The sequence below is a fragment of the Acinetobacter sp. CFCC 11171 genome (genome assembly GCF_003268405.1).
Classification (GTDB): domain Bacteria; phylum Pseudomonadota; class Gammaproteobacteria; order Pseudomonadales; family Moraxellaceae; genus Acinetobacter; species Acinetobacter amyesii.
On the sequence record NZ_LQXP01000012.1, the window covers coordinates 1 to 57,671 of the forward strand.

The 57,671-nt window shown below is 41.2% G+C and carries 52 protein-coding genes, 1 rRNA gene and 2 pseudogenes (1 of these 55 running past the window's edge); 43 read left to right on the forward strand and 12 right to left on the reverse strand.

Features of this window, described 5'->3' with window-relative positions:
• Positions 1-91 precede the first annotated feature (91 nt).
• From rrf to hisC, 8 genes are all read left to right on the forward strand, one after another.
• A 5S ribosomal RNA gene (gene rrf, locus AVJ20_RS07515) occupies positions 92-206 on the forward strand.
• A gap of 290 nt (positions 207-496) precedes the next feature.
• Complete coding sequence (locus AVJ20_RS07520) at positions 497-1,951, forward strand: RNA polymerase factor sigma-54 (RefSeq protein WP_078192378.1); 1,455 nt, start codon at positions 497-499, stop codon at positions 1,949-1,951.
• 169 nt (positions 1,952-2,120) lie between these two features.
• The gene (hpf, locus tag AVJ20_RS07525) at positions 2,121-2,453 is read left to right on the forward strand and encodes a ribosome hibernation-promoting factor, HPF/YfiA family (protein WP_078191195.1); all 333 of its coding nucleotides are present in this window, start codon (positions 2,121-2,123) and stop codon (positions 2,451-2,453) included.
• Between the two features lie 135 nt (positions 2,454-2,588).
• Positions 2,589-2,840, forward strand: a complete 252-nt coding sequence (ibaG, locus tag AVJ20_RS07530) for a BolA family iron metabolism protein IbaG (RefSeq protein ID WP_111884767.1) — start codon at positions 2,589-2,591, stop codon at positions 2,838-2,840.
• A gap of 6 nt (positions 2,841-2,846) precedes the next feature.
• Positions 2,847-4,103, forward strand: coding sequence for a UDP-N-acetylglucosamine 1-carboxyvinyltransferase (gene murA / locus AVJ20_RS07535; RefSeq protein WP_078191193.1), 1,257 nt, complete (start codon positions 2,847-2,849; stop codon positions 4,101-4,103).
• Positions 4,103-4,804 (forward strand): ATP phosphoribosyltransferase, encoded by a 702-nt coding sequence (hisG, locus tag AVJ20_RS07540; RefSeq protein ID WP_111884768.1) that lies wholly within the window; start codon positions 4,103-4,105, stop codon positions 4,802-4,804. The genes murA and hisG overlap by 1 nt, the downstream gene beginning before the upstream one ends.
• 201 nt (positions 4,805-5,005) lie before the next feature.
• Complete coding sequence (hisD, locus tag AVJ20_RS07545) at positions 5,006-6,307, forward strand: histidinol dehydrogenase (RefSeq protein WP_162689747.1); 1,302 nt, start codon at positions 5,006-5,008, stop codon at positions 6,305-6,307.
• Between the two features lie 181 nt (positions 6,308-6,488).
• Entirely contained in the window at positions 6,489-7,586 is a 1,098-nt protein-coding gene (gene hisC, locus AVJ20_RS07550; protein WP_111884770.1) for a histidinol-phosphate transaminase, read from the forward strand.
• Positions 7,587-7,690: 104 nt separating this feature from the next.
• Here the strand turns inward: hisC and AVJ20_RS07555 are convergent, their stop codons facing one another.
• Positions 7,691-9,031, reverse strand: coding sequence for an anthranilate synthase component I family protein (locus AVJ20_RS07555; protein ID WP_111884771.1), 1,341 nt, complete (start codon positions 9,029-9,031; stop codon positions 7,691-7,693).
• A gap of 255 nt (positions 9,032-9,286) precedes the next feature.
• On the opposite strand from AVJ20_RS07555, the gene AVJ20_RS07560 reads away from it, so the two are divergent.
• The 6 genes from AVJ20_RS07560 (at position 9,287) to AVJ20_RS07585 (ending at position 17,624) form a co-directional block, all read left to right on the forward strand.
• Positions 9,287-10,255 (forward strand): DUF6160 family protein, encoded by a 969-nt coding sequence (locus tag AVJ20_RS07560; RefSeq protein WP_111884772.1) that lies wholly within the window; start codon positions 9,287-9,289, stop codon positions 10,253-10,255.
• 197 nt (positions 10,256-10,452) lie between these two features.
• A complete protein-coding gene (locus tag AVJ20_RS07565) occupies positions 10,453-11,286 on the forward strand; it encodes a C39 family peptidase (RefSeq protein WP_111884773.1) in 834 nt (277 codons plus the stop codon).
• 60 nt (positions 11,287-11,346) lie between these two features.
• Complete coding sequence (locus AVJ20_RS07570; protein WP_111884774.1) at positions 11,347-12,546, forward strand: hypothetical protein; 1,200 nt, start codon at positions 11,347-11,349, stop codon at positions 12,544-12,546.
• A gap of 12 nt (positions 12,547-12,558) precedes the next feature.
• On the forward strand, positions 12,559-14,223 hold the full coding sequence (locus AVJ20_RS07575; RefSeq protein WP_111884775.1) for an OmpP1/FadL family transporter: 1,665 nt from the start codon (positions 12,559-12,561) through the stop codon (positions 14,221-14,223).
• A 14-nt stretch (positions 14,224-14,237) separates the two neighbouring features.
• Complete coding sequence (gene filE / locus AVJ20_RS07580) at positions 14,238-15,587, forward strand: putative pilus assembly protein FilE (RefSeq protein WP_111884776.1); 1,350 nt, start codon at positions 14,238-14,240, stop codon at positions 15,585-15,587.
• Between the two features lie 21 nt (positions 15,588-15,608).
• Positions 15,609-17,624 carry a hypothetical protein gene (locus AVJ20_RS07585; RefSeq protein WP_111884777.1) on the forward strand — a complete coding sequence of 672 codons (2,016 nt, stop codon included), beginning with the start codon at positions 15,609-15,611 and terminating at the stop codon, positions 17,622-17,624.
• A 68-nt stretch (positions 17,625-17,692) separates the two neighbouring features.
• Here the strand turns inward: AVJ20_RS07585 and AVJ20_RS07590 are convergent, their stop codons facing one another.
• A complete protein-coding gene (locus tag AVJ20_RS07590) occupies positions 17,693-18,241 on the reverse strand; it encodes an NUDIX hydrolase (RefSeq protein WP_111884828.1) in 549 nt (182 codons plus the stop codon).
• Between the two features lie 126 nt (positions 18,242-18,367).
• Between AVJ20_RS07590 and AVJ20_RS07595 the strand changes: the two genes are divergently transcribed.
• The 9 genes and pseudogenes from AVJ20_RS07595 (at position 18,368) to AVJ20_RS07635 (ending at position 26,723) form a co-directional block, all read left to right on the forward strand.
• On the forward strand, positions 18,368-18,976 hold the full coding sequence (locus tag AVJ20_RS07595) for an NUDIX hydrolase (RefSeq protein WP_078191182.1): 609 nt from the start codon (positions 18,368-18,370) through the stop codon (positions 18,974-18,976).
• A gap of 35 nt (positions 18,977-19,011) precedes the next feature.
• On the forward strand, positions 19,012-19,542 hold the full coding sequence (locus AVJ20_RS07600; RefSeq protein ID WP_078192364.1) for a gamma carbonic anhydrase family protein: 531 nt from the start codon (positions 19,012-19,014) through the stop codon (positions 19,540-19,542).
• A 163-nt stretch (positions 19,543-19,705) separates the two neighbouring features.
• Positions 19,706-20,370 (forward strand): annotated as a pseudogene (gene tsaB / locus AVJ20_RS07605) (tRNA (adenosine(37)-N6)-threonylcarbamoyltransferase complex dimerization subunit type 1 TsaB).
• A gap of 12 nt (positions 20,371-20,382) precedes the next feature.
• Positions 20,383-21,207 (forward strand): undecaprenyl-diphosphate phosphatase, encoded by an 825-nt coding sequence (locus tag AVJ20_RS07610; RefSeq protein ID WP_078191179.1) that lies wholly within the window; start codon positions 20,383-20,385, stop codon positions 21,205-21,207.
• A complete protein-coding gene (locus AVJ20_RS07615; RefSeq protein ID WP_078192362.1) occupies positions 21,201-22,019 on the forward strand; it encodes a class I SAM-dependent methyltransferase in 819 nt (272 codons plus the stop codon). The genes AVJ20_RS07610 and AVJ20_RS07615 overlap by 7 nt, the downstream gene beginning before the upstream one ends.
• Positions 22,020-22,144: 125 nt before the next feature.
• The gene (locus AVJ20_RS07620; protein ID WP_111884778.1) at positions 22,145-23,536 is read left to right on the forward strand and encodes a C13 family peptidase; all 1,392 of its coding nucleotides are present in this window, start codon (positions 22,145-22,147) and stop codon (positions 23,534-23,536) included.
• Between the two features lie 28 nt (positions 23,537-23,564).
• Positions 23,565-24,410 (forward strand): S-formylglutathione hydrolase, encoded by an 846-nt coding sequence (gene fghA / locus AVJ20_RS07625; RefSeq protein ID WP_111884779.1) that lies wholly within the window; start codon positions 23,565-23,567, stop codon positions 24,408-24,410.
• Positions 24,411-24,540: 130 nt separating this feature from the next.
• Positions 24,541-25,647 (forward strand): YjgN family protein, encoded by a 1,107-nt coding sequence (locus tag AVJ20_RS07630; RefSeq protein ID WP_111884780.1) that lies wholly within the window; start codon positions 24,541-24,543, stop codon positions 25,645-25,647.
• 14 nt (positions 25,648-25,661) lie between these two features.
• Entirely contained in the window at positions 25,662-26,723 is a 1,062-nt protein-coding gene (locus AVJ20_RS07635) for a M48 family metallopeptidase (protein WP_111884781.1), read from the forward strand.
• Positions 26,724-26,754: 31 nt separating this feature from the next.
• On the opposite strand, the gene AVJ20_RS07640 is transcribed toward AVJ20_RS07635, so the two are convergent.
• Positions 26,755-27,051, reverse strand: coding sequence for a DUF2218 domain-containing protein (locus AVJ20_RS07640; RefSeq protein WP_111884782.1), 297 nt, complete (start codon positions 27,049-27,051; stop codon positions 26,755-26,757).
• A gap of 601 nt (positions 27,052-27,652) precedes the next feature.
• Here AVJ20_RS07640 and rpe point away from each other — a divergent pair.
• From rpe to AVJ20_RS07685, 10 genes and pseudogenes are all read left to right on the forward strand, one after another.
• Complete coding sequence (gene rpe, locus AVJ20_RS07645; RefSeq protein WP_111884783.1) at positions 27,653-28,339, forward strand: ribulose-phosphate 3-epimerase; 687 nt, start codon at positions 27,653-27,655, stop codon at positions 28,337-28,339.
• Between the two features lie 603 nt (positions 28,340-28,942).
• Entirely contained in the window at positions 28,943-29,458 is a 516-nt protein-coding gene (locus tag AVJ20_RS07650; protein WP_111884784.1) for a hypothetical protein, read from the forward strand.
• 46 nt (positions 29,459-29,504) lie between these two features.
• The gene (locus AVJ20_RS07655) at positions 29,505-31,487 is read left to right on the forward strand and encodes a multicopper oxidase domain-containing protein (protein WP_111884785.1); all 1,983 of its coding nucleotides are present in this window, start codon (positions 29,505-29,507) and stop codon (positions 31,485-31,487) included.
• Positions 31,474-32,391 (forward strand): copper resistance protein B, encoded by a 918-nt coding sequence (locus tag AVJ20_RS07660; RefSeq protein WP_111884786.1) that lies wholly within the window; start codon positions 31,474-31,476, stop codon positions 32,389-32,391. Before AVJ20_RS07655 ends, AVJ20_RS07660 begins: the two co-directional genes overlap by 14 nt.
• A 300-nt stretch (positions 32,392-32,691) precedes the next feature.
• A complete protein-coding gene (gene sugE / locus AVJ20_RS07665) occupies positions 32,692-33,009 on the forward strand; it encodes a quaternary ammonium compound efflux SMR transporter SugE (protein WP_111884829.1) in 318 nt (105 codons plus the stop codon).
• Positions 33,010-33,064: 55 nt separating this feature from the next.
• Positions 33,065-33,382 carry a quaternary ammonium compound efflux SMR transporter SugE gene (gene sugE / locus AVJ20_RS07670; RefSeq protein WP_111884830.1) on the forward strand — a complete coding sequence of 106 codons (318 nt, stop codon included), beginning with the start codon at positions 33,065-33,067 and terminating at the stop codon, positions 33,380-33,382.
• Positions 33,383-33,419: 37 nt separating this feature from the next.
• Positions 33,420-33,902: a methylated-DNA--[protein]-cysteine S-methyltransferase gene (locus AVJ20_RS07675; protein ID WP_111884787.1), complete on the forward strand. Its 483-nt coding sequence runs from the start codon at positions 33,420-33,422 to the stop codon at positions 33,900-33,902.
• A 39-nt stretch (positions 33,903-33,941) separates the two neighbouring features.
• Positions 33,942-34,596 (forward strand): annotated as a pseudogene (locus AVJ20_RS07680) (nuclease-related domain-containing protein).
• Positions 34,597-34,658: 62 nt separating this feature from the next.
• Complete coding sequence (locus tag AVJ20_RS18330; RefSeq protein ID WP_162689748.1) at positions 34,659-34,823, forward strand: hypothetical protein; 165 nt, start codon at positions 34,659-34,661, stop codon at positions 34,821-34,823.
• Between the two features lie 3 nt (positions 34,824-34,826).
• Positions 34,827-35,027 (forward strand): SseB family protein, encoded by a 201-nt coding sequence (locus AVJ20_RS07685; RefSeq protein ID WP_322872479.1) that lies wholly within the window; start codon positions 34,827-34,829, stop codon positions 35,025-35,027.
• A 92-nt stretch (positions 35,028-35,119) separates the two neighbouring features.
• On the opposite strand, the gene AVJ20_RS07690 is transcribed toward AVJ20_RS07685, so the two are convergent.
• Positions 35,120-36,052, reverse strand: coding sequence for a tRNA dihydrouridine synthase (locus tag AVJ20_RS07690; protein ID WP_180094413.1), 933 nt, complete (start codon positions 36,050-36,052; stop codon positions 35,120-35,122).
• A gap of 449 nt (positions 36,053-36,501) precedes the next feature.
• On the opposite strand from AVJ20_RS07690, the gene AVJ20_RS07695 reads away from it, so the two are divergent.
• Positions 36,502-36,711, forward strand: coding sequence for a cold-shock protein (locus tag AVJ20_RS07695; RefSeq protein ID WP_067761877.1), 210 nt, complete (start codon positions 36,502-36,504; stop codon positions 36,709-36,711).
• A 150-nt stretch (positions 36,712-36,861) separates the two neighbouring features.
• Here the strand turns inward: AVJ20_RS07695 and AVJ20_RS07700 are convergent, their stop codons facing one another.
• Positions 36,862-37,671, reverse strand: coding sequence for a cytochrome C assembly family protein (locus AVJ20_RS07700; RefSeq protein ID WP_078191164.1), 810 nt, complete (start codon positions 37,669-37,671; stop codon positions 36,862-36,864).
• 138 nt (positions 37,672-37,809) lie between these two features.
• Between AVJ20_RS07700 and ffh the strand changes: the two genes are divergently transcribed.
• Positions 37,810-39,213 carry a signal recognition particle protein gene (ffh, locus tag AVJ20_RS07705; protein WP_078191163.1) on the forward strand — a complete coding sequence of 468 codons (1,404 nt, stop codon included), beginning with the start codon at positions 37,810-37,812 and terminating at the stop codon, positions 39,211-39,213.
• Between the two features lie 538 nt (positions 39,214-39,751).
• Here the strand turns inward: ffh and AVJ20_RS07715 are convergent.
• Together AVJ20_RS07715 and AVJ20_RS07720 are read right to left on the reverse strand one after the other, a co-directional pair.
• Positions 39,752-40,015 (reverse strand): Txe/YoeB family addiction module toxin, encoded by a 264-nt coding sequence (locus AVJ20_RS07715; RefSeq protein ID WP_111884790.1) that lies wholly within the window; start codon positions 40,013-40,015, stop codon positions 39,752-39,754.
• Positions 39,999-40,262 carry a type II toxin-antitoxin system Phd/YefM family antitoxin gene (locus tag AVJ20_RS07720; protein ID WP_111884832.1) on the reverse strand — a complete coding sequence of 88 codons (264 nt, stop codon included), beginning with the start codon at positions 40,260-40,262 and terminating at the stop codon, positions 39,999-40,001. Before AVJ20_RS07720 ends, AVJ20_RS07715 begins: the two co-directional genes overlap by 17 nt.
• Before the next feature lie 878 nt (positions 40,263-41,140).
• On the opposite strand from AVJ20_RS07720, the gene AVJ20_RS18990 reads away from it, so the two are divergent.
• Positions 41,141-41,236, forward strand: a complete 96-nt coding sequence (locus AVJ20_RS18990; protein ID WP_416240542.1) for an alpha/beta hydrolase — start codon at positions 41,141-41,143, stop codon at positions 41,234-41,236.
• A 390-nt stretch (positions 41,237-41,626) separates the two neighbouring features.
• Complete coding sequence (locus tag AVJ20_RS07730; protein WP_111884791.1) at positions 41,627-42,193, forward strand: RBBP9/YdeN family alpha/beta hydrolase; 567 nt, start codon at positions 41,627-41,629, stop codon at positions 42,191-42,193.
• Position 42,194: 1 nt separating this feature from the next.
• Here the strand turns inward: AVJ20_RS07730 and AVJ20_RS07735 are convergent, their stop codons facing one another.
• Positions 42,195-42,926 carry a type III pantothenate kinase gene (locus AVJ20_RS07735; RefSeq protein WP_111884792.1) on the reverse strand — a complete coding sequence of 244 codons (732 nt, stop codon included), beginning with the start codon at positions 42,924-42,926 and terminating at the stop codon, positions 42,195-42,197.
• 22 nt (positions 42,927-42,948) lie between these two features.
• Positions 42,949-43,704: a biotin--[acetyl-CoA-carboxylase] ligase gene (locus tag AVJ20_RS07740; protein ID WP_111884793.1), complete on the reverse strand. Its 756-nt coding sequence runs from the start codon at positions 43,702-43,704 to the stop codon at positions 42,949-42,951.
• A 29-nt stretch (positions 43,705-43,733) separates the two neighbouring features.
• On the opposite strand from AVJ20_RS07740, the gene AVJ20_RS07745 reads away from it, so the two are divergent.
• The 5 genes from AVJ20_RS07745 to ligA all read left to right on the forward strand — a co-directional run bounded on the left by AVJ20_RS07745 (position 43,734) and on the right by ligA (position 52,035).
• Entirely contained in the window at positions 43,734-44,546 is an 813-nt protein-coding gene (locus AVJ20_RS07745; protein WP_111884794.1) for a sulfite exporter TauE/SafE family protein, read from the forward strand.
• 147 nt (positions 44,547-44,693) lie between these two features.
• On the forward strand, positions 44,694-45,389 hold the full coding sequence (locus tag AVJ20_RS07750) for a GntR family transcriptional regulator (RefSeq protein ID WP_078191157.1): 696 nt from the start codon (positions 44,694-44,696) through the stop codon (positions 45,387-45,389).
• A gap of 10 nt (positions 45,390-45,399) precedes the next feature.
• Positions 45,400-48,849, forward strand: coding sequence for a chromosome segregation protein SMC (gene smc / locus AVJ20_RS07755; RefSeq protein WP_111884795.1), 3,450 nt, complete (start codon positions 45,400-45,402; stop codon positions 48,847-48,849).
• Position 48,850: 1 nt separating this feature from the next.
• Complete coding sequence (locus AVJ20_RS07760; protein ID WP_111884796.1) at positions 48,851-49,903, forward strand: cell division protein ZipA C-terminal FtsZ-binding domain-containing protein; 1,053 nt, start codon at positions 48,851-48,853, stop codon at positions 49,901-49,903.
• A gap of 98 nt (positions 49,904-50,001) precedes the next feature.
• Positions 50,002-52,035: an NAD-dependent DNA ligase LigA gene (ligA, locus tag AVJ20_RS07765; RefSeq protein ID WP_111884797.1), complete on the forward strand. Its 2,034-nt coding sequence runs from the start codon at positions 50,002-50,004 to the stop codon at positions 52,033-52,035.
• A 242-nt stretch (positions 52,036-52,277) separates the two neighbouring features.
• Here ligA and AVJ20_RS07770 read toward each other — a convergent pair whose 3' ends face one another.
• The 3 genes from AVJ20_RS07770 to AVJ20_RS07780 form a co-directional block, all read right to left on the reverse strand.
• Complete coding sequence (locus AVJ20_RS07770; protein ID WP_111884798.1) at positions 52,278-53,741, reverse strand: amino acid permease; 1,464 nt, start codon at positions 53,739-53,741, stop codon at positions 52,278-52,280.
• A complete protein-coding gene (locus tag AVJ20_RS07775) occupies positions 53,741-54,775 on the reverse strand; it encodes a methyltransferase (RefSeq protein WP_111884799.1) in 1,035 nt (344 codons plus the stop codon). The genes AVJ20_RS07770 and AVJ20_RS07775 overlap by 1 nt, the downstream gene beginning before the upstream one ends.
• A gap of 66 nt (positions 54,776-54,841) precedes the next feature.
• Positions 54,842-56,212 carry a uracil-xanthine permease family protein gene (locus tag AVJ20_RS07780; RefSeq protein ID WP_078191151.1) on the reverse strand — a complete coding sequence of 457 codons (1,371 nt, stop codon included), beginning with the start codon at positions 56,210-56,212 and terminating at the stop codon, positions 54,842-54,844.
• Between the two features lie 173 nt (positions 56,213-56,385).
• Here AVJ20_RS07780 and typA point away from each other — a divergent pair, with 173 nt between their 5' ends.
• Positions 56,386-57,671, forward strand: the 5' portion of a protein-coding gene (gene typA / locus AVJ20_RS07785; RefSeq protein WP_111884800.1) for a translational GTPase TypA. It continues 550 nt past the right edge of the window; 1,286 of the gene's 1,836 nt are visible here — the first part of the coding sequence; its start codon is at positions 56,386-56,388; the stop codon falls past the right edge of the window.

A 57,671-nucleotide genomic window follows, 5' to 3' on the forward strand; every position in this document is an offset into this window, starting at 1 on the left:
AAATACTTCTGTTAATAACTCATTTGGTAGAAAACTTAGCACGAAGAGCACTGCTCTGAGATTAGACTAAGCAAGTATCCATAACAGTTGTGCTGGCGACAATAGCAAGAGTGAACCACCTGATCCCTTCCCGAACTCAGAAGTGAAACCTCTTAGCGCTGATGGTAGTGTGGGGTTACCCATGTGAGAGTAAGTCATCGCCAGCTCATTATTCGAAACACCCCCTGATATCTCAGGGGGTGTTTTTTTATGTGGGGGAAAATAATAAGAACAATGAAAAACAAAAAATACAGTGACAGCCGGAGTAAAATGAATAACAAATCTAATTATATAGTTAATTTATAAGGCGAATTGTTCCTAATAGAAGAATGAATTAGCTGAATAATGAGTCTAAAAAAGACAAAAAATCGGGCGTTCTCTTCGAAATTATGCTATAAAAAATAAAACGGCATAAAAATTGCTTATAAAGTGCGGTTAATTATAGGGGGAGTTATTAATGAAATTAGCGATGGGGTTAAAGGTTGCCAATTCCTTATCATTAACACCTCAATTACAACAAGCCATTCGTTTATTACAGCTTTCAAGTTTGGAATTGGAACAAGAAATTCAAATCCAACTCGACAGTAATCCTCTATTAGAGAAAGTTGAAGAACAAAATACCGTTGAAAGTTTAAATAGCTTACAAGAACAAGAAAGGGAAAATAAAGACTTAACCAATGAATTAAATGCCGATCATTTGCCTGATGAATTACCAGTGGATACGGAGTGGGATGATGTTTATACGCATCAACCAACAAGTTTAGGCGCTGCTGAATTTGAAGAGCGCGAAGATAATCGGCAGGGTCATCAAAGTTTACAAGCGCATATGCTTGAGCAAGTTAATCTTTTACACTTTTCTATGATCGATAAATTAATTGCGCACTGTATTATCGATGCCTTAGATAACAAAGGTTTTTTAGATTGTGACTTAAATGAAATTACCCAATCAGTTCAGCATCTTTTAGACTCTATGGATTATGAAGAAGAAGTCGAAGATGACGAAGTTTTAGTAGTTTTAAAGCATATTCAGCGTCTAGATCCTGTTGGTGTGGGCTCACGCAATCTTGCCGAATGTTTAATGGTGCAAGTTGAAAATCTTCCTGAGCATGTCGAATATCGATATGAAGCTATTTTATTATTAAAAAATTATGAATTGCTGATTACCAATGAATTACCCAAATTGATTAAGCAAACCGGTTTAAATACGGAGCAGCTCAAACTTGCCATTTCTTTGTTAAAAACCTTAAAAGCGCATCCAGGGCAAGAGTTTGAAGATAAAGATTCAGACTATCAAATTCCAGATGTTGTGGTCTTAAAAAAGAATGAACATTGGTTGGTTCAATTAAATCCTGATGTAATGCCAAAACTACGGGTAAATTCTTTTTATGCCAATATGATCAAGCGTGCAGATCAAAGTGACGATAATCAATATTTACGAAATCAAATGCTTGAAGCTAAGAACTTCATTAAAAGCATTGATGAACGACATAAAACATTATTAAAAGTAGCGACATGTATTGTTGAGCATCAACGAGCGTTCTTTGAACAAGGTCCTGAGGCAATGAAGCCTTTGGTACTACGAGACATTGCCGAAGAAGTCGAACTCCATGAATCCACAGTTTCCCGTGTAACCACAAATAAATATATGCTCACACCACGTGGATTATTTGAGTTGAAATATTTCTTCTCAAGTCATGTTGGAACGTCATCGGGTGGGGAAGCGTCTTCGACTGCAATTCGTGCAAAAATTAAAAAGCTGATTGCAGAAGAAAATACACGTAAGCCTTTGTCTGATAATGCAATTGCAGTTTTGCTTAATGCGGAAGGTATTGATGTTGCTCGTCGTACGGTTGCGAAGTATCGTGAATCGTTACATATTCCATCATCTTCAGAGCGAAAAGTGTTGATCTAAATTTGAAAATCTGACTATTCTAGAGATTCATTATGACGAAATAATGAATCTCTTTTTTATATAAGGAATAGCCGAAATGATCTGATCGTGTAAATGTATGCTTCGCATATTGAGTTGGATAATTCGGCTTGAACTTTTCCAGTCCTGAAAGAAGGTGAGGGATAGAATTATGCAGATTACAATTCGTGGCCACCATTTAACAATTACGCCAGCAATAGAAGAAAATATTCGTCTTAAATTTGCGGAAATGACCAAACATTTAGATCAGGTCAATAGTATGCAAGTCAAACTGACTAAAGATCATCAGGTTGATAAACGTTCAAAAAAAGGTAGTGATAACCATATTGCGGAAGCGATTATACGATTACCTGGGACCGAACTTTTTGCGCAAGCTTGCGCTGATGATATGTATACCTCGATCAAAAAATTGTCTGAAAAATTAAAAAAACAATTGCATAAACATCGAAAAATGCAGCTCATTTATATGCCTTTAACGGTTTAGATTGTACATTGTACAAAAAGAGGTTTTTTATAACCTCTTTTTTTATATATATAATGTATGTGACTAATGAATTATTTTTTAGATTTATAGTAAAATGACGGGTTTTACACCGTTAGTCCTATATGGGGTCTTGTGATGAATAGTGAACAGCTCACTGAAATTTTAAAAGCTGCTTTTCCAGAAGCTGAGGTCGCAGTTAGTGGGCAAGGCGGCAAATTTGATCTACGCATCGTCGATGATCAATTTGAAGGGAAACGTCCTGTTGCTCGTCAACAATCTGTTTATGCACCTTTGAACTCCTACATTGCCAGCGGTGAAGTACATGCAGTAACAATTCGTGTAATGACCAAAGAAGAATGGCGCAAAGCAAGCTTATTCGGAGCTTAATAATTAATGGATAAATTTCTGATTCAGGGCGGTACTAAGCTCGAAGGTGAAGTTCGTATTTCTGGTGCGAAAAATGCTGCATTGCCATTACTCGCTGCAACTATCCTTGCGGATACACCTATTACATTAACCAATGTTCCAAATCTAAAAGATGTGAACACCTTAGTGAAATTGATTGCAGGTTTAGGTGTTCAAATCAGTTATGAAGGTGATACGGTTAAGGCTGATACTTCTAGCTTAGATAACCAATTTGCACCATATGAACTCGTGAAAACCATGCGTGCATCTATTTTGGTGCTTGGCCCGTTATTGGCGCGCTATGGTAGTGCAAAAGTGTCTTTGCCGGGTGGATGTGCAATTGGTTCACGCCCTGTAGATCAACATTTAAAAGCTTTAGAAGCACTTGGTGCTGAAATTGAAGTTGAAGCAGGTTATGTGCATGCCAAAGTGGATGGTCGTCTAAAAGGTGGCGAAGTTGTCTTTGATATGGTCACAGTTGGTGGTACTGAAAATATTCTAACTGCTGCGGTTCTTGCAGACGGTGTAACGACCATTCGTAACGCGGCTCGTGAACCTGAAATTACCGATCTTGCTAATATGTTGATCAAGATGGGTGCAAAAATCGAAGGTTTGGACACTGATACTTTAGTTGTTACTGGTGTTGAAAGCCTACATGGCTGTGAATATGCCGTTGTTGCAGATCGTATCGAGACAGGTTCTTATCTAGCTGCTGCAGCGATCACAGGTGGTAAAATCAAAACTACACATACAGATCCTAACTTGTTGGAGTCTGTGCTAGATAAATTTGAAGAAATGGGCGCGGAAGTTACGCGCGGTGAAGATTGGATTGAACTGGATATGATGGGTAAACGCCCAAAAGCAGTAAGTTTCCAGACTTTACCACACCCAGAATTTCCTACCGATATGCAAGCACAGCTGATGGCGGTGAATGCGATTGGTCGTGGTTTTGCCACAATTTCAGAAACGATTTTTGAAAACCGTTTCATGCATGTACCTGAATTAGCACGTATGGGTGCTAATATTCAGGTTGAAGGTAATGATGCTGTTGTTACAGGTGTAGAGAAATTATCTGCTGCACCGGTGATGGCAACTGATTTACGAGCTTCTTTCTCATTGGTTTTAGCAGCACTTGCCGCTGATGGGGAAACGTTGATTGACCGTATCTATCATATTGACCGTGGTTATGAAGATGTTGAAGCGAAGTTACAAGGTTTAGGTGCCCAAATTAAGCGAGTAAGTTAATGAGCGATATGAGAAACGATGATCCCAATTTTGACGTAATGGGCAATTTTGATCATGGTTTAACTTTAGCATTAAGTAAGGGACGTATCTTAAAAGAAACTTTGCCATTGTTGGAGACAGCTGGCATTAACTTATTGGAAGATCCGGATAAATCTCGTAAGTTAATTTTTCCAACGACCCATAAGCACGTACGTATTTTAATTTTACGTGCTTCTGATGTACCAACTTATGTTGAAAATGGTGCTGCAGATATTGGGGTGGCAGGTAAAGATGTGCTGATGGAACATGGTGCACAAAATGTGTATGAACCATTGGACTTAAAAATTGCCAACTGTAAGTTAATGACGGCTGGTAAAGTCGGCATGGTACGTCCGAAAGGTCGTTTAAAGATTGCAACTAAGTACGTCAATTTAACCCGTCAATATTATGCAAGCTTAGGCGAGCAAGTTGATGTGATCAAACTGTATGGTTCTATGGAACTTGCACCTTTGGTTGGTTTAGGTGATTACATCGTCGATGTTGTGGATACAGGGAACACTTTACGTGCCAATGGTTTAGAGCCTTTGGAAGAAATTTGTAAAGTGTCTTCACGTTTAATCGTGAACAAAGCAAGTTTTAAACGTAAACAAACTTTGTTGAATCCGATTCTTGCACAGCTAGAAAAAGCCGTGGAAGAACGCGAGCAAGTAAAGAAAGCATAATTTGTTGAGTTGCTAACTATGCTGATCAAACCGCTCAAATTTGGGCGGTTTTTTTATGAAAACTGAAAAATAATGATAAAACTGTATTTTCATCAATTTTAACGAAAGTTATTTTCAATAAAACTCCACATGAACACATGCGATAGATGTCCACAAGCTGCTGTAAAACAGGTAAACTAATCTTTTCCAATAGATTACCTTGTGGGTAAATTGATGCGACGTTTATCGACTCAAGATCAAAACTTCAAGCAAGCTTTTGCTGACTTGTTGGCTTTTGAAACTGTGAATGATCCAGAACTTTTAAAAACCGTTGACCAAATCATTGCTGATGTTCGTCAGCATGGTGATGCTCATGTTCTTAAATTGACACAGCAGTTCGATCGACATCCAGCGCATCAATTCTCAGAATTAGAGCTGACACAAGAACAGCTGAAAGCAGCATTTGATGGTTTAAGTTCAGAAGTGCGTGAAGCCTTAGAACTTGCTGCGAACCGTGTTCGTGAATTTCACCAAGCACAAAAGCAAGACGGCTGGACCTATGTTGATGCTCTAGGAAATACGCTTGGTCAAAAAGTCACACCGCTGGACCGTGTGGGTATCTATGTGCCGGGCGGTTTAGCTTCTTATCCGTCTTCTGTATTGATGAATGCTGTACCTGCGCATGTTGCTGGCGTGCCTGAAATTATTATGGTGGTGCCTGCGCCGAATGGTGATTTGAATCCATTGGTTTTGGCAGCAGCTTACTTAGCCGGCGTACACCGTGTATTTACCATTGGCGGCGCGCAAGCGGTTGCAGCATTGGCTTATGGTACAGAAACTATTCCATCTGTGGACAAAATTACTGGCCCGGGCAACCGTTTTGTTGCTGCAGCAAAACGTGCAGTATTTGGTCAAGTCGGTATTGATATGATTGCAGGGCCATCCGAAATTTTGGTCTATGCCGAAGGTCAAAACAATGCTGAATGGCTGGCAATGGATTTATTGTCACAAGCGGAACATGACACTGTGGCTCAAGCGGTATTTATTACGCCAGATGCAGAACTTTTAGATCAAGTTGAGCAATGGATTGAAAAGCATTTAGAAGCGTTACCAAAAGCAGATATTGCGCGAACTTCAATCGAAAACCGCGGCGCATTGGTTTTAGTCAAAGACCGAGCGGAAGGCGCCGAATTGATTAACCAAGTTGCGCCTGAACATTTGATGCTGTGCTTAGATGAAGCACAGGAAATGGCTGAAGATATCCGCCATGCCGGCGCAATCTTCATGGGGCGTTATACACCGGAAGCGATTGGTGATTACTGTGCAGGTCCAAACCACGTGTTGCCTACTTCTGGCACAGCGCGTTTCTCATCACCGCTTGGTGTATATGATTTCCAAAAGCGCTCAAGTTTAATCATGTGTTCTGAAGCTGGCGTGAAAACTTTAGCGAAAACGGCTGATACATTAGCGCAGCAGGAAAATTTAGATGCACATGCGCGTTCAGCACGCTATCGTTATCAGTAATTAAATATAGACTAGGTGAAAAACTTAGTTTTCCAAAACTATAAACCTCTCCCTAACCCTCTCCTGAAAGGAGAGGGGAAATCTCATAAAATGAGTATTCCTCTCCCTGAACTAGCTTTAAGGATTCCTTTAAAGCGAAGTGCAAGAGAGGTTAGGAGAGGGTGAAAAAGAGCAAAATAAAATGCCAAATATTACCTCTGAACAAATGCGTTTTTGGAGCCCTGATGTACGTGAATTAGAACCGTACACACCTGGTGAGCAGCCTAAAATCCAAAATATTTTAAAACTCAATACCAATGAAAATCCGTATCCGCCATCGCCAAAAGTGGTGGAAGCAGTACAAAAAGTGTTGGCAAATTCTGCTGATGTTTTACGTTTATATCCAGATCCAGATGCGTCTGAGTTAAAGCAAGCGATTGCAAAACAGCAGCAAGTACCTGTTGAGCAGGTCTTTGTCGGCAATGGCTCGGACGAAGTGCTGGCGCACATTTTTAAAGCCTTTTTTGTGCAAGAACTGCCGGTTCTGTATCCTGACATTACCTACAGTTTTTATCCGGTATATAGCCAATTTTTTGGTATAGCTGCCAATACTAAAATTTTGCCCCTGAACGATGACTTTGAAATTGTGGTGGATGACTATAAACAACCTAATGGTGGCATCATTATTACCAATCCGAATGCGCCTACGAGTATTGCTTTAGGTTTGTCTGCAATTGAGGAAGTGTTGCAAGCCAATCCGAATTCAGTGGTTGTGATTGATGAGGCGTATGTCGATTTCGGTGCGGAATCTGCTGTGGCTTTGGTTGCGAAATATGAAAACCTTGTGGTTTGTCAAACGACGTCTAAGTCGCGTTCACTTGCCGGTTTGCGCGTTGGTTTCGCGATTGCGCAGCCGCATTTAATCGCAGCGCTTGAAGCGGTAAAAAACAGCTTTAACTCTTATCCGATGGATCGTTTTGCGATTGCAGCAGCCGTGGCGTCATTTGAGGATCAAGCGTATTTTGAAGTGCAAAATGCCAAGGTGATTGCGAGCCGTGAAAAGCTTGTAGAGCAGCTGTCTGAGCTGGGCTTTAAGGTATTGCCGTCTGCGGCAAACTTTATTTTTGCATCATTGCCTAATAAAGATGCAAGTGAGTTGGCTGCTGATTTGCGCGAACGCGGAATTATCGTGCGTTATTTTAATAAGCCGCGGATTAATCAATTCCTTCGTATCACCATTGGTACAGATGAACAAAATCAGCGCCTTGTAGATACTTTGAAAAACGATATTTTGGCTTAATCTTTGCAATCTCCGCGAAATGTAAATCTAGCCTAATCTTCCTTTTTTAAAAGGAAGTTGGGATAGATAGATCAAAAAAGCGATTCAATAGAATCGCTTTTTTGTTATTCAGGTTTATGCCAGGTATTTAACAAATCCAGCATGGCTTCGACTTTATCAAAGCATTCTTGATATTCAGCATCGCAATCTGACGCGATGGTGATTCCGCCGCCTGCCCACAGCGAAACCTGATCTTGGTATTTTTGAATAGAGCGGATCAAAATATTCCAAGAGCCTGTACCATCGTGATTAAAATAACCCATCGAGCCGCAATAGGCGCCGCGCGGGGAGCCTTCAAGTTCTTCAATGATTTGCATCGCACGAATTTTAGGCGCGCCGGTAATCGAACCGCCCGGCAGTGCCGACATCAGAACCTCAAAAGGATTTACATTTGTTTTCAGCACGGCTTCAACTTCACTGACCATGTGATGCACTTGGTTAAAACTTTCAATATCAAAAAGTTTAGGTGTTTTTACAGAACCCGTTTCAGCATAAACACTCAAATCATTACGTAGTAAGTCGACAATCATGACATTCTCGGCCATGTCTTTTTCAGATGATTTTAATCGTTGTTTTGAGTGCGCATCTAAAACTGGATCTTCATAGCGAGGCATCGTGCCTTTGATTGGTTTAGTAATAATCTTGCGTTTAGGCTTAAAATCTATAAAAAGTTCAGGCGAACAACTTAAAATTTCAAAATCATCAATACGTAAGTAGCCTGAATATGGTGCATCAGTCAGTGACCAAAATTCTTGAGCGGTATCTAAGAGTGAACCGTTTGCTTGAGCTGTGAATTCTTGTGTTAAATTAATTTGATAGCAATCACCCGCTTTAATATATTCCTGCACTTGATCAAAGGCTTTCGTGTAGTCTGACTTAGACCATCTTGCAGTACATTTTTGTCTTAATTTAAATTGATTCTGAGTGATCTCTGTTTGAATGAACTGATCAATATAGTCGTAAATCTTAGCTGCAGAATGATCTGAACTATAAAAATACCAACCATCATTCTCTAATTTTAAAAAACTGGAAAATTGTCCTAAAAACAAGCGAGGTTGCGCTTTGGCGTGCAAGGAAATCTGTTGCTGCGCTGCATAATCATAGCTAATAAAACCAGCCCAGCCCCCAGAAAACCCGCTGCCTAAGTTTGAACATAAATCTTGGAAGGCAATATTTTGCAAGGGCTGAGTATCAGATTCCTCATATTGATCTAAATTGGTACGGACATAAGCTTTAAGTTCATCATTCTTCAATTGTTGATATTGATTTGCCAAAAAGCAAATAACAGGTTGGTTTTGATCTTCTAAAAAAATCACATGTGACAAGGGCGCAAGCGCTTGCAAAATTTTTTGAGCACTAACAGTTTGTTTGAGAATAAATTTTTTAAAAGAAATTGGTTTTTGCATCAACAGAAAAATTAACTTTAAAGACTAAAATGGATTTTATACCATTCCTAATTCATTTGGTTTGCAAATACCGTTTATCGGTAAGAATTAGATTGCGACCAACAACAGTTGAACAAATTTCAGCTTGGATATAATTTAATCGAGCGAGCAAACAACTCAAGGAAAGATTTAGCAGTTGTCACAAAATAATATTACAGCTGAATAAATCGAGTGGTTGAAAATCAAAAAAAATAAATACTCTTGGGAGAGTACCGTATGAAAAATTTCACTAAATTAGCTCTAGTTTCTTCAATCGCATTTAGTGCGAATGCTATGGCTATGCAAGCAATGGACGATGCTGCACTTAGTTCAACCACTGGTCAAGATGGTATTAACATCGGGATTGGTATCTCTAAAATTGAAATTGAAAAACTTTTCATTCACGATAACGACGGTTTAACGGATACAGCTAAGGGCGGTACAAGTACTGCTGGTGCGATCGTTATTCAAGGTAACAAGAAAGCTGGTGATCCTTTAGAAAATAAAGGTATCGTTATTGGTGCAAACTATGATAACGGTGGAGCTTATCTTCTACCTTCTCGCAATTTAGCTGATTTACGTATTGATACTGATGCTGGTACTGGTGCAAATGGTGCATTCATTAACATCGCAGCTGATGTTTCTGGTTTAGATATTAAAATTGGTGAAATTGGTGTAACAGCATCTGGTACAGCTGGTACTACAGGCATTCGCCGTGGTGGTAAGCTTGAAGGTACAGATGCAAACTACAATGCAATTTTATCTGGTCTTTCTCTAAAAACTGGACCAATGACTGCTAATGTTCAGTTAGGTGCTGCTCCACAAGGGGCTATGATTAAACTGAGTACAACTATGAAGGGTGGTTTAGAAATTAAAGATCTAGGTATCCTTGATGCATCAACTAAAACCGCTACACGTGAAGCAGGTGAAATCTTTATCGAAAGCATCAAAGTTGCTGATGCTGGTAAAACTGACTTAACAATTAATCAAGATGTTCGTATTTATGGTAAAGAAGGCACAAATAATGGTTATATTCAAATGGTAAGTAACTCTGGTCCAATTGATAATTATGTGAAAGGTGTTCATCTAGGAAGTAAAGACGCTGGTTCAATTGGTGATATCGAAGTTCAAGGTTTACAAACGTTCTACAGCCCAGCTATGGGTGTATATAACCAAGGTTCTGTAATTACAATTTCTAGTAAGTAATTTAGCATAAAAATAAGGCGCGTGTTGATCACGCGCTTTTTTTTACAAAAAAGTGCGGAATGACCCAATAAAGCATAAAAAAATGCTGTTTTTTTATAAAAAAAAAGGTATCTTGCATAATACATGGATGTAGAGCAATAGCTCTAAAAAATAATGAAAAAAGGCACATCATTGCCGATAACTAAAAGTTAGAAGATATGTTAGAGATAGCAGTAGGCTCGGCATTGATGTATTACTTTGCCAAAGAGTCCTTTGATTTAAAAGAAAAGCCAGTCGGAACAGTTCACTATACCGAAACATTGGATTCACGAAATGATTCCTTTACTCGGATGCACCGTGAATCTGTAAAAATTAAACCTGCCATAGAAGATCAATTTCGAGGCATCGTTCGGCAAGCTTATGACTACAGTTGTGGTTCAGCAGCCTTAACCACTTTATTAAATGGTTATGTCGGGACACAGCTAACTGAACAACAGACCATGAATGGTTTGCTGAAATTTGGTGAAACTGAAAAAATCATCGAACGTCGAAGTTTCTCCTTATTAGACATGAAACGTTTTGTCGCTGCTGTGGGGCTAGACAGTGGGGGCTACAAAGGTGAGTTTTCAGATCTAGTTAAGCAAGGTCAGCCTGCGATTGTTCCCATTTCATATGCTGGTTTTAAACATTTTGTGGTTTTTAAAGCCTATAAAGATGGGCGTGTTTATGTTGCAGATCCAGCACTGGGCAATATCAGTTTCGATGAAGTTAGATTCCAAGAAATATGGGAAAACAACACATTATTCTTAATCAACGTTGCGCCTGAGCAACGTAAAAATTTATTAGCTTTGCAAGATTCAGACTTGCGACATGTTGAAGATGCAACCGTCAACCGTTATGCATTGGTTGATATTCAATATCCGCAGTTTTACATGGAAAAAATTGCAGACAAGGCATCTACGATACGACTTGATAAAAACATGAATGAAGAGTCGGAGTCTTATGGTAAATCGAATTACAACTTTCTAAGGCTTTACTACAAGAGTAAATAATTAGATGAAAGCGTATAACAAAGTGTCAGGATTAAAAAAATAACAACGGTGGGAAGGAACATGAATCGTAAATGGATGAACAAAACACTACTAGCCATGAGTATTCAGGTGGTGATGGGGGTTGCCTATGCAGCTGAAGAGCCAAGCCTTGGAGAATATGATCCAGTTGAACAAGAGACAGTCGTAGAAGAGTCTGTATCTCCTGCTACTGTAAACCAAGCTGATAATGCACAAGAAGCTGCTGCCGAGCCTGAAATTGGACAGTATGAATCTGTTGAAGAGCCAGTACAATCTGAGGCACCACAAGTCGAAAGTGCTACTGCCACTGAAAAGGCATCGACAGCACTTCAACAGCAAGAGGGTGATGCGAGTCAAGAAGCTAACTTACAGGAAGTATTTAGCTCGAATGAACGTCAGTATTCATTGATTAAAAAAGGTGAAATATCATCTTTTTACGATATCGATTATACCTATTACCGTGATACTCAACTTGATATGGAAATGGCACAAGGCCAACTTTATCAACTCCGTGTACAAGAGAATGCAACACACTCAATGACCAATACATTTACCGTGCAATACGGTGTAATGGACAATTTGACATTCTCTGCATCTCTGCCTTTAGTAGCGAAAACTGACTTATTAAAAGATACTTCAACCGCGGGTTTAGGGGATATTTCTTTAGGCGCACGTTGGGAACCCTTCCCATTGAAGCAAGGTCGTTTGCCACTGATTTTATTTGGTAATTTATCTACGAAAACAGGTGATAGTCCATACGAAGTCAATGCAGTAAATGATCTAGCAACAGGTAAAGGTTACTATTCGGCAGGTATCGGTGCGAGTACGCGTAAATATATTGACCCTGTTGTGTTGTTTGCATCTGTTTCAGCTAACTATGGTTTCAAAGAAACGGGTTTAAACCAACGTCGTGGTACGCGTGTCATTGAAGAGTTTGAACCGGGAATTAGTGGTGGTTTTGCATTCGGTTTTGCATACTCGTTTAACTACGATGTTTCCCTCACCATGTCATATCAACAAAGTTTCAACACTGGCGCAGAATTTACGTATAGCAGTGGCGAATCCTATTCACCTGCAGACCAAACCAGTTCAACTCTAGCAATTTCTTTAGGTGTACGTGTATCTCCAGATACGATTGTGAACGGTACGGTGGGGCTAGGTTTAACTGAAGATGCACCAGATGTGTCTTTAGGACTTTCTTTCCCGTTAGATATTCTAGGTTTTGGAAAAAAACTTCGTTAAGAGGGCTGTCGTATGCGTAAAATTCGACTCAGCCCACTTTTTAGTGCGATCGTTTTAACGGGCTGTTCTAGTGCTGCTTTTGCACAATTGGGTACCAACCTTTCAGTTGATGTACGGTCACTTGCATTAGGGAATGCAGTAACTGCTGATCCTCCGGGGATTAGTGCCGTGCATTTTAACCCTGCAGCATTAACTAAAATTGAAGGTTTGCAAACCGATATGCAGGGGATCATTGCAAACTTTGATATTCAACGTGAATTTACCGTCCCTGCGGGTTATAACGTCTTTGGTTATTCAGATGACCCAATGGTCTGTAATGATGGCCCTGAAGTAACGGCAGATATTTGTACGGACTTTAAAGATAAGGTTTCTGGTGATGTTGAATATGCATCCCTATATGTACCTGTCTTAAAAAAGATGGTGGATTTTGGTGCTGGCCAACCCATTGCCGCACCAACGATGGGGATTGCCTATAATCCACCAGGTTCTAAAGCAACATTTGCATCCGCCGTTTATGCGCCTTTGATTGCGGGTTTTGGTGCTGAAAATGGCAACCCAGGTAATTTCATGGGGCAACAAGTTGCTCTAGAGCGTATTACTTATCTATCGCCAACTGTGGGTTATCAAGTTAGTGATGAGTTATCGATTGGTGGTGGTGTAGGGATGTCCTATCAAGCCATTGGATTGAAATCAGATCTACGATTTCCCAATGAGTTGATCGGCATGTTAAGGATGATTGATGAAGTCGTCTGTACGCCATTCAAGGAAAATTCGGACATTATTACCGACATCTTGCTATTGGGGATGTGTAATACCGAAGAAGGAATGAATCCATTTGGCAAATTTGGTCAGATGGAATTGGCTTTAGAGCAGTCACTGAGCCCAAGTTATAACTTAGGGGTTTTGTGGGAGCCACGCGAAGATTTTAGTTTTGGTATGGTGTACCAAAGCGCTGCGAAAATGCGCATGAAAGGTCGTTATCGCATTCATAATGCAAAAGCGCCTCAGGAGATGATTAAGGGATTAATGTCATCACCAACAGGTCAAATTTTAGCTGCAATTTTGGGTTTCCCAAATGCCGTGCCTAACTCGGAGTCGGGTTTGGTTTCGATGGATTTTGAATATCCACAGCACGTACAGGCCGGGATCAAATATAAGGTTATGCCTGATTTACAAATTAATTTTGATGTGGGCTGGACCGATTATCGTGCTTGGGACAAATTCCGTTTTGAATTCGACCGTCAAATTTCAGCGCTGAAAATTGCAAAATTATTATCTGAAAATGTGACCGATAATTCTTTGGCCTTACCTTTGAAATTTACATCGCCTTGGAACTGGGGTATTGGTATTGAATATTCTGCAACAGATCGTTTGAAATTACGTGCAGGTTATGAACCAAGGAGTACGTCTATTCCTGATGGTAAGCGAAATACCATGGTCCCGATTAATGGTGCGCAGCTCTTTGGTATGGGGATTGGATATCGTTTTGATGCAGATACGGATTTAGATTTATCAATCGGCTTTTTACGCAGTAAAGATAACATTCCAGCGAATACTAGTAGTCTTGCAAACTTAACCGGTGTGAATAACTTACTTTTAAACCCATATGCTGGACTGAATGTAAAAACCGATACGAAAATCACCATCCTAGGATTAAATTACAGAACTCGTTGGTAGGATAAGCAGACAGAATGAAAAGGATTTTATTCATAAAAACGTTACTTGCACTGTCTGTGGTGCAAGTGTCGTATACCAACGCTGGGGCGTTTCATACCATTATTGGGCCAGATGGGCGCCCAATGGTGGTACAAGTGCAAGAAAAACCAGCAAAGAAACCTAAAGAAAGTCCAACTGCTAAAACGATAGACTCTCAACCTGTACAACAAATTACTCAACCATCCGTAAGCATTAGTCCGTCTCAAACCAAGACACCGATGACACGTCAAACGAGTCCAACAGCACAGGCTGTTGGACCGGTGAATTCTCAACATTTAAGTATACGCGAGCCGGAAAAACGGGATGAAATTAAAGCTGTCACAGTAGATAAAATTAAAGACGTCTCAGGGGATAAAGTTCGCAAATCTGAAAAGTCAGCACAAGCGGCAGATACGACAGCAAAAGTCTTGCCTTCAACCGCATGGACAGAAAAGTTACAGCAATCAGAGCTAACCCAACCTCGTGAAGCGTATCAGTCCAAAGTTCTAGCTGAAAAAGATAAACCTGTCTTCGAGAAAAAGATCCTTGCTGAGAAAGTAGTCAGTACTGATCAATCCGTACGATCTTCAGGTGAAAACTTAGAAAATCATCCTTCAAAACAATCGGCTAAGGCAAAACAAGAGCAAGGCTTTTCGACGATGGCTGGTGAAAAGTATGTCAATAATGAATATCTTGAAGATAAAGAGTTTAACTTAGAAGGCAAAAAGCGCTTTTACACCATGCCCGAAGGCGTTATTGATAGCAAGATGGGGCAAACGCGGATGCAAACCATTGAACGTGAAAAAGGTGTCAGTCGCTCCGTCATTGATAATTTATTTAAACGTAATCAACCCGAAGATACAGGCCCAATCACTTTAGCCACATCATATTATCGGGTGTCACAAGCTGATACCATTCAAGGTTTAGGTCAGCAATGTTTTTCAAATAAAAAAATGAAGAAAGCCAAAGAGCTTGACTTGGCACAAGATATTAACTTATGGCCTCGAGCACCATTGTCGGACGAATTTGACTATGAAGTCGTAAAACTAAAATCACCATTACAAAATATTCGTATACATTCATTTGCATCCAAAGTACAAAATCCTACATTTTATTGGCCATTTGCGGTATTTTTAGACAAAAATGGATGTGTCATGGAAGGCGCAGGTGGATTCAAAAATAACCAAGGTGAAGCGGATCATCTTTACCATGAAAAAATTGAAGGCGTGATTCAAGTGCCTAAAGGTAGCCAGTATTTATTTTTAACGCCTTTAGCAACAGCAATTGACGTCGATGGTCGCGTATTAACCAATCAAGGCCAAATTAAATTAACAGCAATCCGTTAAGGACATAAAAAGAGAATTAGGATGAAAAATAAAATTTTATTACCGTTTGCTTTAACGGCATTGGTTGCAGCGCTCAGTGGCTGTGGCGGTGAAAGTGCAAATGTGAATCCTGAAATTTATGATACCAGTACAACCAATGGTACTTGTAAAAGTAATACCGAAGGCTGTGTTGAGTTCGTTTTAGATTATCCAATTGAAGGTCTGAATTTTAATTGTTCGAGCGACGTTAAAAATACCTACATTACTTTATTTGATCTAAAAGAAGGTGTTTCGACAGGTGCTTGTAAGATTGGCGATACGGTAACTTTCTTTGTCCAAGGTGAAAAATCACGTCGAATTGATTTGGGTAAAGTAGATTTGAAGCAAATTTCCAATGTAGCCAGTGGTACGACACCTCCACGCTTGACCTTATTGGATTTGGCAGCTGGCATCGCGGGTAAACCTGCTGCAACGATTTCAAATACCGACGCAACGGTTAAAGTGGCCATGCGTTTAGCTAAAATTATTCAAGCCTTGGCTTTGAAAAATAACAGCGCAGTTACAGCTACAGATATCCAAGCGGTTTATATCAACAATGTAGATAAAGTATTGATTGATCAAATCACTCGAAATGTCGCGACAGCAGATTTCAGTATCAGTTCAGATACGGAATTTAATGACCTGTTTACACCTTGGCTAGACCTGTCCGAAGTCAGCAATGAAAATGCATTTACCTTAGTTGCAAAACTCATGAATATCTCAACGGCTGCGGTTTACCAGCCAGAGTTTGCGTTGTTTTCAACTGATGGTGTGATTACCAATGCCAGTGGTTCAAATGGACTGGTCGGCTGTGACAAAAATGAATGTTTGCCGACCGATAGTTCAAAAGTCAATTTATTTGGTCATTTCATGTTAATGACGGACCGCCAAGGTATGACGTTTGGTAGTGGTTTACAGTGGAAGGGCAAAGTTGATCAACAGTTGAGTACTATTGGTGGTGTGAATGTCTTGCTCTTGACGCAGGTTCGACCAACACGTTTAACAGCAACGCCACAGGACAATTGGATCGATCCGCTTACCAAGCAAATTGATAAACCTGGCATTCTGGGTTTCCGTTTTGATGCAGAAGAAGCCAACTCTGGCCCTTTGATTATTAAACAAGGGACGCTACTTGCCGACAAAATGGTGGTCGGTACAGGTGGAAGTTTATATAAAACGTTAATGGCTAAAAAAGATGATTATGTTCTGACGGCCGATGATAAGAAAAAATTAGGTCTTTGGGAGCAAAACATTAACCAAGTGCAATTTAAAGGCACGATGGATTTATACAAGCTTTATCCGCTGTCGTATTTAGACAAAAAAGTCTTTAAGTCTGTTGAAAATGTTGCTGCTGGACAAAATTATATCTTCCCCTTGTATGCAGATTTAACCTTTAAATTTACCGATACTTCGATTAAAACAGTGAAATTGGGTGTGGTGATTGACCGTAATGGTGATATTCGCACAAATATAAAATCTGGCGTGCCAGATGATGTATTTACTCGTCAAGATAGTCAAATTGTCGATTTGTCTACACATGCGACGGAAGGCTGTAGCGGAAAAGATGTGCTCGATCCACTGTTAATGAAAGATGATAAAGGTGTACAGCAATATCGTATCGGAACGACAACCCGTACCTTTACGCCTGAAGGAAATATCAATCCAAATACCATTTCGATTCGTATGATTTTAGCTGACCCATATTTCCATACCCTTGATGGCGCGCTGATTGGAATGAACTCAAGTGTGAAAACATCTGCGGACACCTCAATGGTTGTGGGCGGTGCTTTAGTGCAGTTACACAATATGATCAATGCCAATGCAGGCACGCGTCCCTCTGGCGTTGCTTTGACGGATTCGGATAATAAAGTGGTGAAGTGGGGGAATAGTTTGGCCAGCTTTAGTTATATTTATAGCTTAAAGAATCCAAATGATACTGCTGCGGCTCAAACGGCGAAGTTAAGCGGTGGTGATATTTCTTTAGATTTGGCTCCTTGTTACACCATCAAGGCAAAATAATCATCAAATATGAGTAAAATAAAAAAGCCCATCTTATGATGGGCTTTTTTAATTAAGAGATCTGTAAATTAACCTGTGTGATCGAGTCGCGTACCAAGGGTTTCGAGATGCATTTCAAACTGACCTGTTTTGCGGTCAGCAAAATAATGCCGCAGCGTTCTTTCCACACTAGGAAAGGCTAAATCATCCCAAGGAATATCTTCTTCGCTAAATAATCGTGATTCAATGGTTTCATCACCCGCACCAAACTCGCCATTGATTAGTTCAGATTTGAACAAGGCATAAATTTGCCCAATACGGGGAATGTTATATATGCAATACAGTTGCTCAATATTGACTTCTGCTTCAGCTTCTTCGCGAGTCTCACGCGCTGCACCTTGCTCCATCGTCTCATAGAGTTCCATATAGCCAGCAGGTAATGTCCACAGCCCATAACGTGGCTCAATCGCACGACGGCAAAGTAAAACTTGATTGTCCCAAACGGCTAAAGCACCACAAATGACTTTAGGATTCACATAATGAATAAACCCACATGCGGTACAAATACGGCGTATCTGATGATCTCCAAGCGGGATCGCTTCTTTTGTTTTTTGTCCGCAGTTTGAGCAAAAGTTCATATTCATCGTCATGGATTGTGTGAACCGTCAGAATAACTTAAAAATAAAACTTTGGCATCATTTCTAACCAGCTTGGCCGAAATTCAGCTATGATGAAAATAAGATAATTATAAGGATGTAATGTGGATGGATGAGGGTTTATTGACTCAGCGATTGCAGCAAAGTTTACGTTTTTCTAAGCGTATTCAACCTGCGCATGCCGCTGTATTGATTGCGATTACCCAAGAAGATAATCCACGTATTTTATTGACCCGCCGCTCACTCTATATGAATAATCATGCAGGTGAAGTGTCCTTTCCCGGTGGCAAACGTGATGCCCAAGACACCAGTAATATCGTGGTGGCGTTAAGAGAAGCTCAAGAAGAAACCGCTCTAAATCCATTTGATGTGCAGCTTTTGGGTGATTTACCGATGCAAAAAGCACGGAATGGGATGTTGGTTAAACCGATCGTGGGATTGATCCCGCCTGACGTAAATTTAATACCTCAACCCACTGAAATTGACCGTATTTTTTTTGCATCATTAAGACAGCTTTTAGAAACACCGCCAACGCCATATGAAGTTCGTTTTGCCCAGCAATCACTATATTTCCCTAGTTTAAGAGTCGAAAACGAAATCGTATGGGGCTTGACTGCACGGATGCTGATTTCCTTATTTCAATATGGTCTGAATTATCAAAAAGAATGGCCTTTTTTATTAAATTCTCCTTCATTTCATTTGGGCCGGGAGCCATAAATCAATTTTAGAAAGTCAAAATAGGATGTTTGATTATGTTGTATAAATTTCAAGGATATAGCCCGAAAGCCACGCATCAACCTTGGGATGGTTGGGTTGCAGAAAATGCAACGGTCATTGGCCAAGTTGAATTAGGCCGAGAAGTGAGTGTCTGGTTCGGAGCCGTCATCCGAGGGGACAATAGTCGTATCAAACTGGGTGATTTTACCAATGTACAAGAAAATGCGGTGCTGCATACCGATGCGGGCATTGAAATGATCATTGGTGATTATGTCACGATTGGGCATCAAGCCATGCTACACGGATGTACCGTAGGTGATAATAGTCTGATCGGAATCAATGCCGTGGTTCTAAATCATGCTGTGATTGGTAAAAATTGCATCATTGGTGCAAATGCTTTAATTCCAGAAGGGAAGGTGATTCCTGATAACTCTGTTGTGATGGGGTCACCGGGTAAAGTTGTTAAGACTTTAGATGAACAAGCGGAAGCACGTCTAAAAATGAGTGCCATGCACTATGCCGCTCATTTTAAACATTTTACTCAACTCGAAGTCGCTGAACTTTAGAACGCTATATATGGCAAGCAAAAGAGCCTCGACGTTTGTCGAGGCTCTTTTTATAGATTAAATACGGAAAGCGCTGTGTCTGAGGTGGAAAATCTCGCGAACTGCGATGGAGTGGAGTATCATATTCAACGTTTTTTAAGATTAAATTTAATTAAGGTTGCGCATGAAATTACTGGCATTGGAAACTGCCAATGAGCAGTGTTCCGTCTCGATTGTAGATGAAACTCAAGAGCTTTATTTTCAACTCGATTTACGGGCAAAAGCGCAGACGCAAACCATTCTCCCAATGATTGAGCAAGGGCTTAATCAAACTGCTATTGAGTTAGCGGATTTAAATGCAATTGCATTTAGTCGTGGGCCTGGCTCATTTAGTGGTGTTCGTATTAATGCAGCGGTAACACAGGCTTTGGCATGGGCCAATGACGTACCTGTTGTTCCAGTCTCGACTTTGCAAGCTTTGGCTCAAGCGGCGCATCGTCTACATGGTTTGACTGAAGTAACAGCAGTCCTTGATGCTCGCATGCAAGAAGTGTATATCGCAAGCTATCAACTCGATGCCAATGGCATTATGCAGGCTGTAGATGAAGAACAACTATTAAGTTACGCAGATGCCACACCACAGATCAAATTTACTGTCGTGGGTTCTGGTAGTGAGCTCATTCAATCAGAACAAACACAATACAAAGACTTAAGTGCAACAGCACAAGATATTGCTACTATTGCCCGCGAAGCGCGCAAAGAAAAGCATGGGTGAGTGCTGAACTTGCATTGCCCGTATATTTACGAGATAACGCCTGGAAGAAAATTTCAGAACAAGGCAAGCCATAATTAGGGTTATATATGGATCTTCTACTGCTGCTCAAAGCGGCAATCATGGGTATTGTTGAAGGTATTACCGAATTTTTACCGATTTCAAGTACAGGGCATTTAATTCTGGCTTCAGAATTAATGAACTTTTGGACCAAAGAAAAAAGTGATGTTTTCGTGATCGCAATTCAAATGGGTGCGATTGCGGCGGTGATTTATGAATACTGGGGCCGCCTGTGGGGCGCAGCAACCGGTATGGTGACTGGTGAAGAAAAAGGTCGCCGTTTAGGTTTTGGCTTAATTCTCGCTTCGATTCCAATCGTGTTGATTGGTTTGACGTTTGGTCAGACGGTGAAAGAGCTGCTGTTCAATAACATTGCGATTGCTATGGGGTTGATTATCGGTGGTTTGATCATTATTTGGATTGAAAAAAATCCACCGCAGGTGCGTGCCAAAGAAGTAGAAGATTTAACCATTAAAGATGCGATTTGGATTGGTTTAATTCAAGTTTTATCTTTAATTCCAGGGACTTCACGTTCAGGTGCAACCATTATTGGTGCTATGTTCTTGGGTGTTTCCCGTAAAGCAGCCACTGAGTTTTCATTCTTTTTGGGTATTCCTGTTATTGTCGGTGCAGGTTTACTGGATTTATATCAAAGCTATGATGTATTTCAAGGCACTCAAGATTGGACTGTGATCGCCGTTGGTTTAATCGTTTCATTTGTCTCTGCATTGATTTTAATTCGTGCGCTTGTCGCTTATGTGGCAAAACGTGATTTTATGATTTTTGCGTGGTATCGAATTGTTTCAGGTTTATTGATTTTATTGTTCGCATTTACAGGCTGGAAATTATGGTAAGCGAAATCCGCTTATACACAGAACAAGAGTTTCATGAGAAAGCACAGCAGTATTCTGCTGTGCTTTCTTCACGTGGTGTATCTGTAAATATTGAATTGATTGAAAAATTAAACGCGCGTTTTTTACGTTTAAACCCTGAACTTAGTTTGTGTGTCGATGCAGATGGTTTGTGGTTAGCGGCCAATGGCATGAAGATGCAACCCGATTGGACAGCAGAAGTTGGACGTTTAAAGCGAGCATCTTTAAAGTCTGAGATGATTGCACGTGCGTGTAATTTGGCTGAAAAGCCACAGCTTGTGGATGCAACCGCAGGGCTAGGGCACGATAGTTTATTGATGGCACATCTGGGTGCGCATGTGACCCTTGTGGAACGTCATCCAATTTTATTTACCCTATTGGAAGACTCACATCAACGCGCGCAGAAAGATGCATTTTTAAGTTCGGTTGTGGCACGAATTGAATTGGTCTTTTCAGATTCGGCAGACTTTTTGAAACATTTGTCGACGACCAATCAAATCTTTGATGTGGTTTATCTCGATCCGATGTTTCCACAGCGAGATCAAAACCAGCAAGCCGTCAAAAAGCAAGCTCAGGTCAAAAAACAAATGCAATTATTGCATTTGCTGTTACCTGAAGATGGTGAGATGGATTTAGGTGATAATTTACTGGATTTAGCACAAAAAATTGCTAAACGTGTCGTGGTTAAACGTCCACGATTGGCGGTTTTTTTAGCGAATCAAGAGCCGCAACATCAGTGGCAAGGTGATGCTTGTCGCTTTGATGCATATTTCCAACATGATCTTGTGACTTAAAATGATATTTGCTTCAATATTGTTCAAAGATTTGTTATATAGTTAAAAAATAGCATTGCTAAAAACGACATCAGGCATAAAATTATTTGTGCAATTAAGCGAGCCAAGGCCACCATTAGAACTCTATGATTGATTTCAAACCCTCCATCAATTTTTGGCATGATTTTAAAAGCAACCAAACTGCGGGGATGTGGTTATTTTTTGGGTCTCGTCGTTCTTTACAAATCGTTCGTCCATCGATTTTACAATTGGTGTTTTGGGGGATTTTAGGTGGTTGTGCTAACAGTTTATTTAGTTGGCTGAGCACGGGGCGTATTGGTGAATTTAACGCTCAAGGTCTTATAAGTTATGCATTGTGGCCATTTATTGCTTTAATTGTGGGGATTTTCCTATCACAACGTGTAAATAATCCACGGTTAATGTTGGTCCCTGCATTGCTTTGGTTGGTGCTTGATACGCACATCATGTTGTTTCAATGTTTGATTCAATATTTGGGAGATCTCGATATTCTCCCATACTTTCTGTATGACTACATTCCAACGTTATTCATTATTCTATTTGTTTGGCAAAGTTTGGCTGTCGTTTGGGTGTTTTCACGTGAGCTGAAATGGCCATGGTGGGAGCGTGCACTGATTATGGGTGCGACGCTATTTACTTTGGTCGTGTGGCAAGTCTCAGTCAAAGATCAGCCGATTTGGAAAGTAGAAGAAGTTCCTCCAAGCTTTGCTGAAGATGCATTTTATGCACAAAGCCGTTTACTCAATAAATCCTTGGATGCAGTGGAATATGGTGAATTTGCCCAATCCCATTGGTACTTCTTAGGGGTGGCAGGTGCGAGTTATCAAGATGTCTTTAAACTGGAAATTGAACGGATTAAAGAACAGTTTGATACACGTTTTGGCACCTATGGGCGTTCGGTTGAGCTGATCAATAACCCTGCAACGCGCACTGAAATTCCGCTGGCATCTAAAACCAGTATGGAGTTGGCGCTGCGTCGTATTGGTCAACAGATGAACCGAGAAAGTGACGTCTTATTTTTATATATGACCTCACATGGTTTACCGAATGTCTTTGAAATGGAAAATGCACCTTTGGATTTGGCGCAAGTCGATCCTAAATGGTTAAAAGAAGCCTTGGATGCATCCGGAATTCGTTGGCGTGTGATTGTCATTTCTTCATGTTATTCAGGCAGTTTTATTCCAGCACTACAAAATGATAATACTTTAATCATTACTGCATCGGCAGCTGATCGACAGTCTTTTGGCTGTTCGAATGAAGCTGAATACACCTATTTTGGTCGTGCGTTCTTTGATCAGGCGATGCGTGAGCAGACCAGTATTCAAGCGGCATTTAATGAAACCAAAGCGACTGTAGCGAAATGGGAAGCCGCGCAAGGTTTCGAACCTTCTGAACCGCAGTGGTCGATGGGGAAAAACATGGCATTAATGTTGCCTCAATTAGAACAACGATTGTTCCCGCCGACAACTACTGCACCGGCTACGACGGTTACGCCTTAAAAGATTAAAAAAGTTTAGGATAAAGATCATGGAATTAGTACAACGAAATACTTGTTTTGCGGGTGAGCAGCGCATTTATCAATTGGATTCTTCAAGTCTAAAGACCACGACAAAGTTTGGTATTTTTCTGCCAGAAGCAGCCTTACAAGGCCAAGCGTGCCCTGCATTGTTTTATTTGGCTGGATTAACCTGTACTGAAGAAACCTTTGCCATTAAAGCGCATGCACAGCGTTTAGCTGCGCAGCTCGGCCTGATTTTAATCAGCCCTGATACTTCTCCACGTGGGGAACAGGTAGCACAAGGTGATCATTGGGATATTGGGCAAGGCGCAGGTTTTTATATTAATGCAACGGAACAACCGTGGGCCGAGCATTATCAAATGGAACGTTTTATCACTGAAGAATTGTACGCGCTAGTGCAGGCAGTATTTCCGCTACAAAAGGGTGCGATTGGCATATTCGGGCATAGTATGGGCGGTCATGGTGCACTAACTTTAGCGTTGAAGCATCCTGACCTGTTCAAATCGGTTTCTGCTTTTGCACCGATTTGTGCGCCAAGTCAGTGTCCATGGGGTGAAAAAGCCTTTAGTCAGTATCTAGGTTCAGATCGTCAGCAGTGGCTTCAGCATGATGCAACAGCCTTAGTTCAATCTAAAGGGGCTTTGTTTAAAGCTATTCTGATTGATCAAGGTATTGATGATCAATTTTATAGCCAGTTAAATCCAGCGTTGTTTAAGCAAGCGTGTGAGCAAGTTGGGCAGCCACTCGAACTGCGTGAACATGTTGGCTATGATCATGGGTATTATTTTATTCAAAGTTTTATGGATGATCATTTGCAATTTCACGCTGTCCAATTGCAAACAGCGGTTCATTAATTCTAAAGCCAGTGGTTAAAAGTGTTGAGGCATAGCTTGCTTTGATATACGTATAAATAAAGCATGGTGATGAGCATTGCCATGCAAATGAATAAATTCGACATACCAAAAAAAATAATTTAGGGTACTTATGCAAAATTCACAAATGGAAACGCCGCTTCCGCCAGAGCTGCCCGTAATGAATCCACCGAGTCTATTTGGTGAGACAGAACAGGCTGATATTTTGGGAAGAAATTATCATTTTAGGTTTAAAGGTAATGCGTCTGAATATTTCGGTATTTGGATCGTGAATATCTTACTGACGATTGTCACGCTTGGACTTTATGCGCCTTGGGCAAAGGTCCGCCGTTTACGTTATTTTTATGGTAATACTTGGGTGTTTCAGCGTCGTTTTGACTTTACCGGTTTGCCTACAAAAATTTTAGTCGGGCGAATCATTGCGCTAGTGGTCTATGGTGGTTTCTCTTTTGCTATAAATTATTCTTGGGAAGCTTTCTTAGCGGGCTTTGTCCTAATCTTCTTTGCGGTTCCTTGGCTTATTCGATCTACGATTCGTTTCCGTGCCCGTAACAGTAAGTTTAGTAATAGCCGATTCTTTTTTTCTGGGACGAATAAAAGCGCGTATTGGTGTTTTGTCAAATGTCTTGCGGTGGTTGTCTTTACCCTCGGTTTGTTTACACCAGTGGCGGTCTGGCTATATAAACGTGAATGTCTGAATCATTTGTATCTGGGTCAGTTGAAATTTAATCTGAATAATACTTGGGGCGATTATATGCGTGCCATGTATGTGCCTTTATTTCTGTTTATGGGCTTTGGTGCATTGCTGGCAGTGATCTTTGCGATACTGTTTGGTAGTTCAGATGGTTTAAATGACGCATCTTATGTCTTCATTATTTTTGGTATGTATTTGATTGGCTATATGTTTATTTGGCCACTCACAGCTGCACGTATTTTTATTACCACTTGGAATAACACCTCGTTGAGCCGCAGTCAGTTTCATACGGACTGTAATCAATGGCGCTATGCATGGATTGTCTTGAGTAATTGGTTGGCTAAAGTGATTAGCCTCGGTTTACTGACACCATGGGCAGTTGTGCGACTATATAAATATCAGACTGAATCCTTACACTTAATGTTGGTCGATGATCCAGACCAATTACAAAATCAAATGCAGCAAGATCACAATGCAATTGCTGAAGAATTATCCGATATTTTTGACCTAGATATTTCCTTATAACGTAGGTGAATTACATGAAAACATCAGTAGTGAATGCAACCTATTATGATGGGAAAGTGTCAAAACCCTTTGTTGCTCAAATCAGCGCAGATGGAGAACATGCTGTGATTGTGCGTTATGGTCAAGACCTAGAACAAACGCAGCATTACACTTATCAAGATATGACGCTGATCGGTGCTTTGGGTGATATTCAGCCAGTGATCGAGTTAAAGGACGATGCTCGTTTGGAGTTTCATCAACCTTTGCCAGAGTGGTTTAATCTCGACGTAAAGTCGCGTTGGCATTCGATTTGGAAGTTAGAACGGTCACCTTCTCTAATCATTTTTAGTGTGATTTTCGTGGTGGCTTTTGCTTTTGTATTGATTAAATGGGGCATACCTGCGGCGTCGCATGTGGTGGCCAATCAACTGCCTGAGACAGCGTTAAAGAGTTGGGGGGATCAGGCGGAAAAATATATTATCGATATGACTGAACCTACAAAATTGCCACAAGCACGTCAAGACAAGTTGAAGCAAGAATATCAACAATTGGTGGCTGAAAATCGTCCTGCGAAGTTGTTATTCCGCGGTGGTGGCAGCATCGGTGCAAATGCATTGGCGATACCCAATAACACCATTATCGTGACAGATGAGTTGGTTAAACTAGCGAAAAATGATTATGAGCTCATAGGTGTGCTTGCACATGAGCAGGGGCATTTAGTTCAACGCCATAGTTTGCAGCAAAGTTTGTCAGGTTTAGGCATCAGTATTATTTTGTTGATGATTACGGGGGATGGCTCTGACATTCTTACCAGTTTACCGGTAGCTGCGGTGGGTGCGAGTTACTCACGAGACTTTGAATCTGAAGCAGATTTATATGCCTTAAAACAACTTTCAAAACATCAAATACCAACTTCGCATTTTGCAAATTTCTTACAACGTATGGAAGATGAAGCTGATGCTGAAACAGCAAAAGAGAAAGATGCCAAAGATGGAACTGCCAAAAATCAGAGATCATGGACAGATTTCTTTGAGTCACACCCAGCGACGAAAGCCCGTATTGATGCAGTTAGAAATTATCAATCACATCAGCATTGAGTAAAAGGCTTTGACAATATGGCGACGTAGACTACGGTTCGCGTTGCCATGTTGCACTGAGTTCTTCTTGTCCCATGCGGATCAAATGATCTAATACCACATGTTCCAATTGATCTAGATTTGTACTTGGATCTTGGGCTGAAATCACCACATCTAAAAATGCAGCTTGTGGTAAAAGACTGACCTCTGCAGAGGGCAGTTGAATCTTGAATGCAGTATTTTCTCCAATGATCTGTTCATTGACTTCAAATTTATGTTTCCAATGATTGACTAGGCGTTTAGCAACACGCGCTGCTTGGGCGGTGGTGATGTGTGTTGAACTTTTCATAGATGCAATTTTATTGTTAAGTCGTCAGTCCTTTAACTTAGCAAAGTAAATAGATGCCCGTTAAGTCTAAAAATGCAACGCTGTGTTTCTATCCCTGAGATCTTTATCCATATTAATCACTGATGTTACGCACGCAAAAAATAATTTTGCATTTTTAAAATGATATTTAAGTCAATTCGACGGAGTCTTACATCTAGGGCTTAAATAAAGGGATTAGCCTTCGGCTGGAGGTACTCTTACGAAACGATGTTTCTCATTAGGCAAAATGAGCAGCGAAGCTTCGCAAGGAAACCATCTTGCAGAGCAATGCTCCTCACCGCAAAACTCGCTCTCTAGCGTCTATTTATTTAAAGTATTGCAAAAAAATTGATGAGAAGTCGTGCTGTCTCAAACAATTGCGGATGACGTTACCGCGTATCGTTCTTTTATTTGAACCAATTTCGCTTCTGATGTTACTGCGTAACATCAGTTAATCCTTGGTTTCTTTATTATAGAGATCTCAATCATCGGCATCGAAAAAACGACTAAGGGCATGGGCAGCGAATAGGGGGACAATTTGCTATAATGCGTCAATCACTCCCTTTTCAAAGCTAGGTTTTTCATGTCCAAGCCATTCTTAATTGCACCTTCAATTTTGTCAGCAGACTTTGCGCGCTTAGGTGAAGAAGTTGAAAATGTTCTAGAAGCAGGTGCAGATGTTGTTCATTTCGATGTCATGGATAATCATTATGTACCGAACTTAACTTTTGGTGCGGGCGTTTGTAAGGCATTGAAAAAATACGGTATTAAAGCACCGATTGATGTGCATCTGATGGTTTCACCAGTAGACCGTATGATTGGTGATTTCTTGGAAGCTGGCGCAGATATCATCACTTTCCACCCAGAGGCGACTGACCATATTGACCGCTCTTTACAGTTAATCAAATCTGGCGGTGCGCAAGCGGGCTTGGTATTTAACCCTGCAACACCTTTGCATTATTTAGACTATGTTTTAGATAAAGTTGACCAAGTCTTGTTGATGAGTGTGAACCCAGGTTTTGGTGGTCAAAAGTTCATTCCAATGACCTTGGAAAAGCTGCGTCAAGCACGAAAAATTATTGATGCTTCAGGTCTTGATATTCGCTTAGAAGTGGATGGTGGTGTTACTCCAGCCAATATTCGTGGCATTGCTGAAGCCGGTGCAGACATGTTTGTTGCAGGTTCAGCGATTTTTGGTAAGCCTGATTATAAAGCTGTGATTGATGACATGCGTTCAGAGTTGGCAAAAGTTCATGCTCAAGAGGCTTAAGCCTTTGGGTATAAGTTATTTCTCACTTGTGGATAACTATATGGATATCTGTGTAGATAACTATATGGATAACTTGGGTGAATTATAAACGATTGTGCATCAATGGTTTAATAATTAGACGTATTAAGTATAAAAAGGACTCAATTGAGTCCTTTTTTTATGGGGGTAAAGTGTTTGAAATGCTGTATGTTTATTAATCTATGGTAAATAATTAATCAGTTTAAAAAATAACTTTTATGTTTTAACTGGAAGATATGCGCTGATTTTTATGACAGCGCAATAAATTTAAAACTGTTGTGAATAACTGCACAATTAATTATGCTGTTAGCAACTATTGAGATACGCTGCGACTGGCAAAACACATCATCGATCGCACTAGATAGTGCTTTTAGATATTTCTGAATGTATCGTTCATGATGGATAAATTGGTCGAGCTGCATGTCATGTTGATACAAATGTCATGTGATTGCATTTGAATCGTAAATAATATCTTCATGGTGTTTCATGCGGATTTCGGCTGAGCCGATCGCGTGATGTTTCTAAAGATGTGTTAATAGGGATATGTTGTCACAGTGCATCATTGGGTTGAATTAGGATACTAAATTGTTCAATTTTTTGCGTAAGCATCTTGGCTTTGCTTGGCTCATGGCGTTTGTCATGGGGTGGAGCAGTGTGGTCAGTGCACAGCAAAATTTTCAACATCAACAAATGATGACTGCGAATGCCCATCTGGCATCAGTTCATGCAGCACATACTGATCCTTCACATTCAAATATAGCAAATTGCCATCAAAATCAGCGGCAAGCTGTTCCAGAGCATGCAGCACATCATGGTAAGCAGACGACACCTGAAGTCATTTCAATGATGGATTGTCATCAATCTTTAGATGCGACATCTGCACTGCAAGATGGTCAGGCGCATCATTCAACGACACAAAGTGCAGACTGTCAGGACTGTACACTCGCACATTGCCAAATCAGTACCTCTTATGTCGATAGCGCCTTGGTCGCATTGCAGACCTTCCATGTGCATCACTATGCAGAACCCCCTCGTTTCATTTTTGCTGGACAGCATTTAAAAGGCTTTTGGCAAGAAATTCTAAGACCTCCGCAAGCTTAACCTGAGTATTAAATACGTTTTTTCGTTATTTTATAAAGGTTAAGTCATGTCTAATTTATTTAAATCAGGCCTCGTGCTCGGGGTATGTCTGCTGTCTCCAACGTGGGCGTTTGCAGCCATTAAAGAATATCATCTGAATATTGATGAAAAGACCATCAATTTGACTGGTAAAGCGGTCAAGAAAATCAGCGTCAATGGTCAGTTTCCAGCACCATTACTGGAGTTTGAAGAAGGCGATGATGCGGTCATCCATGTGCATAATCAGCTCAAAAAACAAAATACCTCGGTGCATTGGCATGGTCTATTGCTGCCCGGTTTAATGGATGGTGTACCCGGTTTTAATGGTTTCAATGAAATACAGCCTGATGGTAGCTTTACTTACAAATTTAAAGTCCGTCAAAGCGGAACCTATTGGTATCACGCGCATTCCAAAGGTCAAGAACAAGACGGATTGTATGGCGCTTTGGTAATTTATCCGAAAGGTAAACAATCACTTGCCGCACATGAACAGACACAACGTGATTATGTGGTCATGCTGTCGGATTTTCATGAATCATCTAGCGCTCAGATTATGGCAAATCTGAAAAAGTCTGCCGAATACTATCAAAATCAGCGTGAAACAGTTTCAGATGTATGGACGCAAATTCAACGAACAGGTTTAAAAAACACTTGGAAAGATCGTTCGATGTGGAATCAGATGCGAATGCTGAAAACGGATTTGTCTGATGTCACGGGTTATACGTTTTTAGTGAATGGCAAAACACCACAGCAAAACTGGACGGGGATGTTTAAGCCCAATGAAAAAGTCAGACTTCGTTTTGTAAATGCTGCGGCCATGTCGTTTTTTGATGTGCGTATTCCTCAGCTCAAAATGACGGTGGTCAGTGCAGACGGCCAAGCGGTCAAGCCGGTCGCTGTGGATGAATTCCGCATCGGTGCTGCAGAAACCTATGATGTGATCGTAGAGCCTAAATCTGCGCATTATCAGATTGAAGCTGAGTCGATTGATCGGACTGGATTTGCGATTGGCACTTTACATGATGAAACGCAGCCTCAGCACTCAGGTATTCATATACCAAAAGCACGGCCACGCGCTTTGCTGACCATGGAAGATATGGGGCATGGTTCAATGTCAGGTATGGACCATAGCAATATGGGACATATGGCTACAGGTTCAACCCAAACTTCAGCAATCCAGCAAGTGAATGCTCATGAGCACAGCGCGCATACTGTCGATCCGTCAAAGATTCAGCCGAATCAAGCACATGATCATGCAGCTATGGGACATGACATGGACCATTCTCCAGTGACTGCACATACTACTATGCAGCATCCAGATATGCATAAACAGAACATGTCTGATTCAGCGCATGCCAATATGGATCATAGTGTGATGGATCATTCATCTATGAACCACTCCTCAATAGATTCATCTATGAAACATGATATGCATACAGCGATGGAGCATGCACAGTCTAAAGGAGAGATGCGGGCAGTTGAAAATTCAGCAACGGTTATGGGTTGGGCCAATGCTTCAACACCTGTCGGTGATAAGGCACTGCAATATAGTGATTTAAAAGCGTTAACCCCGCAGCCTGATACACGTGAACCGACGCAAGACTTGGTCATTCATTTGGGTGGAACTATGGAACGCTATATGTGGACCATGAATGGCAAAAAATTTAGCGAAGCTGAACCACTAAAAGTGAAATATGGTGAGCGAATCCGACTGAAATTTGTCAATGACAGCATGATGGCGCATCCGATGCATTTACATGGCATGTTTATGCAATTGGAAAATGGGCAAGTGTCTTCTGAAATGCCAAATAAACATACGGTGATTGTGCCGCCGGGGAAAACAGTGACGGCTCTGTTAAGGGCCAATGAATTAGGGGAATGGGCGATTCATTGTCACTTGCTGTATCACATGTCTGCAGGGATGATGAATAAACTTGTGGTCGCAAATGTCGCAGAGAATACGAAAACGGCATCTGTACCGCAAAAGGAGGTGTCTCATGCGCATCATTAAACCATGCACATATACGGTACTGAGTTTAGCTTTGGCATCGGTCACTCAAATGACCATGGCGCAAGATGCACATCACAGCATGCCGATGTCAGCTCAACATGAGTCGCATTCCTCACATGATTCGTCGCATCAAGAGATGCAAACAGGGATTGAATCGAGCCAGATAGAACATGCAGAACATGCAGAACATGCAAATGCATCATCTATTGCGTCACGTGCTGCTTCTGCGCAGCATCCTGTTGATCATAAGCGTGAACATGGTGGACAGATTTATCAAGCGACTGAGATAGACAATCGATGGCTCAATAATGCCGATGGCCGTGGAAGTTTAAAGACCGAAATTGAGAGTCGAATCGGGACCGATGAAAATAAGATCTTCATCAAATTACATGCGGATAAAGCAGAATCTCAAGATGCAGATTATGCGGCTCAATTGATGTATAGCCGTATGATCTCCGACTTTTGGGATGCGCAAATTGGTGCGCGTTATCGGGTCGATGAACATCAAGTGACGGACAAAGAACAGTTAGATGCTGTGGTGGGTTTGCATGGTCTGGCACCGTATTTCTTTGAAACCGATGCTTATTTATATCTTGGTGCAGATAAACAGGTCAGTTTTTCTTTAGAAACCGAACGTGATTTGCTGCTGACCCAAAAATTGATTTTAAAACCATATTTGAACCTAGATGTGGTGCTGAGTGATGACTCTGCTTATGCACAAAAAACAGGACTCAGTTCTGTATGGCTAGGGCTAGAAACACGCTATGAAATCAATAAAAAGCTGATGCCCTTTATCGATGTTGCTTACAGCTACGAAAAAGGAAATCAGCATACGGCATGGCAAGCTGAAACTGGAAGTGAAAAACACTGGTGGTATGGCGCAGGCCTTCGTCTGAAGTTCTAATCGGCGAATAGACCAAATAAAGAGGGCATCATCAACTGGTTTTGGTGGTGCCTTTTTTATCTCTGAATCTGTCCTTTGAAAAGATATGCCATGTTTTGGCGCAATTCATCTGCACAAGTTTTTTCCTTAACTGAATAACGCCCTGAATTTGGTCAAAAAATGTAAAGACTGCACTAAAATTCAGCATATTTGCTATACTGAGACAATATTCGGAGGAACGACCTCCCTTACATCTTTGTTCGAAGCCAGTAAGAAAAATCGTCAGGACGACCTGACTCTACTAATATGGAGGAAGGCATCATGGCCTGGGTTGTTCTAGTATTCGCTGGTATTTTTGAAATCGTGTGGGCCTATTCGATGAAGCTCTCAGAAGGCTTTACAAAACTTGGCCCAAGTTTAGTTACTTTATTTTTTATGATCCTGAGCTTTGGTTTGTTGGCCTATGCCATGAAAACGTTGCCTCTGGGAACAGCTTATACCATTTGGACAGGAATCGGCGCGATTGGCTCATTCCTCGTGGGTATTTTTATACTCGGTGAGCCTGCAACTGCCATGCGGATGTTAGCCGCAGTACTGATCATTTCGGGTATAATCTTGATGAAATTATCTTCAAGTTAATATGTTCTAAAGCACAGCGGTCATTGATCCCTGTGCTTTTTTTATGGGTAAAAATATGGCTTGGGTTTTATTAATTGTAGCGGGATTACTTGAGGTGGTTTGGGCCTATTGTATGAAAGTCTCTGAAGGCTTTAGCAAACTGACGCCAAGTATTTTGACCATTATTTTCATGATCGCAAGTTTTGCTTTATTGTCTTATGCAATGAAATCCTTACCGCTGGGTACAGCCTATACAGTGTGGACAGGCATTGGTGCAGTGGGTTCATTTATCCTCGGCATCGTTGTATTGGGTGAGCCTGCAAATGCCATGCGCATGCTAGCTGCGGTACTGATTATTTCAGGACTGGTCTTGATGAAATTATCGTCCTCCTGAATAATGAAGTGCTGCGATTTTGAGCTTGGAGTATCTCATGCAACTTTCTTATCAGTTTTTAGATTCGCCCGTTGGACAACTAAAACTTGTTGCACATGAAACCGCATTGGTGGCCGTTCTTTGGGAAAATGAAAATCCAAATCGTGTGCGATTGGCGGCTTTGGTTGAAGATCTACAACACCCGATTTTGCTCAAAACCGCACAGCAATTAAATGAATATTTTGCGGGTAAAAGACAGCAATTTGACTTGCCGCTAGACTTTGAAGGCACCGCATTTCAGCAACAAATTTGGCAAGCTTTACTGACGATTCCTTTTGGAGAAACTCGCAGCTATAAACAAATTGCAGAGCAGATAGGCAATGTCAAAGCCGTACGTGCTGTCGGTGCAGCCAATGGTAAAAATCCAATTTCAATTATTGCACCCTGTCATCGTGTCGTGGGCGCAAATGGAAAATTAGTGGGTTTTGCGGGTGGTCTAGAAAATAAAGAAATATTGTTAAAAATTGAGAAATTACAATAAAATAGAAAATATACTTATTTAAAATAATGAATCAAATCAATGAATATTTCTCAAATTTTTGCACCCCTCATTTCGACGTTGTGGTGGCTAATTCCATTGTTACTGATTGTGGGGGCAATCAAAGCATTTAAACCTTATTTAAAGGGGAAAATGGGGGAGTTTGCTGTCGCCGTTCATGTCAAACTTTATTTGAAAGACCATTATATATTGTTAAATGATTTGACCTTACCAGATGGCGAAGGAGCTACAACTCAAATTGATCATCTTCTGTTAAGCCCATTTGGTGTGTTTGTGATTGAAACTAAAAACTATAAGGGCTGGATTTTTGGGAGCGAGAGACAAAAACAATGGACGCAAAAGATTTATAAAAAAAAGTTTTAAATTTCAAAATCCAATTCACCAAAATTATAAACATATGAAAGTGTTAGAACAGGTGTTGAGCGATATTGTGGATAAAGACAATATGCATTCTGTGATTGTTTTTATGCCTGAAGCAGTGTTTAAAACAGAGATGCCGTCGAATGTATTTCGGGGTACAGCGTGGGTGGACTATGTTCAAACCTTTCAGCAACCCGTGGTCTCTGAAATGAAACTTAAACGAATACAGTTGCGTTTAGAAAAAGAAATTTTAGAAAAATCGTGGAAAACAAATCGACAGCACGTTGAAGATTTAAATCAACGGCATAATTCATAAACTTCCTGTATGCTGTGGATTGTGAACAGTATCTGACTGATAAAAATAGACGGACAATAACAATGAACGACACGCTTCAACATCTTTATGAATCGACTTTAGATCATCCTGAGCAATACCAAGACTTTTATCAGCAACTTTTAGCCAGCCAAGTATATTGTTTGGGTGAGCGTGATACAGAGCAGCATTTACATTTTCAATTGATGGAAACGGAGCAAGGCGAGTAAGCCATTCCATTTTTTCTGAGTCTTGCGATGCTTCAACAGGATGTTGGTGCAGATGCAGAGTTTGTCATGATCAGTGCTGAAAAATTATTTGCGATTACCAAAGGCGCAAGCTTGGTGATGAACCCGACTTCGGAACATCCTAAAGAGTTCTTGGCAGATGAGATCGACGCAATTTTAGAGTTTGCCAAACAACAAAGCCTTTGAGCACTGTAGGTATAATCAAAGGCTCTGCGGCTACGCTTAGATAGGTGTTTTCACACTTTTTCGTTTTCATATTGGGCGATGTGCTTTAAAACTTACATACCGGCTTTGAGTTTTTGCACGATTTCATCAAGTGGTTTGACACGTTTTACTTCATCCCAAAGGACTTTGGCTTCTGGATAGTGCTTCGACATCATGCCGAGCCATTGTTTATAACGACCGACCATATTCATTTCTTTTTTATACGAGCCATTTAAGAAACGAATTTGTAAGCCAAGCAGTTCATGCCATGTAATCAGCGGCTCATCGGTATTACGACGGATACACTGTGTAATGTCAGGAGTGGTCACCGCAGCACGACCAATCATTAGGTCTTCACAACCGGATTCGAGTTGGCACTGTTTGGCATCGGCATTATTCCAAATTTCACCGTTGGCAATCACATTGATTTTCAATGCTTTACGAATGGGTTGCAACTGATCCCAAAAGGCAGGCGGGGTATAACCATCGGCTTTGGTTCGCGCATGGACTGTAACCCATGCAGCTCCAGCATCTTCGATGGCATGCGCATTTTCCATAGTGAAGTTACGGTCCATATAACCCAAACGCATTTTTGCTGATACAGGAATATGACTCGGAACAGCATCACGCACAGCTTTGACTAACTCATACACCACTTCAGGCTCATCCAGCAGAACTGAACCACCACGGTGGCGGTTGACGGTTTTTGCAGGACAACCAAAGTTCATATCAATCGCAGGGGCACCAAGTTCTACCGCGCGTACAGCATTTGCCGCGAGCATAGTGGGATTGTTACCTAAGAACTGCACATGAACCGGTGTTCCTGCTGCAGTTTTGCCTGCATTGTTTAGTTCAGGACAATAGCTATGATAAATATGATCGGGCAGGACAGAGTCCGTGACACGGATAAACTCGGTTACACACCAGTCAAAACTCCCCACATGCGTCAACACATCTCGCATAATTGGGTCGGTTAAGCCTTCCATCGGCGCAAGAACAAGTTTCACGGTCACACAGCCAAAAATTGAAAAACGGAGTTATACGTGGTTTTGAAAGGGATGTCTAGGTTTTGTGCTTATGGTGATGCGGAATACGAAATGACAAGATTTTATGTAACTATTTGGTGAAATTAGGACCAAAGTCTTAAAGTGTTGACTGACATAAAACTTTAACAATAAAATGAGTAAATACATATGGATAGTAATAATAAGAAGATGGCTTGTACTGTTGTTTTTTAATGGAATCAACAACATATACTGTGCTTGAATCTTTTAAGATTTCATGTATGATGGCTGCAACTAGAAAAAAAGTATTGTTTCGTAAATTTTCTTTAAGTATCGCAGTGTTAGTCATAATCCTTCGTTTTTTACAGAAATGAAGTTCAATTCTTTATTATTTTCCAAGTTATAGTCAGTCATCATCCAATGGCTAAATCAATAAATTAATAGGTATTATTATGTCTAATACAGTTACTGGTACAGTTAAATGGTTCAACGAAACTAAAGGTTTCGGTTTTATTGCACAAGACAACGGTCCTGACGTTTTTGCTCACTTCAGCGAAATCACTGGTTCTGGCTTCAAAACTTTGCAAGAAGGCCAAAAGGTTTCTTTCAGCATCGCTCAAGGTCAAAAAGGCCCGAATGCTGTAAACATCGTTGCTCTATAATTTAGACGTAATGAAAAAAAGCGCTGTATAGCGCTTTTTTTATGCCTGTTGTTTTTATGTGAATAATCAAGCTATAAAAAAAGAGAGCCGTAGCTCCCTTCGTAATAAAACTTACTTCTTTATAAAACTTAAAATCGTTTCATCGTCGACTTAGCGGCCCAAAACCATTTCTAAAATAAACTTAGATCCAATAAAGCCGACTGCCAAAAGACAAAAACCAATAATGGTAAAGCGAATAGCTTTTTGACCACGCCAGCCAAATCGATAGTGTCCAATAAGCAAAGCTCCATAGACGAACCATGAAATAATGCTAAAGGCTGTTTTATGCGCCAAATGCTGTGCAAAGAAGTTATCGATGGTGAAGAAACCAAACCCAAGCGCCACGGTCAGTAGTGCAAATCCAGCAATCAATAAATCAAATAGTAAAGATTCCATGGCTTGGAAGGATGGAAGTAGGCTCACCCATACACGTTTTTTCTGTTTGTTTTTCAGTTCACGGTCTTGTAAACGCAAAATAACCGCTTGAATAGTTGCCATCAGCAGGACTGCATACGCGGAAAGTGACAAAATAATATGGATGTCTAAACCCAGTGAATGTTGTTCTATAAATTGATTTTGTCGACTAAATGCAAAGCCCAAAATCAACCCCGTCGCTGCCACAGGAATGCCCAGCAGGTTCATCGCAAGCACAGGTCGATAGGTACTAAATAACACACTGAGCAATAGCATGAGACCTGAAGTAAATGACATCAGGTTGAACACGTCATAGTTCACACCCATAGGCGTCAACATGTCGTTATATAAAACACCTGCATGCAATAACATGCCTAAACCAAGTACAACACCAATAAACCAATGGTTCGGCGCACGTTTAGACATTAAATGGCTGAATAAATACCAAAAAGACGTGGTATAAGCGATTAATGCTAGGATCGTGTAAACCAAGGGGAGACTGATCATGTCAAACCTTTTTCAGGATGTTGAATATTCATTTATATAAATTCTGCAAGAACTAAAGTATCCTATAGCATTCTATGCATAAATTTTCTATTTTAAGAAACAATTTTTTGCTCATGGCTATTTTAAGCGGATTTTGCAATGTTTGATACCTTAACAGAACGACTCACGCAGAGTTTAAGAAATGTTACTGGCTCAGGGCAGCTAACCGAAGACAATATTAAAGATACGTTACGCGAAGTACGTATGGCACTTCTTGAAGCCGATGTTGCGTTACCTGTAACTCGTGAATTCATCGCGAAAGTTAAGGAAGAAGCATTGGGCCAAGAAGTGATGACTCAGTTATCACCGGGGCAGGCTTTCGTCAAAATCGTTCATGACGAATTGACCAAAATGATGGGTGAGGCGAATGAAAGCCTAGACCTAGCGGCAAAACCACCAGTTGTTGTGCTTCTTGCAGGTTTACAAGGTGCGGGTAAAACTACTACTGCGGCAAAACTTGCACGTTTCTTACAAGAACGTCAAAAGAAAAAAGTAGCAATGGTGTCTGCCGACGTTTATCGTCCAGCAGCGATTAAACAGCTACAAACAGTTGCAGGTGAAGTTGGCGCGATTTTCTTTGAATCAAGCGCAGACGAAAAACCGATTACCATCGCAAATCGTGCGATTGAGCAAGCAAAAATTCAATTTGCTGATGTCTTGATTGTCGATACAGCAGGTCGTTTACATGTAGACGACGAAATGATGGATGAAATTAAAGAGCTACATGCAGCAATTAAGCCAACTGAAACATTGTTCGTGGTTGATGCCATGACTGGTCAGGATGCGGCGAATACTGCAAAAGCCTTTAACGATGCCTTGCCTTTGACGGGTGTGATCCTGACAAAAACAGATGGTGATGCACGTGGTGGTGCGGCACTTTCTGTTCGTGCCATTACTGGCAAGCCAATTAAATTCTTGGGTATGGGTGAAAAACTCGATGCCCTAGAGCCATTCCATCCTGAACGTATCGCACAGCGTATTTTGGGTATGGGTGACGTACTTTCTTTGGTCGAAGAAGTTGAACGTAAAATCGACAAAGAAAAAGCCGAAAAAATGGCGAAAAAACTGCAAAAAGGCGGTAGCTTCAACTTTGAAGATATGCTGATGCAGTTTGAACAAATGAACAAAATGGGCGGCATGATGGGCTTCTTGGATAAACTTCCAGGCATGAGCAACTCAGGGATTCAAGATGCAATTGCACAAGCAAATCCTGAAAAGCAAGTGAAGAAAATGGAAGCGATTATTCAATCGATGACCATTAAAGAACGTCGTAACCCAGACTTGATGAATCCAAGCCGTAAAAAACGTATTGCAGCAGGCTGTGGTATGGATGTTGCGGAAGTGAACAAACTCATCAAACAACATGCGCAAATGGCGAAAATGATGAAGAAATTTGCCAACCCAACGGGTATGGCAAAAATGATGAAATCATTGGGCAATATGCAAAAACAATTTGGCGGCGGTGGCATGGGTCCATTGTTCGGCAGCAAAGATCCGAAGTAATTTGGACTTAAAAAAGGGCGCATTCAGCGCCTTTTTTTATGGCTGTAATTTGATGAAACCGTGCGCTCAAGCAAAGTGGTAGAGTGCATTTGATAGCAAGTGATGAAATAAAGGATTTGTTGACCACTACAAAAAAAGCTCCTACTCTATTTTAGTAAAGGGCTACATATAAAACACTTAGGTAGTTAGATGGAAAGTTATGATTGCTGGATTACAGTATATTCTTGTATTTATTCAATTTTAATAATTTCTTTAAGCTTGAATTCTATCTTTTTTATTAAGGATAAGATTAATAAAGTTTTGGCTTTTTTTGCCTTTACTGGTCTTTACTCTTTTATTCTAAGTTACTTTTTTAGTTATGCTTATATTGGGTATATAGAGCAAGAGCCAATGGCCAGATTTATTTATGAAGGTTTTAGATCATATCTATTCTTTGGAAACATATATATAGTTTTTAGTGTCTTCATTTTTATTACATTGTTGATCAGACTTTTTATAAATAAAATAAAAAAGCCCCTATATAAGTAGGGGCTTTGGTTCATTCGTAGTGATAGCGACAAGCAATTATCGTTATCTCTGCGTCTGTTACTGCATAAACTAGCCTATGCTGTTCATCTATCCTTCTGCTCCAGAATCCCGATAAATCACCGAGTAAAGCTTCGGGTTTTCCAATACCTTCAAAGGGTGTACGTTGACATTCCTTTATAAGGTTATTGATTCGCTTGAGAGTCTTTTTATCTTGGCTTTGCCAATATACATAATCATCCCAAGCTGAAAGGGTAAAGCTAGTCTTCCTTTTCATCTAAAAGTTCTCTTTCGATTGCTTTAGATGCACGGAACTCTGCAATTGAGTTTGCAAGGTGTGCTACATTCTTTGGAGAAGACATTAAGTGCAATGTCTCCATTACACTGTTGTAATAGTCTTGACCCATCACAACGGCATGTTGACCCTCTTTGCGAGTAATAATAGCTACATCTGCATCTTCAATTACAGTATCTAAAACGGATTTTAAATTCTGGCGTGCATCAGTGTATGTAAATACTTGCATGTCTTGCATTTCCTAATTAAATATTTAGCCTTAAACAATATATGGTCACTTCATTGATCTAGCATTAGTTGGTTGGCACATTGGCTCATAGATTTGCTATAGATACTTTATATGGACACTTAAATTTCAAATTGGCTGTTTTGGGTGATGTCTGCAAAAAAAACATGATTTTGTACAATATTTTGTACAACTTAAATGTACAGGATACTGTACATTATGTAAAGTAGAAATAAAAAATCGGCCATTTTTACGTTCTATAGAATAAGAATTCCTTTAATTTTTAGGTTCATACCTATGAAAAATATAGCCAAAACAAACTGAACAACAATTTTTAGAATTGGAAATTTATTTCTTAAAGACATTAATATCTTGTTACTTGTTAGAAGTTCAAATTTCACATATATACAAAATTACTGATTTAAGCGCCGATCAATGGTTTGATTTTGCAGAATCTCCTACTTAAATCTTAAGAGAAATTTTACATTTAGATCCTTTTATTTTGAGGGGGAGTATCTTGTCGAGCTAAATTACGTTCAGTTACACCAGCCGATAAATACCGAACTGAGCTACATCATTACAAAAACATGCCAAATTGACATTGAGACCGTGTTGATGACAGGCCTAAAACAGAGGTAAAAGTTTGCCTAACTGCAAATTGAAAGCTTTACCCCAAATAAGCATCAAATAATGAATACACCTCATACGCCAGAGAGCCAAAACATCTATCTGATTCATGCTCATCAGGCTTCCCCTAATGAGTATTAGTTTCCTTATTGAGACAAAAGCAGCAAGGGGTAGGACATTATTCTTGGCGCATTGATATGGCAAATGCAGTACAACCAGATTTTGACGATTGTTAGAAGTTTATTTCCCTGCAAATACCTAAGCTCGATGAAAATAAAATTATTATTGCGCACAGTTTGGGTTGTCTGACAGTGCTGCATTGTTTGACAGCGCATTTCAGCCAGCGGTAAGGCAAGATTTAAGCGGACATTTTTATTTCTGGATTTGTGTATTCCTTTAATTTTTTTCTGAATTAGGCAGCTTTATTTAAAAATGCAAATTGAACCGTCATATGCTGCATCAGCATTTGCCATTGGCCGTGCGCATGCTGTCCAGTGATGATCCTTTTGTTCCGCCACCGTTCACGCTGAAGTTATCAATAGTGATCCAAAGGTAGAACACTGAAGGGAAAATACAGGACTTTTATGGCTTCATAATGTTTCCAGAATTGCTGGATATTTTGAATCAGCTCATGAAAGTGTTCTAGCAAATAGTCAAGTTTTGCAAAAATTCACAATTGTTTACCCTCAATCTCTAATTTTTATTTCAGACTGAATTCAAAAAGAGGAATGGAGTATGAAATGGCGCAAGTAATTGTGGTGCATGGCTATACCGCGAGCCCTGAAGAGAATTGGTTTCCGTGGATCGCGCAAAAGGCAAAAAAAGCGGGCGTCAGCCTAAAGGTGCTTCGGCTTGATCCATCCGAAACACCCGTCTTAAATGTGTGGATGAAGCAAATGGATGCGCAGATTGACGCATTAAATGAAAACTCTATATTAATTGCCCATAGTTTGGGGTGTATCGCTGCACTGCATTATCTGTCGCAAAAACTGCAGCATCAGAACATAAAAGCTCTTGTGCTTGCGGCCGGTTTTAATGGCCGCTTGGGACGTCTAGAGCAGGTGAATCCTTTTATTGATGCAGCTAAAATAGATTTTGACTTGCTAAAACAGCAGGTTGAGCATCGGGTAGTGATCTATTCAAAAGGCGATGAGCGAGTGCAACCCGAATTCAGCTTGGCTCAGGCAAAAAGCCTAGATGCACAGGTGATTGAAGCGCGTCATCAGGGGCATTTTATTGACTCTGAAGGCTGTACCGAATTGCCCGAAGTCTGGGATGCTGTGGAGCCGTATTTGATCCGGGCTTAATCTACGGTTGTTGGCCAATATAGCTTTGCAGGCCTTTTAAAAGCAGATCATTATGGACTTCAGGCGTAAAGCGCTGCAGGTATTTGGCAAATAGCGCAGCATCGCCCCCAGTTAAAATTAAGCGACTGGGATATTTATCAAGCACCTTTTCAATGGTGCTGACCAAACTGAGCAATATGCCATGATGAACAGCGTCGATGGTATTTTTACCAGGAGACAGCTCGTCAAAGATGGCATCTGGAATTTTAATGCCTTTGGTGTTTTGGATGAGCGAATCACGTTGCAAATATAAATTTGGCAAAATATAGCCACCTAAATGTTGTAATCCATCCGTTAAGTCAATGGTGAGTGCTGTTCCACAGCTAATCACACAGTATTTTTGTGTAGGGTCTTTGACCACAGCCAGCATTTGCAGCCAACGGTCGATCCCGAATTTACTGGTATCTTCGTAGGCACAGCGCAAGCCCGCATATTCGGCATGAACTTTGGCAATGGTGACAGGAACGGCTAAAAATTTAAGAATTTTTTGAATCCGATCATTATTTTTCTTGTCGAGTACCGAGGAAATCCCGACCTGATCTAAATCCAAACTTTTAAAGTGCTGGATTAAACCGAGTAGGAGTTCGGCAGGCGACTGTAAATGCAGTTCCGCAGCATGTTCTATGATTTGATCGTGTTCAGTAATCCAGTATTTCAGCCGAGTATTACCGACATCGAGCCATAATTTTTTCATCAGTAGGCCTTTGCAATCCTGTTTATGATTGATCTGCTAAACGTAAGCGACCTTGGAAATGATTTTCTAAGCGCTGCGAAGTTTGGATGTTGATCGAACCATCATTTTCAATACCGAGAAAGAGACCTTGGCTTTTGCCTTGTAGGTGTTCAAGCTCAACAGGCTGTTGCATAAATGCAGCATAATGGTTGAATCTTGCAGCGAGGTTATAGCAGTTATGATCGAACCATTCACCTGCAAGTTGAATCGCTGCATAGAGTTCAGCGATTAACTGTAAACGGTTTGGCGAGTGAAGTCCGAGTTCATATAACGACGTTGCGCGTTGCTCAATTCCTGTGGATGGAATCGGAAATAAGTTCATGCCCACGCCGACAATCGCTTGATGTGACGAAATTGGTTCAATCAAAATCCCGCCCCATTTGCCTTGTGGGCTATATAGGTCATTGGGCCATTTCACTTGTAATGCGAGATTTTGCAAACTAGGCATTTGTAAGATATTTAAGGCTATTTCGAGTGCAAGCCGCCCATCTATAGCTGTCTGTAAATTTAGCAATGTGCTTAAATAGATATTACCAACGGGTGAGACCCATTGATGATCGCGTTGCCCACGCCCCTGAGTTTGCTCTTCACTGCATACCAAAACATGTTGAATGCCTTTTTTGGCAATCTCACGGACATCGTCATTGGTCGATGTAGTAATGGGCTTCAGTAATAAAACTTCAGGCGGTTGAGGTACTGTGCTCAGCAATTGCTGTAAGTGTCTGGTCTCTAAATCCATTTGAATCTGAGAGTTGTGGAATAATATTGATGGAGTTAATCATATATTTACTGATTGGTGCAATCGCTGGTTTTGCTGCGGGGCTATTTGGTGTTGGTGGTGGTCTGATTATTGTGCCGATTTTATTCATCGTTTTTACCCAACTTCAGTATGATCCCAGTGTGATTATGCACATGGCGGTGGGCACATCTTTAGCCACGATTATTGTCACCTCACTCAGTTCGGTTTCGGCGCATCATAAAAAAGGTGCAGTGCTGTGGAATGTCTTTCGGAATTTGGCACCAGGTTTGGTGATCGGTTCATTTCTCGGTGCAGGTATTGCTGATTATCTCTCAGGGCAGGGTTTGCAACTGTTAATTGGCTTTTTTGCGGTCTGGGTGGCCTTTAAAATGTTTCGCGGTGCAGCGACACCAGTCGATCCGAATAAACATTTACCCTCACAAGCCATGCAAATGGCAGCAGGCGGTGGTATTGGGATTGCCTCTGCGATCTTCGGTATTGGTGGTGGTAGCTTAACCGTCCCATATTTGAATAAAAATGGCGTCATTATGCAAAAAGCGGTCGCGACATCTGCTGCATGTGGTTTACCGATTGCAATTGCTGGGGCACTCGGCTTTATGTGGTTTGGTCATCAAGCCGATATCGAGGTTCCCAATACCATTGGTTATATCCATATTTATGCATTTATCGGGATTAGTGTAATGAGCTTCATCACTGCGAAATTGGGTGCGAAAGTGGCTCATATGTTGTCGCCATTTATGCTAAAGCGTTGTTTTGCATGTTTATTAACAACAGTCGGCTGCTATTTTATTTACCAAGGTGTGCAAGCCTTTAGCGCATGATTGTCCGTTTTGACTGAAAAAATTGGCTTTATTGACACAAGATTGTCAGACAATGTCATGTTCAATTAGGTTGCTTATCGTTTCTAATGCAAATAGATTGAGTGTAAATCTGAACATTGCATCTTATAAAAAAAAGATAGGAACAGTATGCAACAACAAGAAGCGGACAGTTTGTCAGAACAAATTGCCAAACACATCGGTGAACAAATTATTCGAGGTGAGTTGGTCGAAGGCGAGCGTATTCAGGAACTCAGAATTGCGGCCGAATTGGATGTGAGCCGTGGCTCTGTTCGTGAAGCTTTATTGATTTTAGAACGGACCCAGCTCATTGAAATCTACCCGCGACGTGGCGCCTTAGTCTCTGAAATGTCGGCTTTACAAGTGCGCTCATTATTTGATATTGCAGCATTATTGTTGGGCCAAATTGTGCATCGTATGGCGGAAACGTGGCGCAGCCATGAAGCTGAGCGTATTCAGTTATTACTTGAACAATTAGACGTGGAAACTCGCCAAGGCAATACTGAAAAGTTTTATGATCTGATTTTTCAGGGCATGGCTCGTCAGCATGAAATGGTGGGAAATACCTACCTGATGCGTTATTACCAAGAATTGTTGCCATCACTCAGACGCAGTTATTTTCTGACACTGAATATTTCACGACGTGAACTACAAGAATCTTTTGATTTGTTTAAATTGGTGACTGATGCAGTTTTAATCAGAAAATCACATCAAGCCACTTTATTTATGGAAGATTTTTGTCGACACTTACGCAACCTTGTGTTGGAATCACTAACACGGATGAAACAAATCGAATTAGCGTGGGCGAGACGTTCACGCCGCTGATCAGGACATTATGCGTTTAAGCAGTTTAAAACTTTCCGGCTTCAAATCTTTTGCCGATAGCACAACTCTAAAATTTGAAGGCAACCGTAGTGCGGTTGTTGGACCGAACGGCTGTGGTAAATCCAATGTGATTGATGCCATTCGTTGGGTTATGGGTGAATCCAGTGCCCGTCAATTGCGTGGTGGCACCATGCAAGATGTTATTTTTACCGGAACGGCAAAGCGTAAACCAGTCGGGATGGCGAGTGTTGAACTGCGTTTTGATAACACCTATGGCAAGTTAGGTGGTGCTTATAATGCCTATACTGAACTGGCAGTTCGCCGTCAGGTCAATCGTGATGGTAAATCTGAATATTTCCTCAACGGCACCAAATGCCGCCGTCGTGATATTACTGATATTTTCTTAGGTACCGGTTTAGGTCCGCGTTCGTATGCGATTATTGAACAGGGCATGATCAACCGTTTGGTCGATGCCAAACCTGAAGAAATGCGTGTGTATATTGAAGAAGCCGCTGGGGTTTCTCGCTATCAAGCTCGTCGTCGTGAAACTTTACAGCATCTAGAACACACCACTCAAAATTTAGAACGTCTCGAAGACATTGCATCAGAACTGAAGTCTCAGTTGAAAACCTTAAAGCGTCAGTCTGAAACGGCGGTGCAATACAAAGAATTAGAAACCCAAATTCGTACTATTAAGATCGAAGTGCTGTCTTTCCAATGTGAACAAAGTATGCGTTTACAGCAAGAATACACGCTTCAGATGAATGAGCTCGGGGAAACTTTCAAACTGGTGCGTTCTGAGCTGAACACCTTAGAACATGACTTATCTTCCACCAGTGCTTTATTTCAACGGCTTATTCAGCAGTCCACCCCCTTACAAAGTGAATGGCAACAGGCGGAAAAGAAACTGTCTGAGTTGAAAATGACACTGGAGCAAAAGCAGGGTTTGTTTGCACAAAATTCGGCAAGTTTGGTGGAGCTTGAAAAGCAAAAAGCTCAAACCAAAGAACGTGTACAGTTATTGGAGTTACAACTGGAAACGCTGCAAGAACAGCAAGATGGATTTGTTGAGCAATTACAGCGCCAAGAAAGCAGTAGTCAGGAACAGACCCAGCAGTTAGCCGATTTGAAAGCTCAGTATCAACAAGCGGTTCAACAATTTGAACAATGCCGTGGGCAAGTTGAAAAGCAGCAACAGCAAAAGCTACAGATGTTGGCGCAGAGTGAACAATTGACCAAAAATATTGGTCGTATTGAGCAACAACGTGAGACTCTGCAACAGCAACGAGGTCAAATTCAGCATCAGGCGCAGCAAGATGAGTTGGAGCAGTATCAGCAAAATAAGCAACAGCTCGAACAACAAATTGTGCAACAAGAGCAGGTGATTGCCGAAACTCAAGCACAGCTTACAGCTGCACAAGAACAGCAGGCACAGCATAAAAATATGGTGCTGCAGCTAAAGTCAGAAATACAGGTGCTGTTGTCAGAGCAGAAAAACCTAAACCAATTGATGATTAAAGCCAGTCCAAAGCAGCAAAGCCAGCGTCAACATTTAATGCAGCAGTTGCAGTTGAGCACACAGGGTAAACAGCATGCACAACTGGTCGAGAAATTTTTGTCTAAATGGCTGAGTGCCCAAGTCTTAGGACACAGTGATAATTTTCAAGACAGTATTGCACGTCAGGTCAAAGGCAGTCACCACACCGCAGCACAAATCGTTGGATTAGACGCTTTGGCGACGTGGATTGAAGCCCCTCAACTTTCGATCTGGCAGCAGGTCGCGATTGCTGAAACATTGACAGTGGCATTGAGCCATCAGGCTAAACTGGCCGCAGGTCAGTCAATACTCACGCTCGATGGTTATCATGTCGGTGCAGATTGGGTGATTGGTCTAGATTATGATGAGGACAGCCAAGCAGGGCAAGGTGCATTGAGCCACCGTATTCGCTTAGATGAATTGACTGAATTACTTGCAGAGCAGCAGCCAAAGCTAACGCAACTAGAAGGCCAATTGCCTGAGTTGCAAAATGCCGTACAAGCTTTACAGCAAAATCTGCAACAGCAACATAGCCAATTAAAAAATTGGCAAAAAGACATTCAAAATGCTGATGTTGCCATTGCGAAGGTACAAAGTTCCAATCAGGCATTTGCATTACAAAAGCAGCAGTTAGAAGATCAATTACAGCAACTTGAAGCACAGCTTGAAGAAGATGCCATGCAAAAAGACGATTTGGAAATTGATTTGCATGCGCTGACGATGAAGCTTGAGCAAGCTTTGCCCAATTATAAAACCTTGCAATTCCAAGTTGAAGAATTGAGTCTAGCGCTGGAAAGTGCTCAGCAAGTGGCATTACACAGTCAGCAAGAATTGGAAATCGTGCGTCGTCAGTCTGTACAGACGAAACAACAGATTGAATTATTAGAAAAAGACACGGTCTTTTTGAAAGCGCAAACTCAGCAAATTCTTGGACAGATGGAGCAGGCAAAGAAATTTGTCGATCCAGTACAATTAGAATTGCCTGCGCTTGAGTCACAGTATTCTGAACAGGCCCAAGTCACTGAACGTTTACAAAAAACCTGGAATGACTGGCAGCTTGAACTGAATAATGTTCAGAGTAAACAACAGACATTGACGGAACAACGCCATTCACATCAACAGCAAGATGAAAAATTGCGTACGCAATTGGAAGAAAAGCGTCTGGCTTGGCAATCCGCGCAGTCTGATTTACAGCATTATTCTGAACAGCTGAAAGAAATGAACAGCGAAATGCTGACAGGTTTAAGCATTGATGTGGTATCCCATCAGCAAAAACTAGAAAAAGCACAGCAGCAGTTTGATAAATTGGGTGCAGTCAACTTGGCTGCGGCAGAAGAATATACTGAAGTTTCTAAACGCTTTGATGATTTAAGCCACCAAATTGATGACTTGCAAAAGACCGTTGAACAACTGCAAGCTGCGATGAAAAGCATTGATCAGGAAACGCGAAAGCTGTTTATGACCACTTTTGATAAGGTCAATACAGAACTTCAAGCGTTATTTCCGAAAGTATTTAATGGTGGTGAAGCAAGCTTAAGCCTTGAAGATGGTTGGCAATCAGGTGTAAAACTGATGGCACGACCACCGGGTAAACGAAATAGCTCTTTGGCATTATTGTCAGGTGGTGAAAAGGCACTGACCGCATTGGCTTTGGTTTTTGCGATTTTCCGCCTAAATCCTGCACCATTTTGCGTTTTAGACGAAGTCGATGCACCTTTAGACGATGCAAATGTAGGAAGATTTTGTAATCTTGTAAAAGAGCTTTCAGAACAAGTGCAATTTATCTACATTACACACAATAAACTGGCTATGACAATGGCAACTGACTTACTTGGTGTGACCATGCCAGAACCAGGAACTTCAAAATTAGTGACTGTGAATATAGAGCAAGCCAAAGAATACGGTTTAGCTGCGGAGGCATAACATGGAAATCACCACTATAGCTGGGATTGTAATCGCTGTAATTATCATGGTTGTGGGTATTCGAATGATGTTTCGTAAACCTGCAGATGCAGCGCCATCACTTGACACCGAATTACATATTAATCCTGATAGTCAGCAACCTGTTATTCCGCGCCATGTACGAAATCAGTTAAATACATCTGAAACCACGCCACGTGTAGAGCCGACTTTGGCTGAGAAAAAAGTTACAGCGGTTGAAGCGACTGAAGCTGTTCAAGCAAATGTAACGCCAGAAGCAACGGCAACGGAACAAGCAGAGCAGAGCGTTGAGGCTACGGCAAAGACTGAGACGACAACGACGGATCCCGTTTCAGTTGAAAACGCTCAAACTGCAACAGAAGACAGTACATTATCTACAGAAGCAACTGAATCTACAACTGTTGCATCTGTAGCCGCCGATGCCAATGACGCAGCGACTGCTGCGACGGACGTTCAGGCTGATGCTGTTCCTGCAGAAAAAGCGCCAGAGTTTAGTGTAAATAGCGCAATTGAAAAAGCTGAAATTAGCGATTTTGATGAAGAAAGCAGTATTTTGGATGCGCATTTACATGAACAAAAAATTGTTGATGAAGAAAGTGCTTTAGCGACTGCGGAAACTTATATCGCCTTAAATGTGTTCCCGGATAGCCGTGCATTGTCGGGTGAAAAAGCATTAAAAGTGTTACTCAAATACGGCCTGCGTTTTGGCGAAATGGCCTGTTTCCATCGCTATGATGAAGAAGGTACAAAGTTATTATTCTCTGTATTGCAAATGAATAATGATGGCGCTGCGCAAGGTTTTGATCTTGAAACTTTATCGACTGAAGAAGTAAAAGGTTTGGCTTTCTTCTTGGCGCTGCCACACAGCGATGTACAAAATGCCTTTGATACCATGGATAGCATTTCACGTCTAATTGCCCGTGAAATTGACGGTACTGTGTATGATCAAAATAACCAAGAATTTACACCGCAGATGCGTGAACATTGGCGTCATCAAGCCATTGATTATCGTCAAGGTCAAGCCATCGAAGTCTAAGTGTCTTTGATTGAAACTCACCGAGTGGGTTTCTATAATAGCAACAGATAATGAAATTTGAGGGCGGAGTATGAACCGCCCTTTTTTATGGTGAATGTATGACACAACAATCCACTGTCGTTGCACAGATGCGACAACTGATTCAACTCTTGGCGAAGCATAACCATGCCTACTATGTTATGGACACGCCAGAAATTGAGGACAGTGAATATGATCAACTTTTTCACCAATTAAAAGCTTTAGAAGAGCAATACCCTGATTTAGTACAACCTGATACACCAACTACAAAAGTGGGTGGAAAGGCCTTATCTAAGTTTGAATCTGTAACCCATGCAGTGCCTATGTTGTCATTAGGTAATGTGTTTAATGCAGAAGATTTATTTGCCTTTGCCCGCCGCGTAGAAGAGCGCTTACCGAATCAAAAAATTGAATATGATGTCGAATTAAAATTTGATGGACTGGCGATTTCTCTCTGGTATGAAAATGGCATTTTAGTCCGTGGTGTGACACGGGGTGATGGTGAAACAGGGGAAGACATTACCCAAAATGTAAAAACCATTCGTAATTTACCTAAAGTACTGACTTCTACACAGACTGAAATTCCAAGTCTGCTTGAAGTCCGTGGTGAAGTCCTGATGCCAAAGTCAGGCTTTGAAAAGCTTAATGCTGAAAATGAAGCCAAAGGTGAAAAAACCTTTGCCAATCCACGAAATGCAGCAGCAGGAAGCTTACGTCAACTCGATCCTGCAATTGCGGCTTCGCGTCCTTTGGCTTTTTATGCCTATGGCATTGCACAGTGTGAACCACATCATGGGCAAACCACCATGTCTGCTAGCTTAGAATGGCTGACACAGTTTGGTTTTGCTGTCGGTGAACGTCACTTTATATGTGACAGCATTCAGGACGTACAAGCTGCGTATGAGCAAATGATCATTGATCGACCAAGCCTGAGTGTTGAAATTGATGGCATGGTGATTAAAGTGAATAGTTTGAAACAGCAGCAAACTTTAGGTTTTTTAAGCCGTGAGCCACGCTGGGCAACGGCATATAAATTCCCTGCAGTCGCAGCGCTGACGACGATTGAAAATATTGATTGGCAAGTGGGGCGTACAGGCACTTTGACCCCAGTCGCACGTTTAAACCCTGTAGCAGTCGGAGGGGTAACGGTTTCCAATGTCACTCTTCATAATATTGGTGAAATTCACCGCCTAGATGTCCGTGTAGGCGATACCGTGAGCGTTTACCGTAGTGGTGATGTGATTCCCAAAGTGGAAAAAGTTTGGCCTGAATTTCGACCTGTAGAAACAGTTGAAGTTCAATTGCCCGAATGTTGTCCTGTCTGTTCTTCACCTGTGGTGATGCCCGAAGGTGAAGCCTTGGCACGTTGTTCAGGTGGTTTGTACTGTGCTTCACAGCGTATTGAGGCGATTCGTCACTTTGTATCGCGTAAAGCTATGGACATTGAGGGCTTAGGCGACCGTTGGGCGGAATCTCTTTTACATCTGGATCTGCTCAAAGATGTTGCTGATATTTATAGCTTGCCTGAGCATCGTGAAAAATTACTGACCATTGAAAAAATGGGTGAAAAGTCGGTTCAAAACCTCATCGATTCTATTGAAAACAGTAAGAAAACGACACTAGGTGCATTTATTTATGCACTCGGCATTCGAGGCGTGGGTGAAACCACGGCACGCATGCTCGCCAATACCTTCCAAACCTTTGATGCGATTCGTCATGCAGATCTCGAATCCTTGAAAAAAACGCCAGACGTTGGTGATATTACCGCTGAATGGATTGTCGATTTTTTCCAAGCGCCGCATAACCTCGAAGTGGTTGATCGTTTGTTGGCAGCTGGGATTCATTGGGATGCACCCGTTGCACCAAGTCGTCAGCCGCTGAATGGCGAGAGTTGGGTGATTACTGGGACATTGAGTACCATGGGGCGTGATGAAGCGACGCAAATGCTTCAAGCCTTAGGCGCACGTGTCAGTGGTAGTGTTTCGGGTAAAACCAAATGTGTAGTTGCAGGTGAAAAGGCAGGTTCTAAATTAGAAAAGGCTGAAAAGCTGGGTGTACCTGTGATGAGCGAAGACGAGTTTATTGCCTTTGTACAACAGCATAATGCTTCTTAAGTATTGAAAATCAAACCTGAAAAGGTGGTTAATTTTGAACAAATGCCTGATGCATTGCATTGGGCGTTTTTATTTTCGGTGCTTAATATGATTGAGTGAGCGTATCAGTTGTTGGTGATAGATCAGACAGTATTCCTCAACATTACTCACGAAATATTTTGCTAAAGCGTGAATGTATTGAGATACAATTTTAGCCATAAAAAAAGCAGCTCTTATGCTGCTCTTTTTATTCAGTGATCACATTATTCTTGATCAACTTTCATTGGTTTTACATCCATTTCTTGATATGAAACCAACTTAGTTTTGTGTTTCCACTTATAACCGAACCAAATGGCAAGGAATAAGAAAATACCAATATAGGTAGAAACAACGGCCAACCATTCACCATCTAAAACGGCTTGATAGTTCTGACCAAGGACCACGATGGCACACAAAATAAAGGCAAACCAAGGTGCAAATGGGAAGAATTTTGCACGGTAAGCAAGATCTTCTAATTTATTGCCTTGAGCCAAGTAGCCTTTACGGAAGCGATAATGTGAAACTGCAATACCGAGCCACACAATAAAGCCACACATACCAGACATGTTCAGTAACCAATTAAAGACCGCTTGTTCACCGATAAAGGTGGTTAAGAAGCACAGTGCCGCAATCGCTGTTGTTGCATAAAGCGCATTCATCGGTACGCCACGTGAATCTAAGCGACCAAAGACTTTCGGCGCACTGCCTTTACGTGCCATATCAAACAGCATACGAGTAGAGGAGTACATACCAGAGTTACCCGCTGATAAAATCGCAGTCAAGATCACCGCATTCATCACCGATGCAGCAAAAGCAAAACCTGCTTTTTCATACAGTAAGGTAAATGGTGAAAGTGCAATATTTTCAGTAGATGCTGCTTGTAATAAACGTGGGTCATCATAGGCAATGAGAGTGCCGATAATGAAGATACACACGATATAAAACAACAAGATACGCCAGAAAATTTGCTTGATGGCAATAGGAATGGTCTTTTCAGGATCTTTCGATTCACCTGCAGCCACACCAACCATTTCAGTCCCTTGGAAAGAGAAACCGGCAATCATGGCCACACCAATCAAGGCAGATAAACCGCCGACAAATGGGGCTTCACCCTTGGTCCAGTTGGCAAATGTTTCTACGCCCGGTGTCAGCATGATTTTGCCAATCATAAACAGGCCGATAATGATAAAGGCAACAATTGCGAGCACTTTAACAAGCGAGAAGAAGAATTCGGATTCACCAAAGCCTTTTACGGTCAGCGCATTAATAGCAAAGACGATTGCGAGGAAAATCGCACTCCAGTAGAAGCCCGGAATATCTGGAAACCAGAATTTCATAATGAATTGGACTGCAACCAATTCAAATGCCACGGTAATCGCCCAGTTATACCAATAGTTCCAACCCAAAGCGAAGCCGAAACCACCCTCGACATATTTGGTGCCGTAGGTAAAGAATGCACCCGAAGTTGGATTATGTGTTGCAAGCTCACCTAGACTGGTCATCAAGAAGTAAATCATGATACCAATTAAGCAGTATGCAAGCAGGGCGCCACCCGGGCCTGCATTGGCAATGGTTGCTCCAGAGGCAAGAAATAAACCTGTACCAATTGATCCACCAATTGCAATCATGTTGAGATGGCGAGCACCCAACTTACGCTGAAGCTGAGCTGGTTTTTGAGTTTCGCTCATCATTGTTCCTTAAGATTTTTTTGCGTGCTCGCAAACAAGACTTTAAATCCTTGTTGGTCGGCTTTGATTGTACATTGACCATAATGCTGCTCAATTAAAGTCGGATAATTGAGGAATCGGTTGGCAACAATCCAAAGCTCACCCCCAGACTTCAAATGTCTGCGCGAAGTTTTGCATAGATTTTCACTGGCATTGTAGTCGGTTTGAATCCCTTGATGGAAGGGTGGATTGCTGACTACGGCATGTAAAAATAGTGGTGCATCCTCGATTCCTGTGACCGCTTTAATCTCAAGTTGTTCAGGTTCAAGCAAATTTTGTTCAAATGTCATTTGTGTAGACGCTAGTGCAAAGGCATCTACATCCATGGCGAAGATACGATTTTTAGGATTCAGTTTGGCTAAATAAGCACTGATAACACCCGCACCACAGCCAAAATCTGCAATTTTGCCCGAAGTCACCTGTGATAAATAAGGCAATAAGGTAGCCGTACCCACATCTAAACGGTTCTGGCTAAATACACCCGGCAGTGCGCAAATCGTAAGCTCACCATTTGGGGTCTCTACTGGATATTTTTGCACCCATTCTTGCAGTGGCTTCAGTGTGACAGTTTTTTCCAATAGGGTTTGCCACATTTGACAGTGACGCGCACTATCAATTTTTAGGGTTTTACCAAAGGGCTGTAATTGTTTTGCAGCGCGTTCAACACCGCCTTTTTTCTCACCCACGAGGAAAATAGACGCACCTTGAGCAAGATGACTTGCGACATTGTGTAATAAATAATTTAGCAGTTCTTTTGATTTCGGAACAAAAATAACCGCTTGATCAAACTGACCTTCAGGAAAATCGACACCAAAATGGACGTTTGACTGTTGATTTTGAAAGTACTGAAAATCATTAAAATTCCAGCACCAAATCGATGGCTTAATATTGTCATTCAATTGACTGAGTAAGTCATCTGTCGGTGCATTTACGAAAAGCACGCGATCTTGTAATAAATCGATCTGTCGTATAACGACTTCACTTGTGAGATCCATAGATTTCTCCATCATAAAAAACACTGCCTAGGGCGGAACCTAGGCAGTGTTCTTTGACAAATGAACTTACTTCTTCACTTCAGGAAGAACAATATTCAAAATAAGGGCAGCGATACCACCAGTGGCAACGCCTGAACTGAAGATATTACGGAACAATTCAGGAAGATGTTCAAGGATTTGTGGTACTTGTGCAACACCTAGACCCAATGCCAATGAAATCGCAATGATTAATAGTGCGCGGCGGTCTAAATGAATGCCTGACAAGATATTAATACCCGAGGCAGCCACGGCACCGAACATCACCATCACAGCACCACCAAGTACGGCTTGTGGAACTGCCTGAATAACACCTGCTACAGCAGGAAGTAAGCCTAAAATAACCAATAGGGCAGCAATCCAAATGCCTACATAGCGGCTTGCAACACCTGTTAACTGAATAACACCGTTGTTTTGCGCGAAAACAGAACTTGGGAATGTGTTAAAGATACCGGCAAGGAATGAGTTTGCACCATTCACCAATACACCACCTTTGATACGCTTCATCCATTCAGGACCATCTACAGCTTGATTTGAAAGTTTAGAAGTCGCGGTAATATCGCCAATCGCTTCCAAAGATGTCACAAGGTAGATAAATGCCATTGGAATAAACAAGCTCCACGAGAAGCTTAAGCCAAAGTGCATCGGTGTTGGAATTTGAACCAGCGGCGCATCTTTTAAACCATCAAAGTTTAAATGACCCATAAAGCCTGCAAGGATGTAACCCACGACTAAGGCAATTAGGATGGCAGAACTTTTTACCCATGTAATACGCACACGGTTTAGTAAAATGATCAGTGCCAAAACGGTACATGACATGATGAGGTTGTCTGCATTGGCAAATGTTTTATCGCCCATAGCTTGATAACCACCACCCATGCTGATCAGGCCTTCTTTAATTAAAGTCAGACCAATCAATAGCACCACAATACCTGTTACCAATGGGGTAATCAGTTTTTTCACCCACGGTAAGATCCGTGACACACCCATTTCAATGAATGAACCCGCGATCACCACACCAAAGATAGATGCCATAACTGCTTCTACAGGTGTACCTGCCGCAACCATTGCAGAACCAATACCGATAATAGGACCAATAAAGTTAAAGCTGGTTCCTTGTACAATCAGGAGACCTGCACCAAATGGACCGACTTTTTTACATTGTAAAAAGGTTGCGATACCAGAGATCACCAATGACATCGACAGAATCATATTGGTGTCTTCTTTTGACACACCAAGTGCCAAACAGATCAGCAGACCCGGCGTCACAATTGGGACAATAATGGCCAATAAATGTTGGAACGCAGCGAGAAAAGCAATAAAAGGTTTTGGTCGATCATTCAATCCATAGACTAAATCGAGTTGATCTTTTGCTTCGGGAGATTGGTTTAAATCAGACATGCGGCACTGAAAATTAAGGCTAGGTGGCGCTATTCTAATCTGTTTACACAGCTTTACAAAACCAAAAGCGTGCCAGTCGTCAAAAAAAATGCGATTGTCAATAAACTGTCACTACTAAAATCTATATTTTTTCTGTATAATTTGCCCTCAAACTTTAGGCGTATCGAATTCACATGTCAGATATTAAAACTCTCCGTAACATTGCCATCATCGCGCACGTCGACCATGGTAAAACTACTCTTGTAGACAAACTTTTACAGCAATCAGGTGCTCTTGGCGATCGCGCAGGCGAGATCGAACGTGTAATGGATTCTGGCGCTATTGAAAGTGAACGTGGTATTACCATTCTTGCAAAAAACACTGCAATCAAATGGTTAGACAAGCGTACTAACACTGAATACCGTATCAATATCGTGGATACCCCGGGACACGCCGACTTCGGTGGTGAAGTAGAACGTGTAATGTCAATGGTTGACTGCGTACTTCTTCTTGTTGACTCTCAAGAAGGCCCAATGCCACAAACTCGTTTTGTAACGCAAAAAGCGTTCGCACGTGGTTTGAAACCAATCGTAATTATTAACAAAGTCGACAAGCCAAACGCTCGTCCAGACTGGGTAATTGACCAAGTATTCGATTTGTTCGACAACCTTGGTGGTTCTGACGAACAGTTAGACTTCCCAGTTGTATATGCTTCAGGTCTTCGTGGTGTGGCTGGTCCATCTCCAGAAGAACTTGCTGAAGACATGACTCCATTGTTCGAAACAATTGTAGACATCGTTGAACCACCAGCGGTTGACGTTGATGGTCCATTCCAAATGCAAGTGTCTTCACTTGACTATAACAGCTTCGTAGGTGTTATTGGTGTTGGTCGTATTCAACGTGGTTCAGTGAAATTAAACACTCCTGTAACTGTAATCGACAAAGACGGTAAAACACGTAACGGTCGTATCTTAAAAATCATGGGTTACCATGGTTTAGAGCGTATCGATGTTGAATCAGCTTCTGCTGGTGACATTGTTTGTGTAACGGGTATTGATGAACTTCATATCTCTGACACAATCTGTGATCCAAAAGCAGTTGAAGCTTTACCTGCACTTTCTGTAGACGAACCTACAGTATCGATGACTTTCCAAGTAAACAACTCACCGTTTGCTGGTAAAGAAGGTAAATTCGTAACTTCACGTAATATCCGTGAACGTCTAGATCGCGAATTGATTCACAACGTAGCATTACGTGTTGAAGATACTGACAGTCCTGACCGTTTCAAAGTATCTGGTCGTGGTGAGCTTCACCTTTCAGTTCTTATTGAAAACATGCGTCGTGAAGGCTTTGAAATGGGCGTATCACGTCCACAAGTAATCATCAAAGAAATTGATGGTGAAAAACAAGAGCCATACGAAAACGTAACGTTTGACGTTGAAGAGCAGCACCAAGGCGCTGTAATGGAACAAATGGGTCA

Bases quoted from the DNA above. Each gene is read 5' to 3' on its own strand.
- AVJ20_RS07620 (WP_111884778.1), top strand. From the start codon at position 22,145: ATGATTGATTTCAAACCCTCCATCAATTTTTGGCATGATTTTAAAAGC.
- hisC (WP_111884770.1), top strand. From the start codon at position 6,489: ATGCCAAATATTACCTCTGAACAAATGCGTTTTTGGAGCCCTGATGTA.
- AVJ20_RS07770 (WP_111884798.1), bottom strand. From the start codon at position 53,741: ATGAGCGAAACTCAAAAACCAGCTCAGCTTCAGCGTAAGTTGGGTGCT.
- AVJ20_RS07715 (WP_111884790.1), bottom strand. From the start codon at position 40,015: ATGAAAAGGAAGACTAGCTTTACCCTTTCAGCTTGGGATGATTATGTA.
- AVJ20_RS07760 (WP_111884796.1), top strand. From the start codon at position 48,851: ATGGAAATCACCACTATAGCTGGGATTGTAATCGCTGTAATTATCATG.
- AVJ20_RS07615 (WP_078192362.1), top strand. From the start codon at position 21,201: ATGGTAAGCGAAATCCGCTTATACACAGAACAAGAGTTTCATGAGAAA.
- rpe (WP_111884783.1), top strand. From the start codon at position 27,653: ATGTCCAAGCCATTCTTAATTGCACCTTCAATTTTGTCAGCAGACTTT.
- ffh (WP_078191163.1), top strand. From the start codon at position 37,810: ATGTTTGATACCTTAACAGAACGACTCACGCAGAGTTTAAGAAATGTT.
- AVJ20_RS07660 (WP_111884786.1), top strand. From the start codon at position 31,474: ATGCGCATCATTAAACCATGCACATATACGGTACTGAGTTTAGCTTTG.
- AVJ20_RS07675 (WP_111884787.1), top strand. From the start codon at position 33,420: ATGCAACTTTCTTATCAGTTTTTAGATTCGCCCGTTGGACAACTAAAA.
- AVJ20_RS07740 (WP_111884793.1), bottom strand. From the start codon at position 43,704: ATGGATTTAGAGACCAGACACTTACAGCAATTGCTGAGCACAGTACCT.
- AVJ20_RS07720 (WP_111884832.1), bottom strand. From the start codon at position 40,262: ATGCAAGTATTTACATACACTGATGCACGCCAGAATTTAAAATCCGTT.
- AVJ20_RS07610 (WP_078191179.1), top strand. From the start codon at position 20,383: ATGGATCTTCTACTGCTGCTCAAAGCGGCAATCATGGGTATTGTTGAA.
- AVJ20_RS07560 (WP_111884772.1), top strand. From the start codon at position 9,287: ATGAAAAATTTCACTAAATTAGCTCTAGTTTCTTCAATCGCATTTAGT.
- AVJ20_RS07750 (WP_078191157.1), top strand. From the start codon at position 44,694: ATGCAACAACAAGAAGCGGACAGTTTGTCAGAACAAATTGCCAAACAC.
- AVJ20_RS07640 (WP_111884782.1), bottom strand. From the start codon at position 27,051: ATGAAAAGTTCAACACACATCACCACCGCCCAAGCAGCGCGTGTTGCT.
- AVJ20_RS07695 (WP_067761877.1), top strand. From the start codon at position 36,502: ATGTCTAATACAGTTACTGGTACAGTTAAATGGTTCAACGAAACTAAA.
- AVJ20_RS07700 (WP_078191164.1), bottom strand. From the start codon at position 37,671: ATGATCAGTCTCCCCTTGGTTTACACGATCCTAGCATTAATCGCTTAT.
- hpf (WP_078191195.1), top strand. From the start codon at position 2,121: ATGCAGATTACAATTCGTGGCCACCATTTAACAATTACGCCAGCAATA.
- sugE (WP_111884830.1), top strand. From the start codon at position 33,065: ATGGCTTGGGTTTTATTAATTGTAGCGGGATTACTTGAGGTGGTTTGG.
- murA (WP_078191193.1), top strand. From the start codon at position 2,847: ATGGATAAATTTCTGATTCAGGGCGGTACTAAGCTCGAAGGTGAAGTT.
- AVJ20_RS07635 (WP_111884781.1), top strand. From the start codon at position 25,662: ATGAAAACATCAGTAGTGAATGCAACCTATTATGATGGGAAAGTGTCA.
- sugE (WP_111884829.1), top strand. From the start codon at position 32,692: ATGGCCTGGGTTGTTCTAGTATTCGCTGGTATTTTTGAAATCGTGTGG.
- ibaG (WP_111884767.1), top strand. From the start codon at position 2,589: ATGAATAGTGAACAGCTCACTGAAATTTTAAAAGCTGCTTTTCCAGAA.
- filE (WP_111884776.1), top strand. From the start codon at position 14,238: ATGAAAAGGATTTTATTCATAAAAACGTTACTTGCACTGTCTGTGGTG.
- AVJ20_RS07575 (WP_111884775.1), top strand. From the start codon at position 12,559: ATGCGTAAAATTCGACTCAGCCCACTTTTTAGTGCGATCGTTTTAACG.
- AVJ20_RS07590 (WP_111884828.1), bottom strand. From the start codon at position 18,241: ATGAACTTTTGCTCAAACTGCGGACAAAAAACAAAAGAAGCGATCCCG.
- AVJ20_RS07655 (WP_111884785.1), top strand. From the start codon at position 29,505: ATGTCTAATTTATTTAAATCAGGCCTCGTGCTCGGGGTATGTCTGCTG.
- ligA (WP_111884797.1), top strand. From the start codon at position 50,002: ATGACACAACAATCCACTGTCGTTGCACAGATGCGACAACTGATTCAA.
- AVJ20_RS07745 (WP_111884794.1), top strand. From the start codon at position 43,734: ATGGAGTTAATCATATATTTACTGATTGGTGCAATCGCTGGTTTTGCT.
- AVJ20_RS07600 (WP_078192364.1), top strand. From the start codon at position 19,012: ATGTTGTATAAATTTCAAGGATATAGCCCGAAAGCCACGCATCAACCT.
- AVJ20_RS07595 (WP_078191182.1), top strand. From the start codon at position 18,368: ATGGATGAGGGTTTATTGACTCAGCGATTGCAGCAAAGTTTACGTTTT.
- AVJ20_RS07520 (WP_078192378.1), top strand. From the start codon at position 497: ATGAAATTAGCGATGGGGTTAAAGGTTGCCAATTCCTTATCATTAACA.
- AVJ20_RS07735 (WP_111884792.1), bottom strand. From the start codon at position 42,926: ATGAAAAAATTATGGCTCGATGTCGGTAATACTCGGCTGAAATACTGG.
- AVJ20_RS07730 (WP_111884791.1), top strand. From the start codon at position 41,627: ATGGCGCAAGTAATTGTGGTGCATGGCTATACCGCGAGCCCTGAAGAG.
- AVJ20_RS07780 (WP_078191151.1), bottom strand. From the start codon at position 56,212: ATGTCTGATTTAAACCAATCTCCCGAAGCAAAAGATCAACTCGATTTA.
- AVJ20_RS07775 (WP_111884799.1), bottom strand. From the start codon at position 54,775: ATGGATCTCACAAGTGAAGTCGTTATACGACAGATCGATTTATTACAA.
- AVJ20_RS07585 (WP_111884777.1), top strand. From the start codon at position 15,609: ATGAAAAATAAAATTTTATTACCGTTTGCTTTAACGGCATTGGTTGCA.
- AVJ20_RS07555 (WP_111884771.1), bottom strand. From the start codon at position 9,031: ATGCAAAAACCAATTTCTTTTAAAAAATTTATTCTCAAACAAACTGTT.
- smc (WP_111884795.1), top strand. From the start codon at position 45,400: ATGCGTTTAAGCAGTTTAAAACTTTCCGGCTTCAAATCTTTTGCCGAT.
- AVJ20_RS07630 (WP_111884780.1), top strand. From the start codon at position 24,541: ATGCAAAATTCACAAATGGAAACGCCGCTTCCGCCAGAGCTGCCCGTA.
- hisG (WP_111884768.1), top strand. From the start codon at position 4,103: ATGAGCGATATGAGAAACGATGATCCCAATTTTGACGTAATGGGCAAT.
- AVJ20_RS07570 (WP_111884774.1), top strand. From the start codon at position 11,347: ATGAATCGTAAATGGATGAACAAAACACTACTAGCCATGAGTATTCAG.
- AVJ20_RS18330 (WP_162689748.1), top strand. From the start codon at position 34,659: ATGAACGACACGCTTCAACATCTTTATGAATCGACTTTAGATCATCCT.
- AVJ20_RS07565 (WP_111884773.1), top strand. From the start codon at position 10,453: ATGTTAGAGATAGCAGTAGGCTCGGCATTGATGTATTACTTTGCCAAA.
- fghA (WP_111884779.1), top strand. From the start codon at position 23,565: ATGGAATTAGTACAACGAAATACTTGTTTTGCGGGTGAGCAGCGCATT.